At 39.4% G+C, this 57,671-nt stretch carries 52 protein-coding genes (2 of these 52 only partly in view); 23 read left to right on the top strand and 29 right to left on the bottom strand.

Features of this window, described 5'->3' with window-relative positions; all coding sequences use genetic code 11:
• From rpoC to QN079_RS16070, 7 genes are all read left to right on the top strand, one after another.
• Window positions 1-324, top strand: partial view of a DNA-directed RNA polymerase subunit beta' gene (gene rpoC / locus QN079_RS16100; protein WP_015510610.1) — the 3' end only. Its footprint begins 3,327 nt before the window's first position; only the last 324 of its 3,651 coding nucleotides appear in the window; the start codon falls outside the window, past its left edge; its stop codon occupies window positions 322-324.
• A gap of 244 nt (window positions 325-568) precedes the next feature.
• Window positions 569-2,035 carry a BglG family transcription antiterminator gene (locus QN079_RS16095; RefSeq protein WP_289230146.1) on the top strand — a complete coding sequence of 489 codons (1,467 nt, stop codon included), beginning with the start codon at window positions 569-571 and terminating at the stop codon, window positions 2,033-2,035.
• A 2-nt stretch (window positions 2,036-2,037) separates the two neighbouring features.
• The gene (locus QN079_RS16090) at window positions 2,038-2,535 is read left to right on the top strand and encodes a PTS sugar transporter subunit IIA (RefSeq protein WP_005230355.1); all 498 of its coding nucleotides are present in this window, start codon (window positions 2,038-2,040) and stop codon (window positions 2,533-2,535) included.
• Between the two features lie 16 nt (window positions 2,536-2,551).
• Complete coding sequence (locus QN079_RS16085; protein ID WP_005230357.1) at window positions 2,552-2,866, top strand: PTS fructose transporter subunit IIB; 315 nt, start codon at window positions 2,552-2,554, stop codon at window positions 2,864-2,866.
• Between the two features lie 46 nt (window positions 2,867-2,912).
• Window positions 2,913-3,992: a PTS fructose transporter subunit IIC gene (locus tag QN079_RS16080; RefSeq protein WP_289230145.1), complete on the top strand. Its 1,080-nt coding sequence runs from the start codon at window positions 2,913-2,915 to the stop codon at window positions 3,990-3,992.
• A gap of 17 nt (window positions 3,993-4,009) precedes the next feature.
• Entirely contained in the window at window positions 4,010-4,864 is an 855-nt protein-coding gene (locus QN079_RS16075; protein ID WP_289230144.1) for a class II fructose-bisphosphate aldolase, read from the top strand.
• Window positions 4,865-4,885: 21 nt separating this feature from the next.
• Window positions 4,886-5,785 carry a ketose-bisphosphate aldolase gene (locus QN079_RS16070; protein WP_005230365.1) on the top strand — a complete coding sequence of 300 codons (900 nt, stop codon included), beginning with the start codon at window positions 4,886-4,888 and terminating at the stop codon, window positions 5,783-5,785.
• Window positions 5,786-5,853: 68 nt separating this feature from the next.
• On the opposite strand, the gene QN079_RS16065 is transcribed toward QN079_RS16070, so the two are convergent.
• Window positions 5,854-7,269: an AcpB/EbpR/MafR family transcriptional regulator gene (locus tag QN079_RS16065; protein WP_289230143.1), complete on the bottom strand. Its 1,416-nt coding sequence runs from the start codon at window positions 7,267-7,269 to the stop codon at window positions 5,854-5,856.
• 298 nt (window positions 7,270-7,567) lie between these two features.
• Here QN079_RS16065 and QN079_RS16060 point away from each other — a divergent pair, with 298 nt between their 5' ends.
• Window positions 7,568-13,762, top strand: coding sequence for a Spy0128 family protein (locus QN079_RS16060; RefSeq protein ID WP_289230142.1), 6,195 nt, complete (start codon window positions 7,568-7,570; stop codon window positions 13,760-13,762).
• 81 nt (window positions 13,763-13,843) lie between these two features.
• On the opposite strand, the gene QN079_RS16055 is transcribed toward QN079_RS16060, so the two are convergent.
• Window positions 13,844-14,515 carry a prepilin peptidase gene (locus QN079_RS16055; RefSeq protein WP_289230141.1) on the bottom strand — a complete coding sequence of 224 codons (672 nt, stop codon included), beginning with the start codon at window positions 14,513-14,515 and terminating at the stop codon, window positions 13,844-13,846.
• Window positions 14,516-14,640: 125 nt separating this feature from the next.
• Here QN079_RS16055 and QN079_RS16050 point away from each other — a divergent pair, with 125 nt between their 5' ends.
• Window positions 14,641-15,129, top strand: a complete 489-nt coding sequence (locus QN079_RS16050) for a Dps family protein (RefSeq protein ID WP_005230382.1) — start codon at window positions 14,641-14,643, stop codon at window positions 15,127-15,129.
• 40 nt (window positions 15,130-15,169) lie between these two features.
• On the opposite strand, the gene argH is transcribed toward QN079_RS16050, so the two are convergent.
• Together argH and QN079_RS16040 are read right to left on the bottom strand one after the other, a co-directional pair.
• Window positions 15,170-16,549: an argininosuccinate lyase gene (argH, locus tag QN079_RS16045; protein ID WP_289230140.1), complete on the bottom strand. Its 1,380-nt coding sequence runs from the start codon at window positions 16,547-16,549 to the stop codon at window positions 15,170-15,172.
• A gap of 54 nt (window positions 16,550-16,603) precedes the next feature.
• Entirely contained in the window at window positions 16,604-17,818 is a 1,215-nt protein-coding gene (locus QN079_RS16040; RefSeq protein ID WP_289230139.1) for an argininosuccinate synthase, read from the bottom strand.
• Between the two features lie 406 nt (window positions 17,819-18,224).
• Here QN079_RS16040 and rplM point away from each other — a divergent pair, with 406 nt between their 5' ends.
• On the top strand, window positions 18,225-18,671 hold the full coding sequence (rplM, locus tag QN079_RS16035) for a 50S ribosomal protein L13 (protein WP_301280258.1): 447 nt from the start codon (window positions 18,225-18,227) through the stop codon (window positions 18,669-18,671).
• A gap of 15 nt (window positions 18,672-18,686) precedes the next feature.
• A complete protein-coding gene (gene rpsI / locus QN079_RS16030) occupies window positions 18,687-19,079 on the top strand; it encodes a 30S ribosomal protein S9 (RefSeq protein WP_003128901.1) in 393 nt (130 codons plus the stop codon).
• Between the two features lie 87 nt (window positions 19,080-19,166).
• Here the strand turns inward: rpsI and QN079_RS16025 are convergent, their stop codons facing one another.
• The 5 genes from QN079_RS16025 to QN079_RS16005 form a co-directional block, all read right to left on the bottom strand.
• Window positions 19,167-20,399 (bottom strand): site-specific integrase, encoded by a 1,233-nt coding sequence (locus tag QN079_RS16025; protein ID WP_289230138.1) that lies wholly within the window; start codon window positions 20,397-20,399, stop codon window positions 19,167-19,169.
• A 74-nt stretch (window positions 20,400-20,473) separates the two neighbouring features.
• Window positions 20,474-20,725 carry a helix-turn-helix domain-containing protein gene (locus tag QN079_RS16020; protein ID WP_289230137.1) on the bottom strand — a complete coding sequence of 84 codons (252 nt, stop codon included), beginning with the start codon at window positions 20,723-20,725 and terminating at the stop codon, window positions 20,474-20,476.
• 284 nt (window positions 20,726-21,009) lie between these two features.
• Window positions 21,010-21,222 carry a helix-turn-helix domain-containing protein gene (locus QN079_RS16015; RefSeq protein ID WP_289230136.1) on the bottom strand — a complete coding sequence of 71 codons (213 nt, stop codon included), beginning with the start codon at window positions 21,220-21,222 and terminating at the stop codon, window positions 21,010-21,012.
• 74 nt (window positions 21,223-21,296) lie between these two features.
• A complete protein-coding gene (locus QN079_RS16010; protein ID WP_289230135.1) occupies window positions 21,297-21,689 on the bottom strand; it encodes a sigma-70 family RNA polymerase sigma factor in 393 nt (130 codons plus the stop codon).
• Between the two features lies 1 nt (window position 21,690).
• A complete protein-coding gene (locus QN079_RS16005; RefSeq protein WP_289230134.1) occupies window positions 21,691-22,161 on the bottom strand; it encodes a hypothetical protein in 471 nt (156 codons plus the stop codon).
• Window positions 22,162-23,215: 1,054 nt separating this feature from the next.
• Between QN079_RS16005 and QN079_RS16000 the strand changes: the two genes are divergently transcribed.
• The 12 genes from QN079_RS16000 (at window position 23,216) to QN079_RS15945 (ending at window position 38,862) form a co-directional block, all read left to right on the top strand.
• Window positions 23,216-24,583: an MFS transporter gene (locus QN079_RS16000; RefSeq protein ID WP_289230133.1), complete on the top strand. Its 1,368-nt coding sequence runs from the start codon at window positions 23,216-23,218 to the stop codon at window positions 24,581-24,583.
• Between the two features lie 211 nt (window positions 24,584-24,794).
• Entirely contained in the window at window positions 24,795-25,709 is a 915-nt protein-coding gene (locus QN079_RS15995; protein WP_289230132.1) for a sugar phosphate isomerase/epimerase family protein, read from the top strand.
• Between the two features lie 54 nt (window positions 25,710-25,763).
• Window positions 25,764-26,723 carry an ROK family glucokinase gene (locus QN079_RS15990; protein WP_289230131.1) on the top strand — a complete coding sequence of 320 codons (960 nt, stop codon included), beginning with the start codon at window positions 25,764-25,766 and terminating at the stop codon, window positions 26,721-26,723.
• Between the two features lie 214 nt (window positions 26,724-26,937).
• The gene (locus QN079_RS15985; RefSeq protein WP_289230130.1) at window positions 26,938-27,396 is read left to right on the top strand and encodes a C-glycoside deglycosidase beta subunit domain-containing protein; all 459 of its coding nucleotides are present in this window, start codon (window positions 26,938-26,940) and stop codon (window positions 27,394-27,396) included.
• Window positions 27,397-27,412: 16 nt separating this feature from the next.
• Window positions 27,413-28,546: an IolE/MocC family protein gene (locus tag QN079_RS15980; RefSeq protein ID WP_289230129.1), complete on the top strand. Its 1,134-nt coding sequence runs from the start codon at window positions 27,413-27,415 to the stop codon at window positions 28,544-28,546.
• A 1-nt stretch (window position 28,547) separates the two neighbouring features.
• A complete protein-coding gene (locus QN079_RS15975) occupies window positions 28,548-29,729 on the top strand; it encodes a lactonase family protein (RefSeq protein WP_289230128.1) in 1,182 nt (393 codons plus the stop codon).
• Between the two features lie 27 nt (window positions 29,730-29,756).
• Window positions 29,757-30,869: a Gfo/Idh/MocA family protein gene (locus QN079_RS15970; protein ID WP_289230127.1), complete on the top strand. Its 1,113-nt coding sequence runs from the start codon at window positions 29,757-29,759 to the stop codon at window positions 30,867-30,869.
• Window positions 30,870-30,928: 59 nt separating this feature from the next.
• A complete protein-coding gene (locus QN079_RS15965) occupies window positions 30,929-32,023 on the top strand; it encodes a Gfo/Idh/MocA family protein (RefSeq protein ID WP_289230126.1) in 1,095 nt (364 codons plus the stop codon).
• A gap of 18 nt (window positions 32,024-32,041) precedes the next feature.
• Window positions 32,042-33,397: an MFS transporter gene (locus QN079_RS15960; protein ID WP_289230125.1), complete on the top strand. Its 1,356-nt coding sequence runs from the start codon at window positions 32,042-32,044 to the stop codon at window positions 33,395-33,397.
• Between the two features lie 119 nt (window positions 33,398-33,516).
• Window positions 33,517-35,961 carry a GH39 family glycosyl hydrolase gene (locus QN079_RS15955; RefSeq protein ID WP_289230124.1) on the top strand — a complete coding sequence of 815 codons (2,445 nt, stop codon included), beginning with the start codon at window positions 33,517-33,519 and terminating at the stop codon, window positions 35,959-35,961.
• 252 nt (window positions 35,962-36,213) lie between these two features.
• Window positions 36,214-38,076 (top strand): PTS sugar transporter subunit IIABC, encoded by a 1,863-nt coding sequence (locus QN079_RS15950; RefSeq protein WP_289230123.1) that lies wholly within the window; start codon window positions 36,214-36,216, stop codon window positions 38,074-38,076.
• A 12-nt stretch (window positions 38,077-38,088) separates the two neighbouring features.
• Window positions 38,089-38,862: an HAD family hydrolase gene (locus QN079_RS15945; protein ID WP_289230122.1), complete on the top strand. Its 774-nt coding sequence runs from the start codon at window positions 38,089-38,091 to the stop codon at window positions 38,860-38,862.
• 1,177 nt (window positions 38,863-40,039) lie between these two features.
• Here the strand turns inward: QN079_RS15945 and QN079_RS15940 are convergent.
• The 20 genes from QN079_RS15940 to QN079_RS15845 form a co-directional block, all read right to left on the bottom strand.
• Window positions 40,040-40,951, bottom strand: a complete 912-nt coding sequence (locus QN079_RS15940) for a conjugal transfer protein (RefSeq protein ID WP_289230121.1) — start codon at window positions 40,949-40,951, stop codon at window positions 40,040-40,042.
• Between the two features lie 16 nt (window positions 40,952-40,967).
• Window positions 40,968-41,972, bottom strand: a complete 1,005-nt coding sequence (locus tag QN079_RS15935; protein ID WP_289230120.1) for a bifunctional lytic transglycosylase/C40 family peptidase — start codon at window positions 41,970-41,972, stop codon at window positions 40,968-40,970.
• Complete coding sequence (locus QN079_RS15930; RefSeq protein ID WP_289230119.1) at window positions 41,969-44,266, bottom strand: CD3337/EF1877 family mobilome membrane protein; 2,298 nt, start codon at window positions 44,264-44,266, stop codon at window positions 41,969-41,971. Before QN079_RS15930 ends, QN079_RS15935 begins: the two co-directional genes overlap by 4 nt.
• Window positions 44,266-46,716 carry a conjugal transfer ATPase TcpF gene (tcpF, locus tag QN079_RS15925; RefSeq protein WP_289230118.1) on the bottom strand — a complete coding sequence of 817 codons (2,451 nt, stop codon included), beginning with the start codon at window positions 46,714-46,716 and terminating at the stop codon, window positions 44,266-44,268. Before tcpF ends, QN079_RS15930 begins: the two co-directional genes overlap by 1 nt.
• A complete protein-coding gene (locus tag QN079_RS15920) occupies window positions 46,700-47,095 on the bottom strand; it encodes a conjugal transfer protein (RefSeq protein WP_289230117.1) in 396 nt (131 codons plus the stop codon). Before QN079_RS15920 ends, tcpF begins: the two co-directional genes overlap by 17 nt.
• A gap of 79 nt (window positions 47,096-47,174) precedes the next feature.
• The gene (locus QN079_RS15915) at window positions 47,175-48,194 is read right to left on the bottom strand and encodes a hypothetical protein (RefSeq protein WP_289230116.1); all 1,020 of its coding nucleotides are present in this window, start codon (window positions 48,192-48,194) and stop codon (window positions 47,175-47,177) included.
• A gap of 54 nt (window positions 48,195-48,248) precedes the next feature.
• Window positions 48,249-48,743, bottom strand: a complete 495-nt coding sequence (locus tag QN079_RS15910; protein WP_289230115.1) for an antirestriction protein ArdA — start codon at window positions 48,741-48,743, stop codon at window positions 48,249-48,251.
• Window positions 48,744-48,950: 207 nt separating this feature from the next.
• The gene (locus QN079_RS15905) at window positions 48,951-49,502 is read right to left on the bottom strand and encodes a hypothetical protein (RefSeq protein ID WP_289230114.1); all 552 of its coding nucleotides are present in this window, start codon (window positions 49,500-49,502) and stop codon (window positions 48,951-48,953) included.
• A gap of 61 nt (window positions 49,503-49,563) precedes the next feature.
• Window positions 49,564-49,785 (bottom strand): hypothetical protein, encoded by a 222-nt coding sequence (locus QN079_RS15900; protein WP_137663415.1) that lies wholly within the window; start codon window positions 49,783-49,785, stop codon window positions 49,564-49,566.
• A 3-nt stretch (window positions 49,786-49,788) separates the two neighbouring features.
• Window positions 49,789-50,091: a hypothetical protein gene (locus QN079_RS15895; protein WP_289230113.1), complete on the bottom strand. Its 303-nt coding sequence runs from the start codon at window positions 50,089-50,091 to the stop codon at window positions 49,789-49,791.
• Entirely contained in the window at window positions 50,088-51,272 is a 1,185-nt protein-coding gene (gene mobT, locus QN079_RS15890) for a MobT family relaxase (RefSeq protein ID WP_289230112.1), read from the bottom strand. The genes QN079_RS15895 and mobT overlap by 4 nt, the downstream gene beginning before the upstream one ends.
• Before the next feature lie 189 nt (window positions 51,273-51,461).
• Window positions 51,462-52,859: an FtsK/SpoIIIE domain-containing protein gene (locus tag QN079_RS15885; protein WP_502875155.1), complete on the bottom strand. Its 1,398-nt coding sequence runs from the start codon at window positions 52,857-52,859 to the stop codon at window positions 51,462-51,464.
• A gap of 30 nt (window positions 52,860-52,889) precedes the next feature.
• On the bottom strand, window positions 52,890-53,168 hold the full coding sequence (locus QN079_RS15880) for a hypothetical protein (RefSeq protein ID WP_289230111.1): 279 nt from the start codon (window positions 53,166-53,168) through the stop codon (window positions 52,890-52,892).
• 15 nt (window positions 53,169-53,183) lie between these two features.
• A complete protein-coding gene (locus QN079_RS15875) occupies window positions 53,184-53,468 on the bottom strand; it encodes a hypothetical protein (RefSeq protein WP_289230110.1) in 285 nt (94 codons plus the stop codon).
• Window positions 53,469-53,491: 23 nt separating this feature from the next.
• Entirely contained in the window at window positions 53,492-53,851 is a 360-nt protein-coding gene (locus QN079_RS15870; RefSeq protein ID WP_289230109.1) for a YdcP family protein, read from the bottom strand.
• A 19-nt stretch (window positions 53,852-53,870) separates the two neighbouring features.
• Window positions 53,871-54,185, bottom strand: coding sequence for a YdcP family protein (locus QN079_RS15865; RefSeq protein WP_270790904.1), 315 nt, complete (start codon window positions 54,183-54,185; stop codon window positions 53,871-53,873).
• A 170-nt stretch (window positions 54,186-54,355) separates the two neighbouring features.
• Entirely contained in the window at window positions 54,356-55,132 is a 777-nt protein-coding gene (locus QN079_RS15860; RefSeq protein ID WP_289230108.1) for a SpaA isopeptide-forming pilin-related protein, read from the bottom strand.
• On the bottom strand, window positions 55,129-55,782 hold the full coding sequence (locus tag QN079_RS15855) for a prealbumin-like fold domain-containing protein (RefSeq protein WP_289230107.1): 654 nt from the start codon (window positions 55,780-55,782) through the stop codon (window positions 55,129-55,131). Before QN079_RS15855 ends, QN079_RS15860 begins: the two co-directional genes overlap by 4 nt.
• Window positions 55,783-55,830: 48 nt before the next feature.
• Window positions 55,831-56,097, bottom strand: coding sequence for a hypothetical protein (locus QN079_RS15850; protein ID WP_289230106.1), 267 nt, complete (start codon window positions 56,095-56,097; stop codon window positions 55,831-55,833).
• 119 nt (window positions 56,098-56,216) lie between these two features.
• On the bottom strand, window positions 56,217-57,671 hold the 3' portion of the coding sequence (locus QN079_RS15845) for an ATP-binding protein (RefSeq protein ID WP_502875140.1). It continues 381 nt past the right edge of the window; 1,455 of the gene's 1,836 nt are visible here — the last part of the coding sequence; its start codon lies beyond the right edge, outside the window; it ends in the stop codon at window positions 56,217-56,219.

Raw genomic sequence — 57,671 nt, 5'->3', positions numbered from 1 at the left:
GCCGGCGGCGTTCCTGCAACTAGCCGTCCAGTCCTATTAGGGATCACGAAAGCATCCTTGGAAACCAACAGCTTCTTGTCTGCTGCGTCCTTCCAAGAAACCACTCGTGTGTTGACCGATGCAGCGATCCGCGGCAAGAAAGATCCACTTCTTGGATTGAAAGAAAATGTAATCATCGGTAAGATCATCCCAGCTGGTACTGGTATGCCTCGTTACCGTGAAATGGAACCAAAAGAAGTAACAGTTGCCAGCGAAAATGTCTACAGCATCTCAGACATCGAAGCACAAATGGCTGCTGAAGACGCATTGAACAGCCAAAACTAATCAATGCCCAGCACCTGATTGACTCAGTGTGACGGAAAAGCTTGTCATTCTTCGGAATGGCAAGCTTTTTTTGTTTAGCAAAAGAAAATGTTACGAAAAAGAATGCGTCCTTCTTTCATCCTAGAAAAAGGGCATTTGGAACAATAAATGAAAGCGTTATTTTTGAAATGTCCAAATCAGTGGACATCGATTAAGAAATACTCGAGCCAAAGAGGGCTATAGTAAAGATACGGAGGGAGACAGTATGAAGCTGAGCAAGAGAGAAACACGTTTGATTGAGCAGTTTATGACACAAGGAATGAATTTGACCGCTAATGAACTAGCCACAGCTGCTAAGGTTTCAACAAAAACCATTTATCGGACGATCAAACGGATCAATGAGGCTGCTGGTTCAGAAATCATTCGGTCTGAAATCGGCAAAGGATTTTGTTTGGATTATGAAGCGTATCTCAAAGGCACGATTGAAAATCAAGAAACGGATCAAAATGATGAGCCGCTTGAGCGGCGTCACGCGATTGCACTGCATTTATTGTTTAAATCACCAAAGCGATTAATGATCAAAGAGCTGTTCGCCCCTTACTATTTGAGTGAAGCAGTGATAAGTAGTGATATCAATCGTCTTTCGGAATATTTTCAGTACTTTGAACTCCAGTTGATCCGATCCGATAAGAGAATTGCAGTGATTGGTACCGAAAAAAATATCCGTCGCTGTGTCAACGATCTCTTTACGAAGACCCATGTGTGGAATGAAGAAATGGTTACGCAAAAATATCCCATCAATGCCTTTGATATCAACTTTATTACCTCAATTCTTGAATTTATTGAGCGAAAACTTGCAAACAGTATTGCGTATCCTTACAATATGAATATTTTCTCGCATCTGTATATTCTGATTTTACGAATGAGAGAAGGAGAAATTGACCGCGAAGAAATTATTGAGGGCTTAGATGAGGAAGAACAGCATTTGATTGAACAGCACCAAGAGTTTTATCAAATTGCCCAACAAGTGATTGAAAAAATCAATGCCTATCTCGTGACGGAGCTGCCAGAAAGTGAGGTATTTTATCTCTACCAGTATCTAGTGTCTTCCAGAGTGGAAAACAAACCCTTGGCAATGACCAATCTGACAAAAGAAGCCAGCGAAATCACGGAGTTTTTTACTAAGCAGATGGAAAAAGCACTGGGTATTCAATTGAACCAGCAAACAGACAAGACCGATCTACTTTGCCATATTCAGCCGATGCTCTATCGGCTAAAGAATAAAATTATCGTGAAAAATGGCCTGTTAAGTGACATCCAACTGGAGTACCCAAGGATTTTTGAGCAAGTGGCACAAGTCAGTAAGGAAGTGGAGCAAACCTATGGAACGAATCCCATATCGGAAGACGAGATTGGTTTCTTGGTGCTGTATTTTGTGAAATTTAAAGTCATTCGTCGGCGCAGACAGCGAGTCTTAATCATGTGTAGCAGCGGCGTAGGGACCTCTGAGCTGCTGAAAGTCAAAGTCCAACGGGCATTTCCTGAACTGGATATCGTGGATGTGCTTTCCGCTCGTATGTACCGAAAGCATGCGCAAGACTACCAGAATATCGATTTGATCTTAACCACCATTAATTTGCCAGTAGAAACGCAGGTGCCGACGATTTTAGTCAATTCGGTATTTACCAAACAGGATGAAAAGCGAGTCAAACAACTATTAGGAGAGATGTAAAGATGAAAAACGAAAGCCAAACGATCCAAACGTTCAGCATCGCAGATGTAATCAATCCCAATCTTATCAAGATGGAAATGGAAGCGAATTCAAAAGAAGAAGCGATCACTGAACTGTCTGAACTTTTATATGAAAACCAAATAATTACCGATTTAGCAGGGTTCACCCAAGATGTCTTTGCCCGAGAAACGGAAGGAATGACCGGTATCGGACATGGCTTAGCAATCCCACATGGAAAGTCAGACAGTGTGAAAAAGACTTCCTTAGTGATCGGAAAAACCAAGCGTCCGCTTGAATGGGAGTCCATCGATGAAGCGCCCGTTCAAGTAATCATCTTGTTTGCAGTCAAAAATACCGATGCCAATACGATGCATATCAAGCTGCTGCAAAAAGTAGCGATGCTACTAGCGGATGAATCGTTTATTGATCGTCTCGTTGCGTCAGGGACAAAGGATCAAATGATGGCCTTGCTTGCTAAAGATCCTATGGCAGAAAACTAAGAAAGGGGGAGAAGAGATGAAAATCGTTGGTGTAGCTGCTTGTACTTCAGGCATCGCTCATACGTATATCGCTAAGCAAAAAATCGAAACAGCTGCGAAAGAACTTGGTCATGAAGTCCATATCGAAACCCAAGGAACCATCGGAACAGAAAGTGAATTGACGGAAGCAGCTATTCAAGCAGCCGATGTTGTCATTATTGCGGCAGATATCAAAATCGGCGGCAGAGACCGTTTTGAAGGCAAGCGAATAGTAGAAATTCCCACTAGTATGGTGATCAAAGCGCCTAAGCGTTTGCTTGAAACAATTGAAGAAAAATTAAATCAGGGATGAATCAACGAATGTTTTAACGACTTAAATTCAAAGGGGGATGAAACAAATGATGAAACAGCTGCAGTTGAAAAAACATGCCTTAACCGCCATCTCGTATATGCTACCTGTCGTTGTAACAGCTGGGCTTTTAATCGCTATCGGAAATCTTGCCAACGGCACGGTCATTGAAAATTACGATGCTGCCTATACGATCCCGGATGCACTGGTCTCGCTGGGGGTTTTAGGGATGGGACTGCTGGCGCCGGTGATTGCTGCCGCGATCGCCTATTCCATTGCCGATCGTCCAGGAATCGCTCCTGGTCTTTTTATGGGACTGATTGCCAATGCGATTGGTGCAGGCTTTTTAGGGGGAATGTTAGGAGGCTATCTCGCAGGTTATCTGGTCTTATTCTTAGTAAAAAACCTTAAAGTACCACGTTGGGCACAAGGTCTGATGCCAATGATGATCGTACCGGTCTTGTCGACACTGATCGTTGGTGCTTTGATGTTCTTCGTCATCGGTGTACCGATCGTGTGGGCTACTGAGGCGTTGACTACCTTCTTAACGAATCTGCAAGGCTCGGGAAATTTCTTATTTGGCGCGATTGTCGGTGGTATGGCTGCCTTTGATTTTGGCGGCCCCGTCAACAAAGTCGCCTCGCTATTTGCTGATGGGCTATTACTGGAAGGCATTCAAGAACCCGAAGCCGTGAAAATTTTAGCTTCAATGGTGCCGCCATTCGGTGTTACGATCTCTTGGGTCCTCTCTCGTCTCTTACGCCGACCCAAATATTCTACGGAAGAAGAAGACAACATCAAGATCGCTTTTCCAATGGGGCTTTGCATGATCACAGAAGGGGTGATCCCGATCGCTGCCGTTGATCCGTTTCGCGTCATTTTTTCTTGTACGGTCGGAGCAGCCGTTGGTGGTGGTCTAAGTATGATTTGGGGTGTCGGTTCACCAGTACCATCTGGAGGGGTCTTCATCATTCCTGCCATGACGGATCCACTGAAATTTACCATTGCGCTACTGATTGGTTCTGCCATTACCGGTTTTTTGTTGTTTGCATTGAAAAAGGCACCCGTTGAAACGCCGATCGTCGAAGAGGAAGAAGACGTTGATTTTTCGTCGATTGAAATTTCTTAAGAGAAGGAGCGAAGAAAATGTATGTATCAATGAAAGAGATGCTGCAAAAAGCCAATCGAGAAAACTATGCGGTTATGGCGATCAATTGTTTTAACTTAGAAACCGCTAAAGCTGTAATCGATGCCGCGGCAGAATCACATGCACCCATTATAGTTGACTTGCTCCAAGACCATTTAAAGACCCATCTGGATCATCGTTACTTAACCCAGCCGATCATTCGAATGGCGGAAAATGTCAATGTGGAGGTTGCCATCAATCTGGATCACGGACAGGATATTGCCTTCGTTAAACAATGTCTCCACGAAGGGTTCTCAAGCGTTATGATGGATGCCTCTATGCATCCTTTAGAAAAAAACATCGCCATCACCAAAGAGATCGTGCAATTTGCGCAAGCCTATAATGCCAGTGTCGAAGCAGAAGTTGGAGACATGGGAGCAGTAGCTGGGGATCAGTATACCAGCGATGGGATGTATACCGATCCAGAGGAAGCCATCCATTTTATTCGAGCAACCGGGGTCGACTGTCTCGCTCTTTCTTACGGCTCCAGTCATGGGGATTATCCAGAAGGGTACCGCCCGGCATTTCGCTTTGATATCGTTCAAACCATCAAAGAAGCCACTGACCTGCCGCTGGTTTTGCATGGTGGCTCGGGAGCCGGCAGAGAAAATATCTTGCGTTCCGTGGCACTAGGAATCAATAAAATCAATGTAGGGGCTGATTTTATGAAAGCCCAAAGAAATGCCCTGAATCAACAGCTGGATGCTTATCCCGAGAGCGATTATCCGACCCTGATCCACCAAACCATCGAAGCAGGAAAAGCAGTCGTCAAAGAGTATATCGAATTATCTGGATCAAAAAACAAATCACTTTAAAAAAGAATGGAGCACACTTATATGTTGATCAATATGAAACAATTACTGACCGTTGCCAAAGAAAATCAATTTGCTGTTGGTGCCTTTAATGTCGCAGACAGCAACTTCTTACGCGTCGTTATCGAAGCAGCGGAAGAAAACGATGCACCAGCCATCATTGCGGTCCACCCAACAGAATTGGCCTTTACAAAGGATGAATTTTTCCACTATGCGGTTTCCAGAGCGAAAAACAGTTCTGTGCCAATCGTGATCCATATGGATCATGGCGACAGTCTGGCGAGTATTATGCGAGCGATCCATTGCGGGTTCAGCTCAGTGATGATCGATGGGTCGTTGCTGCCTTTTGAAGAAAACATTGCTCTGACAAAACAGATTACCGAGATTTGCCATCCGATTGGGGTATCTGTCGAAGGCGAGCTGGGAACGATCGGCAATACGGGAACCTCCGTGGAAGGGGGCGTCTCCGAAGTGATTTATACTCGTCCAGAAGATGCACAAGAATTCATTGAGAAGACAGGCATTGATACACTAGCAGTTGCGATTGGAACTGCCCATGGTATTTATCCAAAAGATATCAAACCGGAATTAAAAATGGATGTCTTGCAAGAAATCAAAGATCGTGTCGATATCCCATTGGTGTTGCATGGCGGATCGGCCAATCCCGATGAAGAAATCGCTCAGGCCGTGGCAATCGGTATCCAAAAAGTAAATATCTCCTCTGACTATAAATACGCCTTTTATAAAAAATGCCGCCAAATCTTAGCAGAAACGGAATTGTGGGATCCAAATGCCATTTACCCAGAATGTATTGAGGCAGCCAAAGCAGTGGTTACGCAAAAAATGACCCTCTTCAATGCAATTGGGAAAGCAGCTCTGTATCGCCAGCAAAACGTCCAGCCATGGCGTAGTGAACAAAATTAAATAGTAAATAAACAACAAAAAACACCCTCAAAAATCGCTAAATTGCGGCTTTTCGAGGGTGTTTTTTGTTATTGCGCATTCTTTTCTTGTAGCTTACGAATCCCTTTTTCCTGAATCTGCTGCGCAATAAAAGCCAAGTCATTTGAAGTCAGATTGATATCCGCATAATGAAACAGATTTTTTCTACTGGAAGGTGTTAGATTGCCGATGATCAGATCATAGGTCTCATCCAGCATAGTCAGAGAAAACGAATCGAGGGGATTTAAGATCGTGATCGTTAGCTGATAGGGAATAAACTGTTGAATTTTCGTCTGGATAAATTCCGTATGGTAACTATTCGTATCATAAAACAAGGCTAAGCGAAAGCCAGCATTGGCGTCGATGATTTCTTTGGCAAAATTGGGAAAAGAAGTATGAAAAATATAAATCAGGTAATTGATCGTACTTGGTCGAATGATCGGTAAACTCGAATGGGTCAAAAGCTGAACGATGTCTTGGTTAACTGCTTGCTGAACAAAATCACAATTAGCAACAAAGCGGGCGAAGCGATCATCCAAAATGCAGTAAGGAACCTGCAGATTGATCCCAAGAAAATAGGAAAAGACGACGGCATCCAGCTTTTCTTCAAAATTGCTTTCACGGTAGTTGTATTTTCGAAACAATTGCTTCGTCAAATGATAAAATTCTTGTTTGGTTTTGCGAAAGACAGCGGGGTCTTGCCCAATGTGCGTCGTGACATAGCCAACCATTTTTTCTACATAGGCACGGGTGTAGCCAGTAAATTCACTCAAGTCGATTTTTTCTAAAAAATACTCGATATGATCCGCATTGGTTTCAGAGGCAGCAAAACGGTCACGCTTCGTATTGATATAGATGACAAAAGCGATCTTTTTGATATCGGAAAAATAGAGATTTAAGGGCGTCGCTGCTGCCATAATATGGGCGATTTTCAAAAATTCCTGTTCTTGATTGATGTTGGCGTCGATAAATTCATATTGGTATTTCTCCAAGAAGAAAATCAGAAAAAATTGGCGAATATTCTTTTCATTGCCTTTTAACTGGATAGGTTTGGTTGCGATAAAGAAATCAAAAGGAGCCAGAATCAAGTTGATCCTCTTGATTAAACGAATAATCGATGATTTGCTTAAATTTAATTCCAGCGCCAGCATATCATAACTGGTAAAACTGGAAGAAAACAATAATTCCAGTAATTGAAACGCAGAAGAACGGTTCAAAAAGTGGCTGTAAATGTCCAAACGAGTAGCAAAGGGATGTAAGTGCAAGCGAACCGCTGAAAAATCATCAAATTGTAAGTCCAGAAACGAAAATTCATTGTCAATTTCTGCGATATAGGTTTTTGCTGAGGACATGGAGATAGAAAATTTCAGTGCTAAATCGTGAAGACTGGTCCCTTGATCGTCCAATAAATACTCAATCAGCTGTAGTTTCTTTTGTGAAGTGGATGATAACAATTTCCGTAACATATTTTCCTCCAAGCCTCCTTTTGACTAAATAGTATCACGTTTTTACATGTATTCAAAAAAATTACCTATTGAATTTTTTTTGAATACATCACCACGTGATAATTTGGGAAAATAGAAGTGTGGGATAGTAGTAACACGTTTGATGCAAGTAGCAAAGACCTAAATCGTAGAATCATGGGGAGGGGGAAAAAAGCAGTTGTTTGTTGGGATATCTTGCTCACTGTTGAACAATTTTATTCGTGGAGCACTTCCGAAATCAATTGAATAAAAAAACTTTATACAAAAGGAATGAATAATCATGAAAAAGCCATTTTCTATCTATATATGTTTGCTGGTGTTGCTTGGTTCAATTGTTTGTGAACCAACGATCATATTGGCGGAAGCACTTAACGCAACCGATAGCACGCAACGGACGACAGAAACGCTAGCAAGTAGCGAAGCAGAGAGCGAAACGATCGATTCAGAAAAAGCACCGACGGACTCATCTGGGACAGAGGAAACACAACCTACGACTACTCAATCTACAGAAGCACCAACTACCGTCTCTAGCGAGAGTCAAGAAACCCAAGCATCTTCGACATTGAATCAAAACAGTATTCAACCGCGAGCACCAGATGCTGAGACGGAAACGGAAGCTTCGGCTACCGCGGAGAATCTTAGTGCCAACCTAAATGAACGGGGCGTGCAGCTATTTGATAATGTTCGGATCACTGACTTAGAGGATCAACCCTTCACTGCCGAAAATCCACCGATGTATAACGGCAACATCAAAATCCATTTTGACTGGTCGTTAGCAGACACGGAAGAAATTCGCGCAGGCGATTATTATACGTATCAATTGCCAGACTATTTTGCCATTCATAATACCGTTAGCGGCGAATTGACTCGTTCTGGCGGACAATCGATCGGAACCTTTACCTTGGATCATGATGGTACATTGACTGTCACGTTTAATGAGGCCGCACAGACATTATCCAATCGTTCGGGGACCATTGATCTGATCACGGAATTAAGTGTGAGTACTGTTACTGAAGAAGTGACGATTCATACTGGGATCTACGATGAAGATGGTCTTGAGATCATCATTACATTGCCGATTTATGAAGTCGATATCATTAAGACTGGTAATGTGACTTCCAGCGGTTCAGTGGTCTGGGAAATTATTTTTAACCAAACCAGTCGTGAATTGCACGATGTGGTGATCACCGATAAGATGCCCCAAGGCTTATCTTATAGTACCTCGACGGGCTACTTGTACGATGAAGCTACCGAAGAGTGGGTTCGAACCGATGGCTTATATACCTTTAACAGCGTCAACAACACGTTTACCTTCAATCAAACCGTCAATCAACCGGTCCGCATCGTCATCAACAGTGCAGTCACCGATCCAACGGCTTCTTCTTTCAAAAACACGGCAACAATCAACGGTAGCGATTTTACCGAAAAAACCGCAGAAGCAACGGTGACCTATGATGAACAATCAGAATACAAACGGTTCAAAGGGTATGATCAAGAAACGAAACGTGCGTCATGGGAAATTTCCGTCACATTGGACAAAGACCAAGCCAAAGTTTTGGATCAGACCTATTCAGGAACGGATCCTGAAAAAGCCCTGCACTTTTTTGTGCCAGAGACTTTGGTGATCACGGACAAAGATGGTAACTCGATTCCAGCAGAAGATTGGTCCTTTGATGGGACGTACCAGCTGGACAAAGAGGGGGAAATCGTACGCTTTGGTATTACGTTTGCCAAAGCCGGTTACTACAAGATTCAATACGATACCCAGCTGTATGAATCGGTTTTAGCCGATACCCGTATTTACAACTACGCTTCGGTCCGCGACAATCAAAATACCTCGTTGACGGGCAGTGGGATCGTGACGCCAACCAAAACGATCGGTGTCGTGAAAACAGCTGGCACCAAAGATTATGAGACAAAGACTGTCGCATGGAAGATTGATGCCAATACGAATCAGCAAACAGTTAGCGACCTGATCATCGAAGACCGCTATCAATTGATTTCTGGCGCAAACAGCAGCGCACTGGCCTTGTTGGCGGATACGCTGGTAGTGACGGCGAGCGGCGTGACCGAGCCTTTGGTTCTTGATACCGACTATACGCTGGAGCTGATCAAAGAAACGAAAACACTGACGGATGGCACAACGAAGGAACTTGAGACGGGTTTTCGCATCAAGTTGCAAGGGGCGTACCAAACGACTTCGGCAATGATCACTGTTAATTTCAAAACTAGCTTTGATATCGTGCAACAGGGTACGTTACCGGGCAGCTCTACCGGACGTTTTAGTAATGCAGCGTTTGTCCATTATAAAGACGAAGCTGGCAATACGTTCACGGAAGCTTCTGAAACCAATACATGGATGGACACCAGTTGGTTAAAAAATGCCTTGAAATACGGCCTATTTATTGGTGAAGGGGAAGATGTCGCTAAAGCGATTACCGCCGTATTAGGTCGGAATCTAGGAACTATTTTTGATGAGCAGACCGCTTCGAGCGATCAAGTCTATTGGATGGGGCTATTCAATACGTACAAAGAAAAAATCAACAAAGATGCAGTCATCACTGACCAGCTGCAAGAAGGCCAAACCTTGAAAGACTTGGCGCTTTACACGGTCACAGTAACTGGGTATACGACGCAAGTCAGAGCGCTGAAAGAACAATTGGTGGAGAACGAGGATTACATCTACACCTATGATCCTGATACGAAGAAAGTTATGATCACCTTGCTGAAAGAAACGTCTGAAACACTGGCGGTCTTCTTGGCAACCGAAGCAGCTGAAGAGGTATTTACCTACAAAAATACCATCACATTGACGGACAATGACACAACCTTGACTGCCGATGGCCAAGTCGACAAGTCCGCAAAAACGGACTGGTTGATGAAAAACGGCAGCCAGAATGCCGACAACAATCGGTTGATCGATTGGGAAATCATGATCAACGCTGACAGTCGTAAAATCCACAATGCGGTAGTGACCGATACCATCAACTACAATCAGCACACCTTTTTACGCGATGCCAACGATGCCGTGATCGTAGAGGTGTATGAAGCGGTCTTAAACAATGGCACTTGGGAAAAAGGAGAAAAAGTCACCTTCACCAACGAGGACAATCCGAAAATCACCTCGGATGTGGTAGCAGGGACGCAATCGTTAGTGATCGCTTTTGAAGAAATGATTGATAAACCGTACTTTATCGTTTATCAAACACAGCTTGATCCTGGGATTTTGAACAATGAACGGGTGGCCAATAGTGTCAATTTAACGGGTAGTGAGATCGAGATTCACACAGTGACCAAAGAAATCACCATCAAATCGACAGACGGCAGCGGAACCTCTTCTGGGACGAATGGCTCCTTGACGATCGTGAAATACGATGCCGATGGCACCAAAGAACGAGGGATCGATGAAGAAGCGGTTTTCCAATTAAGCCGCAAAAATGCGCAAAATACCTATGAAGTCATCTTGTCGAATCTGGTGGTCAAAAACAATCAAATCATGGAAAACGGCAACGCCATTGATCGGATCGACAATCTGCGTTACGGCGATTATATGATCCAAGAAATCACCGCACCAGAAGGATACGAACGAGATGCGACTCAGTACACCTTCACTATCTCTGATAAAGAAGTCAATTATGTCTTTGAGCTAGCCAACAAGCGAGAAATCAAAGAAACGACCCATACTTTGAATGTCCAGAAGCTGCTTCATGGACGCGAGCTGAAAGACGGCGAATTTACTTTCTACCTGGTGGATGAAGCTGGCTCTGTGATTCTAACCCAAACCAATGACGGTAACGGACAAGTCACCTTTGACGACATCACTTACAATGAGCCTGGCGATTACCATTACACGATTCGGGAAAAAGCCGGCGATGATCCAACCATCACCTATACTGACAAAGAACTAAAGGTAACTGTGACGGTGACAGAAGAAGACAGTCAGTTGATTGCGACAGCAGTCTATGAAGGCAATCAAGTCTTTGAAAATGACTATACACCAAAAGCTGGCAGTGTCGTTTTGAATGCTGAGAAAATTTTGACGGGTCGAAGCTTGCAGGCAGAAGAATTTGACTTTGAACTAGTTGATGAAGCAGGAACTGTGCTTCAGACAAAAGCCAATGATGCCACTGGCAAGATCTACTTTGACGCTCTTCCTTACGATAAAGCAGGTGAATACCGCTACACCATCCGTGAGAAAGCAGGAACTGACGGTACCATCACCTACGATGCAAAAGAACTTGCGGTAGTTGTGACCGTCACGGATGAAGATGGGCAGTTGACTGCAGTAGCGGAATATGAAGGCAATCAAGTCTTCGAAAACAGCTATCAACCAAAAGCTGGTAGTGTCGTACTAAGTGCCGAGAAAGTCTTAACTGGTCGTACCTTACAAGCAAATGAATTCGATTTTGAACTAGTCGATGAAGCAGGCAACGTACTTCAGACAAAAGCCAATGATGCCACGGGCAAGATCTACTTTGACGCGCTCCCTTACGAGGAAACAGGTGAGTATCACTACACTATCCGTGAGAAAGCAGGAATTGATGGCACGATTACGTACGATAGGAAAGAACTGGCGGTAGTTGTTACTGTAACGGATGAAGACGGACAGTTGACTGCAGTGGCGGAATACGAAGGTAACCAAGTCTTTGAAAACGACTATACGCCAAAAGCTGGCGGTGTGGTGCTGAATGCTGAGAAAGTGTTGACGGGTCGCGCGTTAGAAGCCAACGAGTTTGCCTTTGAACTAGTCGATGAAGCAGGCGATGTAGTACAGACGAAAACCAATGATGCAACTGGCCAAATCTATTTCGATGAATTGGCGTATGACAAAGTCGGCGAATACCGCTATACGATTCGAGAAAAAGCTGGTGCAGATAGTACCGTTACCTATGATACGAAAGAAATTGGCGTTGTTGTGAGAGTCACCGATGAAGACGGGCAACTGGTGGCAACAGCAACGTATGAGGGCAATCAAGTCTTTGAAAACGACTATACGCCACAAGCAGGCAGTGTCGTACTAAGTGCCGAGAAAGTCTTGACCGGCCGCACCTTACAAGCAGAAGAATTTGCCTTTGAACTAGTGGATGAAGCAGGGAACGTTCTTCAAACAAAAGCCAATGATGTCACTGGCAAGATCTACTTTGATGCTCTTGCATATGACGAAGCGGGCGAATACCATTACACCATCCGTGAGCAAGCTGGCAGCAATAGTACGATCACGTATGATGCAAAAGAACTTGCGGTAGTTGTGACCGTAACGGATGAAGCTGGACAGCTCACGGCAGTTGCCGAATACGAAGGCAACCAAGTCTTTGAAAACAGCTATCAACCACAAGCTGGCAGCGTCGTACTAAGTGCTGAGAAAGTATTGATGGGCCGTACCTTGCAAGCAAATGAATTCGATTTTGAACTGGTGGATGAAGACGGAACTGTTCTTCAAACAAAAGCCAACGATGCCACGGGCAAGATCTACTTTGACGCGCTCTCTTACGAGGAAATAGGTGAGTACCACTATACCATCCGTGAGAAAGCAGGAATTGATGGCACGATTACGTACGATAGAAAAGAACTGGCGGTAGTTGTCACTGTAACGGATGAAGACGGACAGCTCACGGCAGTTGCGGAATACGAAGGCAATCAAGTCTTTGAAAACAGCTATCAACCACGAGCTGGCAGTGTCGTGCTAAGTGCCGAGAAAGTATTGATGGGCCGTACCTTGCAAGCAAATGAATTCGATTTTGAACTGGTGGATGAAGACGGAACTGTTCTGCAAACAAAAGCCAATGACGCAACCGGACAAATCAGTTTCGATGCTCTTGCATATGACAAAGCAGGTGAGTATCACTACACCATCCGTGAGAAAGCAGGAATCGATGGCACGATTACGTACGATAGGAAAGAAATGGCGGTAGTTGTCACTGTAACGGATGAAGACGGACAGTTGACCGCAGTTGCCGAATACGAAGGCGATCAAGTCTTTGAAAACAGCTATCAACCACAAGCAGGCAGTGTCGTACTAAGTGCGAAGAAAGTCTTGACGGGTAGAGACTTGCAAGCCAACGAATTCGCATTTGAATTAGTGGATGAAGCTGGAAAGGTTCTGCAAACCCAACGCAATGACGCAAATGGAACGATTACCTTTGATGCATTGACGTATGACGATGCTGGGGAACATCGTTACACGATTCGTGAAAAAGCTGGCAACGACGCCACGATCATCTACGATGAAACCATCTATCAAGTAACGGTCACCGTCAAAGATCAAGCAGGAAAATTAGTGGCTGAAGCGGAGCAAACGGCAGAGATGGTATTCAACAACCATGTCAAAGAAGGCAAAACACCGAAGCCGGGAACTGACAACTTACCGAAAACCAATGACACTACGACCGCTGGTTGGGTCGTCTTGGGACTGTTGTTAGTAGTAATTGCAGTAGGCATCTACCTTGATCGCAAAAAACGGACGCCGTTATCATAGGCAGGGGAAGCAACAGAGCAGAAAGAGAAAGCGGGATGAGGCCAACTTGTCCCGCTTTTTCCTGTCCCGTTTTTCTTCACTTCAAAGAAAAAAACCGTCAAAAGTATGAAACGCTAGAAAGCGAACAATCAGCAAACCAAGACTCAAGAAGGGGACGAAGGGCAACTGCGCCAATCGTTTCTTCCAGATGCCCTGATAGCTAAAAAAAGCGAAGAGACCAAGACTGCTGGCTACTAGTAAGAGGGCCAAAAGGGTCGTTGGCACTAGCCAAATGCTCCAACCTGCCAGCACTAAGAGATCGCCGCCGCCCATTTTTTCCTGCCAGACAAAAAAGACCAGTGGAACCAGCAAGCCTAAAGATAGCCATTGAAAAGAAGCGCCGCTCCTAAGCTGTGCCAGCGCTAGCAGTAGGTGGGCGGGGTACAGCAGTTGCGGGTAGACGCTATAGTCTATCAAGTCGGTCAAGCTGAGTAAAAAGGCACTGGTCAGCCAGACAAAGGTCAGGAAGCTTTCGGAATCATGAAAGGCAAACCCGCAAAGTCCGCCATAGCACAAGCAGGCGAAAACCCAATAAAACGGGGGTGAAAGCCATCTTGTAGGAAGGAGAAGAAACCAATGGTTATCCGAAACTTTGTTCACTTTCTGGTAGTGAGAACGAGAATCACTTTTTGGTAGATTCCAAAACAGGGTTTGTAAGAGCAAAAGCCAAAAGAAGCCGAGTAAAGCGCCTAAAAAAAACACGAAAATCGTCATTTTTCGTACCCCCTCATAAAGAAATACGTAAGAGAGTGAGAAATTTTCTCAAATAGATGATTTTGTTGTACTTTTTAATTGTTTCGTATTATCCTTAAAATAGATAATTTAGAGGAGGAATCGTTATGAAATTTGAACAAACAAAAGAAGTATTAAACCAACTTGTTGCTGATTTAAGCCAAATGGCTATGGTCGTTCACCAAACACACTGGTACATGCGTGGACCTGGCTTTTTGACATTGCATCCAATGATGGACGAATTCATGGATGATCTAAATGAGCAATTGGATGAAGTTTCTGAACGCTTGATTACATTAGACGGTTCACCATATTCAACTTTGCGTGAAATGGCAGAACACACTCAAATCCCTGATGAAGTGGGTAACTGGGACCGCACGATTCCAGAACGCTTAGCTACATTGGTGGAAGGTTACCGTTATTTAGCGGACTTATACCAAAAAGGGATCGAAGTATCTGGTGAAGAAGGCGACGATCCAACCCAAGATATCTTCATCGGCTTCAAAACAGCCATCGAAAAACGTATTTGGATGATCCAAGCGCACTTAGGCGAAGCGCCATTGATCGATCCAGCGAAATCTCGCGTACGTCATTAATCCACAAAAAAACCAGCGAAGAATTTTCTTCGCTGGTTTTTTACTTGCCCGCCAATAATGCTTTGGCGGCTTCAATTTGCTGTGTCACTTGATCAAAACCGGTGCCGCCATAAGAATGACGATTTTTGACGGCGGTATAGGAGTCAAGTTTTTCAAAAATATCGCTGTCAATGGCAGGATGGATCGCTTGGTATTCTTCCAAGGAAACATCTTGCAGATAGATGCCTTTGCTCAAACACTCGCTGACAAGTTTGCCGACGATCTCATGGGCTTGTCTGAAAGGCACGCCTTTGCCAGCTAAGTAATCCGCTAATTCTGTTGCGTTGGAAAAATCCTTTTCAGTGGATTCTTGCATCCGTGCTTGATTGACCTTCATCGTTGCGATCATGCCTGTCATGATCTGCAAGCTTTTCGTGATGGTTTCGGCACTGTCAAACATGCCTTCCTTGTCTTCTTGGAAATCTTTGTTGTACGCCAGCGGCAAGCCCTTCATGACCGTCAAAAGGCCAAAGAGGTTCCCATAGACACGTCCTGTTTTTCCACGGATCAGCTCCGCCATGTCAGGGTTTTTCTTTTGAGGCATGATGGAACTGCCAGTGGAGAAGGTATCGGTCAGTTCCACGAATTGGTACTCGTGGCTGCACCAAAGAATCAGCTCTTCACAAAAACGAGACAGATGCATCATCAATAAAGAGGCGTTGCTTAAAAATTCCAAGATAAAATCACGATCGCTGACCGCATCTAGGCTGTTGTTGTAAATATTGCTGAACCCTAACTCTTGAGCGGTGAAGGCACGATCGATGGGGAAGGTAGTTCCTGCCAAAGCAGCACTGCCTAAAGGCATCACATCGATGCGGCTCAAACTCTCACTGAAACGCTCTTGGTCACGCGTCAGCATACTGTAATAGGCTAAGAGGTGATGGGCAAAAGAAATCGGCTGTGCATGCTGCAGATGGGTATAACCGGGCATGATGGTGTAGATGTTGGCTTCGGCTTGTAAAACCAGCGCTTCTCGCAATTCAGCGATCAAAGTGATCACGTCTTGCACGACTTCTTTCAAATACAAATGCATATCGGTCGCCACTTGGTCATTACGACTACGGGCAGTATGCAATTTGCCTGCCACTGGTCCAATCAATTCATGCAAGAATGTCTCGATGTTTAAATGGATGTCCTCATTTTCAATCGTGAAGGTCAATTCGCCAGCGGCTAATTGCTGCTGAATCGTGGTCAAGCCGCCAATGATCGCTTCGCCATCGGGTTGACTGATGATGCCCGTATGGACCAGCATTTTGACATGTGCCAAACTGCCAAGAATGTCTTGCTTTGCTAACTTTTGATCAAACGTGATGGAAGCCCCAAAAGCATCGATCCATGCTTCATTTTTCCCATCAAAACGTCCGCCCCATAATTTTGCCATATTCTCACCTCAAAAAAAGATTACGGCTGAAGCGGCAGCTTCAGCCGTGCATACTTAAATCAATGTTTCTGTTAGTTGCTGTTGTGCTTGGATCTCAGCGTGCACTTTGCTTGGCAGTCCCCATAATTTGATGAAGCCGATAGCCGCATGCTGATCAAAGGTATCTGCAGAAGTATACGTTGCTAAGTTTTCATCGTACAGGCTGTTTTCAGATTTCCGTCCTTCACAAATGACGTTGCCTTTGAACAATTTCAAACGCACGATCCCGTTGACGTAGACTTGCGTGCTTTTCAGGAAGGTAATCAAGGCTTCCGTTAATAGATTGAACCATAAGCCGTCATAGATGACTTGGGCTAATTGCTGCTCGATGATTGGTTTGAAATGCGCCAATTCCCGGACAAAGACCAAATCTTCCAATTCTTTATGAGCCGTCATCAAAGCGATCGCTCCTGGACATTCATAAACTTCCCGTGATTTGATCCCCACCAAACGATTTTCGATATGGTCGATCCGACCAATGCCATGCTCGCCAGCCATCCGGTTTAGTTTCATGATCAATTCTGCTAGATTCATCGTTTCGCCATCAATGGCGGTCGGTACCCCTTGATCAAAGGTGATCTCAACGATCGTCGGTACATCAGGGGTATCTTCTAATTCTTGCGTGATGGCGTAGGCCCCTTTTGGCGGCGTTGCCCAAGGATCTTCTAAGACGCCGCACTCACAGGCACGTCCCCATAAGTTTTGGTCGATGGAATACGGATTGTCCAAATCAGCGGGAATCGGCACTCCTTTTTCAGCCGCATAGGCAATCTCTTCTTCTCGGGACCATTTCCATTCCCGAACCGGTGCGATGACTTTCAAGTGAGGCGCTAAAGCAGCGATCGCCACTTCAAACCGAACTTGGTCGTTGCCTTTACCAGTACAGCCGTGGGCGACGGTCGTTGCGCCAGTCGCTAATGCCAACTCCACCAATTTCTTGGCAATCAATGGACGAGACAAAGCGGAAACAAGAGGATAAGAATTTTCATAAAAAGTATTGCCTTGTAAAGCGATCAAAGCAAAATCTTGGGCGAATTCTTCGCGGGCATCGATGGCATAAGATTCAATCGCGCCAACTGCCAAAGCTTTGTCTTTAATGGATTGGGTATCGCGACCTTCACCGATATCTAGGCAGCAAGCCACCACATCATATCCTTGGTCCGTTAACCATTTAATTGAAACGGAGGTATCTAATCCTCCAGAATAGGCCAATATTACTTTTTCTTTCATACTTATTAACTCCTTTTCCGCATGTTTTCAAGTGATTGAAGCTATCTTATCAGAATAAAAATAATAAATCAAGGGAAAAATTAAATATTTATACATAAAAATGGTGATTATCAGGTTTTTATACTATTATCGATGGTTAAGGAAAAGAAGTGGATGCTCACTTTGTTAATGAAAGTTTATACATGATATTCATAAAGTTATTCAGTTTTAGAAGCCTGCAACAACAAGTTTCGTTTTTCAGAGAAAATAGCAGAAAACGAATGGAGAAAATTTTCAAAAAGAGGCGGAATTACGTTGACATTAGGCTTTATAGAAGGTATTATGTTATATGGTATTGTTTGCCCCACAAGAGCCCCGGAAACTCAAGTGTATGTCAAACATTCGTGAAATTGAATTGGAGGAAAAAATTGTGCGTACAACATATATGGCCAAACCAGGCGAAGTAGAACGTAAATGGTACGTAGTAGATGCAACAGATGTTCCTATGGGTCGTCTTTCAGCAGTAGTAGCATCTGTCTTACGTGGTAAAAATAAACCAACATTCACACCTCATGTGGATACAGGCGATTTCGTAATCGTCATTAATGCAGAAAAAATCAAATTAACAGGTAACAAAGCAAGCGATAAAATTTATTACCGTCACTCAAACTTCCCAGGAGGATTGAAATCAGTCTCTGCTGGAGAATTACGTGCTAAAAATTCTCGTCGTTTGATCGAAACTTCTGTAAAAGGCATGCTTCCTAAAAACACTTTAGGCCGTAAACAAGGAATGAAACTTCATGTTTATGCTGGCGCTGAACACCCACATGCTGCACAACAACCAGAAGTATTGGACATCACAAACTTAATCTAATAGGAGGGAATTTCATTGGCACAAGCTCAATATATCGGCACTGGCCGTCGTAAAAATGCAGTAGCCCGCGTACGTTTAGTACCAGGTACTGGTAAAATTACTGTTAACAAAAAAGATGTTGAAGAATACATCCCACACGCAGACTTGCGTGAAGTAATCAACCAACCATTCGGCGTTACAGAAACTAAAGGTTCATACGATGTTTTTGTAAACGTAAATGGTGGTGGATACGCTGGACAATCAGGTGCAATCCGTCACGGTATCGCACGCGCATTGTTACAAGTTGATCCTGATTTCCGTTTAGCTCTTAAACGTGCTGGCTTACTTACTCGTGACGCACGTATGGTTGAACGTAAAAAACCAGGTTTGAAAAAGGCGAGAAAAGCAAGCCAATTTTCGAAACGTTAATATTGTTGACATATCAACGTTTTATAGACACTTTCCATCGTATGGAGGGTGTCTTTTTTGATTTTTAGAACACATTTTGGAACACATTTATTTAGTTTGCTCTTTATTTAGAACACTATTAAATGCTTCGTAAACTTTCAAATCTACAACATTGGGTGTATTTACATACATTTTTGTAGTAGATACATCCGAATGCGTCAAAGCCGCAGAGATTTGACTAATGTTTGCTCCACCTTGTTTGGCGAGTGTCGCAAAAGTATGACGTAATTTGTGTGGAGTCAAGTGTGCTAAATGTGGATGTCGTCTTCTAAGTGTGTTTATTCGATAATTCAAATAATCTGTATGGACGGGACAGTTTACTTCTCCAGTGGGTTTGCTATAAGTGAACAAATATTGTTCAGGTGTTTGTTGAATCTTTAATTTTTGAAGCTCTAACTTTTGAAGTTTCTTCCATTCACGAAGTAAAGAAATGACCAATTCGGATACTTGAATCAATGTATCTTTCTTTCCTTTGGTGTATTTTTGTTTTTGCTTTTTATTTAAAGAGAATTTTAGATGAACGGTGCTATTTCCAAAATCAATGTGTTGCCATTGTAAAGCATAAGTTTCACTTTTACGATCTCCTAAATATAGTGTAAGCATAAAAAGCGTGTAATCTTGAAAACTTAGCAATTGGTTACTAAGATCACTTTTAACAGCGCATAACCAATCAGACAATTCGTTTACGGTTAAAGCTTGTTTTCCTTCATGAACTCTTTTTTCTTCTAGAGCAATTTTTTTAGGAGAAGTGATACTTTGAATAACTTTTGTCGTTCGATTAAACTCAATGTAACCAAGTATTTCAGCTATATCAAATATAGAACGAACATAGCTTTTTAAAATTTTGATATTAGCGTAATCTCGCGATTTTTTAGTCAGTTCATCAGAGATAATTTCGGTATTTGCATTGAGATAATTCAGGGCATAGCTCCCAAACATTGGTAAGATATGCAAACGGAACAAATCTTTGGTATTACTAATAGTAATATCACTAGGTATTTGATTTCCTCGTCCAGTTTGTCCCAATTCATATCTAGGAAGCCACTTTAATTTGTAGAACTCTTTAAATTGGATAGTCCCTTTAATCTCTAAAACATTGGCATTTTCCTCTCTTAAGACTTGCATAATTTTCTTCTTCATATCATTTTCTGCTTTGGTAGCTAACGGTTTTGTGGGAAATGTTTTTTGGAATTTTTCAGATTTGATACCTGTTAATTCTTTAAATTTTTTAGGATATCGCAAATTTGTTTTGTATTTCCCATTAGATAATTTTGTAGGCATGTTACCTCATCTCCTTCATAAAAAATGAGGTAGTATATTTCGTTACTATCAGTATAAATGGTTCAATATGAAAGTTAAAGAGTTTTAAAAGTGTTCATAAATTCCTTAATGTCCTCTATATCAAATCGAATAATCCCGTTAATTCTAATCACAGGGAAATGATATTGCTTAATCCACTTATCTAAGGTGTTATTATCGATACCTAAAAAATCGCAAGTCTGTTTTTTATTTAGGTAAGTTTTTGATTTTATGAGTATGACCTCCTTTTTAAGTACTTTAAAATCTAAATAAATTTGTTCATTTTTGAATCGCTTTAGGAAAAGCACATAGGAATTTCACCTCTCCCCAGTTTACGGCGAGCCTTACGGAAGTATCATTATTTTCTGTCATTGTCATGGCGACTTGAGTTCCTAAATCAAGTGTAGTGTTAAATATTTTTCGCTGAATTTGGCCATGGCGTATTTACACTTAGCTCGAATGACAGGAAACGTGATTCAAAAATGGCTATTCGATTTTCAAGGAACGCTTGGCTTTTATGCCTTCATTAAATAAATAGCAACCAGCAATCATTTTGAAACCTAAAGTTCAAGAATGATTGCTGGTTACTTTTTTAGTCGTCAGTATATTTAATTAAATCAAAAGACTGAACCGCAATAATAAACTGAACTGCTAACTCTTGATAACAGTCCTCATTTATTTGATTAGTGTAGCGACGTGAGTATTTAATAATAGATGGTTCGAATTCTAGTAATAGCTCAAGCATCGCTTTCTGGTCACCATTTTGAGCCTGGCGAATTAAAGGAACAAGATTTTTAACCTCCATGTTCTCCCACCTTAAATTTAGCTTTTTTAAATGATGAATTTAAGGCGGAGGTGCGCGTATTTGCTTATAACTTATTAAGGGAAAAGAACTTTTCTCAATTTGAAATAAATAGCTCGCTTTTTTTTAGAGATTGCCTGACTACTACAATGAAGTTTTTGTCCGATATCAGCATCTGATTGCTTCTTCAAGTGCTTTTCTTTCAAAATAAATAGCTCTTCATCTGTTAATTGAAATAAACTTAAATGAAGTTGCTTGTTTAAAAATTGTTTCTCTAAAAGAATATCTGGTGTGGAAGAATGTGTTTGTTTTAATAGCAACTGTTCAGTAGTATCTTTTGAGTCAATCAATAATTGTGATTCACTAGAAAAAATACGTCCTTCTCTTTTATAAAAAGCATTTGCTTGGCGTTGTAGGGTAACTGTGACATAACGAATAAAGATGTAAGTAATCTCTGGTTCAGTTTTCATATCACATCCCCCTTTCTAAATTTGGCAACCGGTATTGCCAGTAACCACGACAAGGCTTTTCGATCGGCAAAGATCGTTCCTTTAGCATTTTCGGTAGGATATTCGCGGACAAATTCTGATAAGTGACGTGAAGTTCGTATTCAGTATTTAATTTTTCCAAAATCTGACTATTATTAAGTGGTACAGGATTTCCTTTAAGAATCGATAAAATATTTTTAGAAATGCGGTCAAATGAAACATAGTGGGAACTTTTGTTCTTACGATAAAAGGAATCTTGAGATTTAATTTTTTCCTTTTCAAGTAGAGGCAAAACTGTTGTTTCTGATTTTAATAAAGGAGTAGAAGGCATAGTATCTAAGAAGCCTAAACGTTCTTTCATCTCATAGTACTGTTTACTTAATTCCCTACGTTCAGCAATCAATTCCCTCATCAAATTGTAAATTCTCTTTTTTTCTTCTTGTATATCTAACATAAAAATCCCTCCTACAAAGTAAATAGGAGGGAAACGTGTTTTTGAAACTATATAGTTCAAAGAAATTAATTATAATTTTTATAAAATGTGTTCTCTATTTTGATTTGGTAGGCTTTATCGTTTCTTGCTGCAAAATAAAATCTACGATATTACCATCGTGGTCAACATCATTTTTCAAACTGTCTTTTCGAATTAAAAAATTATCGAACATGTAAATGTCCTCCCTTTTGTTATTTGCTATACTTATAATTTAAGCTATTTTGTAAGCGCGCTCCATTTCATTTTTACCCATTATTACTGCAATTTCACTCTTATTTTTTTATCCCAGATAAACGGTTTCTGAGAAAAGACAAAATTTAACTATTATATTTTGTCTCGTCCATCTAAAAACACTCTTTTTGCCACAACGTTTTGTTTTCTTTTTGTCATTGCCACAGTCAGTATCCCACAATGTCTTGTCCTAAATAATTCACCGTAATTGTTAAGGCGGTCATAGCCTTTTGATTCCCTGCCTCAAGCCAAGTAAAAATGTCAATGGCTGAAAATTGTTTTGATTCCCCTTCACTGACATCTGTCCTTAAAGTAACAAAGACCATATAGAATTTTCCTCTCGCAGTCTCTTCTATGAACAGAGTATAGGCTTTCTTAAACTTCTGTTTAATACTATTTCTAACAACTTTTAATATTAATTATAACTAGCCTAAGAGTGACCTATTGATAAAAATAAATGAAGATTTAAGACAAATGTAAAGGGTTTTAATGTTTAAACAAAACTAACTGATTCATAATTTATACTCTAAATCTTGTGCTTTTTTCTTTTATTTAATTACATCTTTTAGAAAAGGCTCTCTAAAATAGTTGTTTTGTGTAAAAAAAATATAGTTAAAGACTCTCAAAAAGACTAAATTTGAATATATAAACAAAGGAGGAAGTAGGAATATTCCATCTGCCCGTATTCGCTCAATGGTTCAGTGGAAATAATAATGACCAAATAGTAACTGGTCTTATTGTAGAGATTTGTTTTGATGTCAGAATTTAATTTTGGAGGGGTTCTATGAATCAAAAAGTATTAAATTCATTTCTTGATAATAGCAAGTTTAATGGATTTCATAAAGTATTGTTGGCGATTGGCTTTTTTGTCATCACATTCTCTGGGTATGAGTTGTCAGTTTTCGGCTCTATCGTACCAGTGGTTATTAAAGAATGGAATATCAGCACGACACAGGTTGGTTTTATTGGAAGTTCAGCTATGTTTGGGATGATGCTAGGGGCTATTTTACTAAGTTTTTTAGCAGATAAGTTTGGTGTAAAGAAATTATTGATTGTATCTATTTTTATCTTCAATTTTTTCATTGTATGTGCGACTTTTACTAATAGCGGGCTAATGTTCGGGATTTGCCGATTTATGGCTGGTGTTGGCAGTGGAGGAGCAACCCCAATTGTTATCTCCTTATTAACGGAGTATTCTCCAAAAGCAAACAAAGCCAAAATGGTTGCTTTTGCTATTTGTGGTAATCAAATTGGTGGAATCTTAGCTCCACTAGTGGCGATGAATGTTATGCCGCAATTTGGTTGGAAACCTGTGTTATGGTTCTCTATTTTACCTTTGTTACTAATCCCTGTATTCATTAAGGTGATACCTGAATCAGCACGCTATTTATCTCGAAGTAATCAAATAGATAAATTAAACGCGACACTAACGAAAATTGATCCTAATTATCAAGAAGTTTTGGAATCGAATGCAAACACTATTTCTGTTGATGCTGAGGATGAAAAAAACGCAGAAAAGGTTTCTTACCTAAAGCTTTTCAACAAGCAATATGCTCTAGGAACAGTCCTTATTACGTTAATTTATATTTGCGGGCTGCTTACTATTAATGGTGTAAATGTCTGGCTGCCGCAGGTAATGAACTCAAATGGCTATGCATTAGGCTCTAGTTTAACGTTTTCCGTAGTGTTAAATTTAGGTACGCTTTTAGGCACCGTTCTTTGGGCAATTATGGTAGATAAAGTTGGCTTTAGAGTGTTGATGCCGATCATTTATTCTGTTGGAGCAATTAGCTTGTTTGGTATGGGCATTAAGGCAAACCTATTGGTTCTTTACCTGTTTGTTGGTTTAATCGGTATGTTCGCATTTTCGGCACATTCATTAATGAATACATTTGCGTCTCAATATTATCCAGCCGAAATTCGTACTACAGGAGTAGGTTTTGCGAATGCAACAGGTCGAATCGGAGGCATGTTAGGACCGATTGTTGGTGGAATGTTGCTTACAGCGAATGTCTCAATCACTATGTGGTTTTTGGTTTTTGCGATACCAGGTCTTGTTGCCGCTATATCAATAACGCTAATTAATATTCAAACTAAGTATCTTAAACAAAAAGACAGTGTGATTGCAGAAAATACGATTGTGGAAGAATAAGGTCTTATAGCAATCAAGCAACTTTGCTTGGTTGCTTTTTATGTATATAAAGCAAGATATGACTATTAAATTTTGTTCTATACGGAATGAATGATTTGAAGAACAAAAATTAGGATAAATATTTCAATGGATATTGAATAAAACTTCCAATGCTTTAGCAATTTAGTGACATTAGAATAAGAATATGAAAGAAAAGAAAGAAGGGAAAATCATGAAACTAGGAATCGTCAGTGCGATTTTTGATCAAAGTAATTTTGAAGAGATGATCGATATCGTAGCAGAAAATGGTCTTGATTGCGTGGAAGTGGCTTGTTGGCCAGCAGGGAAAGCAGAAAGGCGATATGCGGGAGTATCTCATATCGACACGAAAAATTTAACTGAGGAAAAGGCGACAGAGATTTTAGCCTATTGCAAACAAAAGAAGGTAGAAATCTCTGCTTTAGCCTATTACCCTAATCCATTGGATGAGAATCTGGAAAAACGGCAGGAAGCGATCGGCCATTTGTACACCTTGATCGATGCGGCGAGCTTAATGAATATCAATTTAGTCACAACGTTTGTCGGGCGGATGCAAAGCAAATCGGTCTCTGAGAATTTGAAGGAAGCGGCTAAAGTTTGGAATCCAATTGTTAAATACGCTGAAGAGAAAAAAGTAAAAATCGCGATCGAAAATTGTCCGATGCTTTTTACTGAAGATGAATGGCCGGGAGGACAAAACATTATGACCTCGCCTAGTAATTGGCGTAAAGTGTTTGAAGTAATCGATAGTGACTACTTTGGGATTAATTACGATCCATCCCACTTTATTTGGCAGCAAATCGATTATATTCGTCCTTTGTATGAGTTCAAAGAGAAAATTTTCCATGTTCATTACAAGGATATCAAAGTATATGCCGATAAGTTAGCTGATGTTGGAGTGATGGCTACACCGTTAGAATACATGAGTCCGAAATTACCAGGTTTAGGTGATGTTGACTGGGGGCAATATGTGTCTGCTTTAACGGATATTGGTTATGAAGGGTACACGTGTATTGAAGTAGAAGATAAAGCTTTTGAGAAAACTTATGAGGATGTCAAAAAGTCTGTTACTTTAAGTACGAAGTATTTACGAAATTACATTATTTAGAGAATTTTAGCGAAGAGAACGAAGTATTCGTTCTCTTTTTTAGGAGGAAAAGCAATGATTAAACAAATGATTGGTATTGATATAGGTGGAACAACAATTAAGTTAGCTTTGATCGATGTTTATGGAGAGATCCATAAAAAATGGCAAATCCCAACTAATATCACTGAAAATGGCAGAAATATACCGACTGATATCGTTCGAAGTATTCAACAAACGATGCTTGAACAAAAGGATCAGCGAGCAGAAATTATTGGGATTGGTATCGGAGTTCCCGGACCGATTTCACCTGATGGGCAGATAGTCGTTCGTGCTGTGAATCTGGGTTGGGAAGACATGCCGTTAAAATCAGCGATTGAAAAGGAATTGGATATTCCAGTTGTACTTTTAAACGATGCGAATGCAGCAGCTCTCGGTGAGATGTGGAAGGGAGCTGCGAGAGGGAAATCCAATTTGGTTTTTGTTACTTTAGGGACGGGCGTCGGTGGAGGAATTATTCTAAATGGAAAAGTGATTAATGGCGTTCATTCTTCTGGAGGTGAAATCGGACATATCCCTGTTTATTCGCAAGAACAAAGAACCTGTGGATGTGGGAATATTAATTGCTTGGAGACCTTTGCTTCTGCAAACGGACTCGTAAAAACGATGGAAAATCTGTTGGAGGAGAATCAAAAGAAATTTTCAGCCATTGATATTTTTACCTGGCTTGAGGCAGGGGATCAAAAAGCTATGACCGCCTTAACAATTACAGTGAATTATTTAGGCCAAGCCATCGCTGGAATTATGAATACGGTTGATGCAGAGGAGGTGGTGATCGGCGGTGGGTTGTCTGGAGCCGGCGATGTGTTGTTAATTCCATTGAAAGAAAAAATTGATCAATTTATTTTTCCAGCGATTCGTGGAAACTACAATGTAAGCAAAGCACAACTCGGAAATGACGCGGGAATCTACGGAGCGGTCTATTCGTATCTGTCTAATAATGAGATACTGACTGTGGAAGAAACGTTACTACTATGACAAAAAGAAAACAAAAGATTGTGATAAAGAGAGTGTTCTTAGACGGACGAGACAAAATATAATAGTTAAATTTTGTCTTTTCTCAGAAACCGTTTATCTGGGATAAAAAAATAAGAGTGAAATTGCAGTAATAATGGGTAAAAATGAAATGGAGCGCGCTTACAAAATAGCTTAAATTATAAGTATAGCAAATAACAAAAGGGAGGACATTTACATGTTCGATAATTTTTTAATTCGAAAAGATAGTTTGAAAAATGATGTTGACCAGGATGGCAATGTGGTGGGCTTTCAATTTGCAGTAAGAAACGCTAACTACCGGGGAGTATTCTTGTCCCTTCACAATGGTTACTATATCAAAGTAGATGATACTGAATATCCAAGAGAATTGCAGACCTTTGAAGTAAATGGGAAAGAACCTCGTGACTTTGAAGAAATCAAGACAGCTGTTTGGGAGCATTGGGATTACGATGACGAGGGAATTGTCCATGTGAAAAAGTCAGGTGGATTAGCTCCTGGAAAACACACTTTAGCCTTCCAGCAATCTGTTCTGGCGGCATACGGATACATGCCAACAGACGAAGAATGGGTGAAAAATCCTCCAGTTCCGGGTTCTGGCGCAGGATCAGATAAGACACGCAATATCGTAAAATATGAATTGGAATTACAAGTATAGAAAGGAGCATTTAGTAATGGGAAAAATCAAACGCGGCGTTTCATTTTACAGTTACCAACAAACGCAATTTTTTAAAGAATTGGATTTAGAAGGACAGATCAAAGAAGTAGGAACGAATCTTTTTGGAGCGGATGGGATCGAGATTTTAGATGAGATGTCTCTAAGACAATACCCAAATCCGCCAGAGGAATTTTTCGATCAGTGGTTTGAATGGATGGATAAATACAAGACGACTCCTGTGACTATGGATGTTTTCCATGATGTTTTGCAATTTCGTGATCATGTGATGAGCTATTCAGAATCAGCAGAACGCTTGAAAAATGATATTCGCTTGGCGAAACGCTTAGGCTTCAAAAATGTTCGGACATTAGCAACCACACCAGTTGAAATCATGATCGAAGCCTTACCAGTCGCAGAAGAATGTGACATCAAATTAGGAAAAGAAATCCATGCACCAATCCCAATCAATGGTCAGTATGTCAATGAGATTGTGGAGTATGCTAAGAAATCTGGAACCAAGCACCTAGGACTCGTTCCTGACTGGGGCATCTTTGCTTTTCGCCCTTCTGAAGCAGCTTTGGAATGGTACATGCGTCAAGGAGCGAAACAAGAAAGCTGCGATTTAGTCGTTCAATTATGTATGGATAATCATTTAGGCAAGAGCAATGAATTAAATGAAATTGATCTTTCATTATATAGTGCAGGAAATGTCCAATCCTTGTTCCATCGTTATTTGAAGCAGGATGAAGCACCGGATGATTTATTGCCGGCTTTTAAAAAAATGCAGCAAATGATTCGTGACAATGTGCCAGATTATACAGATATCGATTTTGAAGTCATGTCACAAGCATTATTGCTTTCTAGAACGAAACCAGAAGACTTGGGAGCGATTATGCCTTACATCGTGAGCATCCACGGTAAATTCTACAATATGTCTGAAATTCCTGGGAAACCTGGTCAATACCAAGATATCGCTATCGATTACGAAGGACCGATCAAATTTTTGAAGGAAAATGGCTATGAGGGCTATATCAATTCAGAATATGAAGGCCAACGCTACTATCAAGATCGCACGGAGAAAGAGTTAAATAGTGAAATTGAACAAGTGAGAAGACATCAAGAAATGCTAAAACGGTTGATTGGTGAATAGGATGAATAAACAAGAAATCATTTATGTAGGAGCATGGGGTGCGGATATTCAAGGGGTGAATAACCCCGAAGCAGGTGATGGCGGGATCAAAGTTTACGATGCGGAAACACTTGAACAAGTGTGCAAAGTAACGTCCGATGTTAATGTCGGTAGTATGGCGGTTGCTAAAAATGGTCACTATATCTATGCCACGGATGAGCGCAAAGATCTAGGTGGTGTACATGGAAATGGCGGTGGTATCGCTGCTTATGCAGTTGATGGAGCTGGAAAACTTTCTTTCCTAAATGAAGTTTCTTCAGCCGGAGCCTATCCTTGCTACATTACAGTAGATAGTCAAAATAGATACGCTTTTGCGGCTAATCACGGCAATCATGAAGAAGTGATTACCCGCAGTGTGCGAACAGAACAAGGAACATATGTAGCCAAACGCTTCTTCGATGAAGGCAGCATCGCGATGTTTCCGATCAAAACAGATGGGAGTTTAGGGGAATGCTGCGAGCTTAAGGTTTTGGAAGGTTCTAGCGAATTGCCGCTATTCCAATGGACAAGTCATCCCCACAGTGTTTGTCTCGATCCAACCGAAAACTATCTACTTTGTGCAGATAAAGGCTGTGATCTGATCCATGTCTATAAGATCAATTATGAAGCAGGAACTTTGAAGGAAGTCTGGGCTCAAGAAACCGAAAAAGGATCAGGACCACGGCATATCGCGTTTCATCCAACCCAGCCGATTCTTTATTGTAACAGTGAGCAAAATCATACAGTCCATAGTTATTCTTTTGATCCACAAACAGGAGAGATGAACCATTTAGATCGCACAGTTACAGTATCAGACGACTATCAGCCAAAGGACGATCCAACTGATATCTTTGCTCTTAATCAAACAGCCGATCTGAAGGTACACAAATCTGGCAACTATTTGTATGTCTCAAATCGTGGCGATGATAGTATTGCAGCTTATCGCTTGAGCGGGAACGGAAAAATGGAATTGATCGAAATCGTTTCTTCAGGCGGAGCGATTCCTCGCAGCATTAATTTTGATTTAGCGGGTGATCATTTATATGTAGTGAATCAGCGTTCGGGAACGATCAATAAGTTTTTAGTCGGTGAAGCTAATGGAAAACTAACAAATACGGGCATAGAAATTCAAGTAAATAATCCAGTAAATATTCAATTTGGTTAAGACCATGTAACAGAGAGGAAGAGAAAAATGGAAAAACTAAAAATCGGCATTATTGGAACAGGAGGTATTTGTAACAACAAACACCTTCCATCCTTAGAAAAAGTAGCAGATAAGGCGGAAGTTGTGGCATTATGCGATATTGAAGAAGAAAAGGCATTGGCAACAGCCGAGCGTCATAATCTGAAGAATGTCAAAATATACACAGATTACAAGGAATTATTGAAGGATCCAAGTATAGATATCGTACATGTTTGTACACCAAACGTTTCTCATTGTGAGATCACAGTAGCAGCATTCGCTGCTGATAAGCATGTGTTATGTGAAAAACCAATGGCGGCAACCACGGAAGATGCGCGTAAAATGATGGAGGCTTGGAAAAAGAGCGACAAAAAATTTACTGTCGGTTACCAAAATCGTTTCCGTCACGATGTACAAGTCTTGAAAAAAGCCTGTCAAGCTGGCGATTTAGGAGATATTTACTACGGAGAAGCGAATGCAATTCGCCGTAAAGCAGTACCAACTTGGGGCGTCTTCCCGGACAAATCCAAACAAGGCGGCGGTCCATTGATTGACATTGGCACGCACGCGTTAGATATCACATTGTGGTGTATGGACAACTACGAAGTGGATAGCGTTAGCGGTCAAGTGTTCTATAAATTAGGGAACCTACCATCAGCAGCTGAAGGTAATACTTATGGCGCTTGGGATACTGAAACCTTTGAGGTAGAAGATTCAGCGATGGGTTTTATCAAATTCAAAAATGGTGCGTTAATCAACCTGCGGGCCTCGTGGGCATTGAACTATATGGATGCCAGAGAAGCGGCAACGACGCTTTGCGGAACTCTAGAAGGTGCTGAAATCAAATATGGCGGAAGTTATGAAAATGCGGAACTATGGTTCAACCATACTCGTCATGGGAAAATGAGTGAAGAAACCTTATCTGGTGAAGCCTTAGTGGACTATTTCGAAGGCGTTAATGAGCCGGCTGGAGTAGTTGAAGCGAAGCAATGGATCGATGCGATTTTGACAAACGGTGAACCATGTGTGAAACCAAACGAAGCCTTCAAAGTTACGCAAATTTTAGATGCGATTTATCAAGCTTCGGATGTAAACCAAACAATCAAATTAGAGATGGAATAAGCTGAACAAGACGGTCAGGTATTGGCCGTCTTTTTTGAAAAAGAAAGGACGGAAACATCATGAAATACAGATACGCAGTAGTGGGATACGGCTTTATTGGTCGCAGGCATGTGGCGACGTTAAAAAGTTTAGATAATGTAGATTGTGTAGCGGTTTGTGATACAAATCCACAGCGATTAGAAGAAGTGCGTAAGATTTATCCAGAAATCGAGATCTATAGAACAATTGACCAGCTTTTGGAAGAGTCAGATATTAATGGTGTGATCATCTCGGCAAACAATAATCAGCACAAAGAATTAGTCATCAAAGCTGCGCGGGCAGGAATGAATATTATTTGCGAGAAGCCTGCTGCGATGAGTGTAGCGGAATTCGATGAGATGATGGATGCCGTTGATCAAGCAGGCGTTACCTTAACGGTTCATCAGCAACGTCGCTTTGATAAGGATTTCCAAACCGTTAAGAAATGCTACGAAGAGGGCACTTTGGGCGATATCTATACGATCAAAAGTTCGTTATATGGGTATAACGGTAATATGCATGATTGGCATGTATATAAAGCAGAAGGTGGCGGAATGCTTTATGATTGGGGTGTTCACTTGATTGATCAGATTTTATACATGATTGAAAGCCCGTTAAAAGCAGTGTTTGCTGATGTCCGCAATGTAATCAATAAAGAAGTCGACGATTACTTTAATATCTTGTTGCGCTTTGAGAATGGTATCACGGCAGAAATTGAATTAGGGACCTATTATTTATCTGATCAAAAAGACTGGTTTGAGCGTCATTGGTATATGGGAGGCAATACAGGAAGCTTGTACGCCAATAAATTTGATCCAGAGGGCAAGATCGTTCGTACAACGAAACTACTGGAAAACGTCAATGAAGATCAAGATAAGTCAGCTAAGTCTTATGGACCAACGCGTTCATTTGGCGTACCAGAACCAGGATTGATTGTGACTGAGGACATTCCAAAGGTTGACAGTGAGCATATTGAATTTTTTGAAAACTACTTTGCTACTCTAGATGGCAAAGCAGAACTATTAGTTAAACCGCAAGAAGTTCGTAAAGTATTGGAAGTCATGGAGGCTTGCTGGAAATCTGCCGAAACATTCTCAAGTGTGGCATTTGAGCCATCTATAGAAGCAATGGTTTAGTTTTAAGGAGGAAAGAACATGCAAGAAAATGTAGTAAGTAATTTTATTGATAATAGCAAACTTGGAAAATTCCATATTACGTTAGTTGCTTTAGGGGTCTTTCTAATTGCTTTCACCGGTTATGGAGCAACAGCTTATGGCTCAATTATCACTTCAATCACGTCTGAATGGAACTTAAATGCGACAGTGTTAGGGTATATGGGCAGCCTATCTGAATTTGGCTCGATGTTTGGTGCAGTGATCTTAAGTATTATCAGCAATCGTTTAGGTGTGAAAAAGGTCTTGATCGGTTCAGTCTTGATATTCTGTGTCTTTACCTTTGGACAATCCGTGGTAAATACTCCAGTATTATTCGCGATTTTCCGATTTTTGGCTGGGGTTGGTTTTGGTGGGGTAATTCCGTTGGTCATCTCATTGCTGTCAGAGTATGCGCCAAAGAGCAGCAAAAGTAAATCCGTGGCAATCGCCTTGTGCGGGAATCAAATCGGCTCGATTATTGCTTCTTTATTAGCGATCGTTATTCTGCCGCGTTTGGGTTGGCGTCCGGTACTGTGGATGGCTTTCGTTCCTATCTTGTTCCTAGTTTTCATTATTAAACTTGTGCCAGAATCAGCTCAATATCTGGTAAAACATCAGGAAACAGAAAAGCTGAAAAAAGTATTAGAAAGAATTGATCAGAATTACACGAAGAAGGTTGACCTTGAACAGTTGAAAACAATGAATGCTGAGGGTACGCAAACAGAAAAAAAAGTATCGTACTTCGCACTTTTTAATAGCCGATTCATTCTCGTAACATTACTGGCTTGTGTCATTTATATTATGGGGTTACTTTTTATTAATGGTGTGATTGTTTGGTTGCCAGGTGTGATGGTTCAAAATGGCTTCTCCTTAGGCTCTAGTTTAGCATTCTCGATTTTCTTGAATGTGGGAACGATCGCGGGGACGATTGTCTGGGGTGCTGTGGCTGATCGTAAAGGATTTAAGGTACTCTTACCAGCTATTTATGGGATTGGAGCAGTTGTATTGATGCTGATGGGTGTAAAAACCAATATCATCATTTTATATCTTTTTGTATTCTTAATTGGTTTCTTTTTATTCTCAGCGCATAGCTTAGTTAACGCGTTTGTTTCCCAACATTATCCAGAAGAGCTACGTACTTCAGCGGTTGGCTTGGTGAATAGTGTTGGACGTCTAGGCGGAATCTTTGGACCGACATTAAGCGGGTTGTTGTTATCTGCTAACGCATCAATCAGTACATGGTTTATTACTTTTGGTACTACAGGATTGATTGCTGCTGCTTCCTTCGTGGTGATCAATTTGATTACCAAGACAAAGGAAGCGGAAAGGGATAAAGTTGATACCGTAAAAGGTTAACTAAAAAAAGCAGTTGGTAATTTATCAACTGCTTTTTTATCTAAGCAAACTTTTAGTGTCCTGGTTATCAAAATGAAAGCGGTTTGCTATAATGGAAAATAAATGTTAGGAGGGAAAATATGGAAAAAGATTACCTCTCTTCAGATGTATTAATGGATGTTGAATTTACGACCCAAGTAGAAACTAAAATTCATTATCACGAAAACTTTGAATTATTATATGTGTTAAATGGTGAATTATCAATGACAGTCGAGGGTGAAGAGTATCAGTTAAAGCAAAAAGATTTGATCATTGTTAATTACAACCGCAAGCACCGTTACATAGGATCCGATGATCTTTTTCTGGCTCGTTTTATTATTTCATACAGTAAGGTGAAAGAATTACTATCTAAAGATATGATTCTGTTTTTGTGTAATTCAACGTTAGAAAAAAGCGAATCCTATGATGAGATGAGAAAAATCATAGATCAGATTCTTAATCAGCAAATTGTGACAAATCAGAAAAATCAAATTTACAGATTGAGTTTGTATTATCAGCTACTTCATGTGATTTCTAAGAACTTTCTTCTGACCTCAGAAAATGTTCGTTATCAATCAGAGAAGAAAAATGATAGTCGAATGGAAGAAATTTTCCAATTCATTCGAACGAATTATCAGAAGAGCATTACTCTGCAGGAATTAGCTGATCATTTCTTTCTTTCAACGGCATATCTTTCAAAATATATTAAAAAGAAATGCAATGTCAGCTTTACGGATCTGGTCAATTCTGTGAGGTTAACACATTCAATGACTGATCTGCTTTATACGGACGCTTCAGTTATGAAAATCGCGATGGACAACGGATTTGCGAGTGTCGCGGCGTACAATAAAGTTTTTAAAGAAGCCTACGACATGACCCCTTCTTTGTTTCGGAAAAATGCCGTAACCACAGAAAAAAAAGAACGTCGCACGCAAGATGACGATCAAATGCGAGAGAGACTAAATAATTATCTGAATGAAAACCAGATCACCGATGATCAACAGGAAGAAAGTCATGATCGAAACATCTCATTTACGTTGGACTATCAAAAAGCCTACAAGCAGACTAGCTATTACAGTAAGCTGATCAATGCTGGGACAGCAATTGATTTAACCAAGTCAGACTTTCAGGAACAAGTCATTTACCTTAAAAATAAGCTTGGAGCTGAATATATACGTTTTTGGGATATCTATGACCCTAACCTTTATCTAGATATTCATGCGACAAAGGAAAATTTAAACTTTAGTAAACTGGATACAACGATAGATTTTCTCGTCAAGAATCAGCTAAAACCTTATATCGAACTGGGGTTCAAACCGATTCGGCTATTGAAAAATACGCAAGATGCATTAGTGGAGATTCCGAGAAATGAAGATTTCGATTCACCAGAAGAAATGCAGCGCTTTTTCAGAGAATTGCTTCGGCACTTTATTAAACGCTATGGTTCAGAAGAGGTACAAAAATGGTATTTTGAATACTGGAAAAAAGAAGACATTGCTTTTCTAGATTTACGCTATAATTATTCGCCTCAAACGGAAGAAGTGCATCGCAATTATTTTGTGACCTTTGACAGAATCGCTGGGACCCTGAGAAAAATTTTACCGGATATTAAGATTGGCGGTGGCGGATTTCCAGTACAGCATTATGGAAATAAAGGCTTTTGCGATTTATTGTCCTTATGGCAGGAATACGATGAGAAACCTAATTTCTTGACGATCACTTGTTATCCTTATCAATTAGAAAAGGAATTAGATAATTACTACGAAAAAAAATCAACGGACATTTTCTTTATCAAACATAATTTAGAGGTCGTCAAAGAAGCATTAGCACAAAGTGCATTTCCAGAGACGCCGATCCATGTTTCAGAGTATAGTCTGACACTTTCTAATCGAAATCCAGTCAATGATCATTGTGCGAAGGGGAGTTATTTGATTCAAAATATGATCTCAACAATCGGTGGCGCCGAGTTGTTTGGACATTGGCTAGGCACGGATATCTATGCGGATCTTCAGGATTCTCAGGGATTCCTTTTTGGAGGCTGTGGTTTACTTACGAAGACAGGAGTAGCGAAACCGGCTTTTTATGCACTTGAATTTCTAAATTCGCTATATGAAGATATCTATTACAAAGAAAAACATTGCATTGTTACAGGGAACACCAGAGGCTCTTTTCGCATTGCTTGTCACAACTATCGTAAATTAAATTTCAATTACTACCTGACAGATGAGAGTAAAATTCAACTAGAAAATTTGTCCAATTTCTTTGAAGACAATGAAGCCTTAACGTTGAATATCGATATTAACGGTGTCGAAAATGGCGGTTATATCATAAAATCACGTGTGGTAAACCGTGCACATGGTAGTGTTCAAGATGAATGGAGTCGCTTTGACTTAAAAGAATTGAGTATGAATGAACAGGACTATTTGCATCGCATCAGTACTCCACGGCTGTTAAACACAAAAGTAAAAGTTGAGAATAATCGCCTACAATTTTCGATTCATTTAAAGCCTCATGAAATCCGTTATTTGCATGTAACAATGGAATAATCCATAACCTGAAATATCTTTGATTCGTCTAGAGATATTTCAGGTCTTTTATTGGACAAAATCTGACAGTCATTTTTTTGCCTTTTCAAACACAAGGGCTTTTCTAAGAAAGAAATCAGCCTATTTCCCTTACTATTTTGCCCATAACTTCGGCGGAGTTGGCTAAGGACAAACGCTATTATTATCATTAAGAGAACATTGAAGGACCAATGTGTACGCGGATTACTTGATAAAGAAAGGACCTAGATTGAGATGAGTGAAAAAGAGCAAATTCATGGGATTACACAAGGAGAGATTGTTCCATTAAGCGAAGTGAAAGATCCGATCTTTTCAGAGGAGATGATGGGAAAAGGAGCGGCAATGAGACCAAATCTAGGAGAAGTTTATGCTCCTTTTGATGGGGTGGTTGTCAGCGTATTTCCGACGAAACATGCGATTACGTTGAAAAGTGATCAGGGTTGTGAGGTATTGATTCATGTAGGGATTGATACAGTCAATCTGAATGGAGAACTTTTGGAGCCGCTAGTTTCAGAAAATGACCGTGTAAAAACAGGGGATCTAATCATGCGTTTTGATTTAGTGAAAATAAAGGAGCGAGGATATGATCCCATTATTCCACTAGTGATCCTAAATACGCCAGATTATAAGATAATCGAGGTTAACGAATTGGAACAGGGAGATCGTGAGACACTTCTATTGGATATTGAGAAAGCCGAGATACCAATGGAAAAAAAGGAAATGAACTCAAAAGAATATGCTTTAGAACATGCCATCATTCGTACATTGGGAGGTAAAGACAATATCACTTCACTGGGGCATTGCGCTACCAGATTGAGGATTAACTTAAAGGATGAAGCAGCTGCAGACGAAAAAAAGCTTGAGAAAATTCCTGGTGTACTAGGTATAGTTAAATCCATGGGTGGATTGCAGATCGTCATCGGTAATGCCGTCAATCAAGTCTATGACAATATTCAAAAACTCTACAATATAGAAAGTTCGACAGAGGAAACCAAGGAAAAAGGATCAATTCCAAATCGGATTTTGAACGTATTATCCGATATTTTAAGTCCAGCAGTTCCATTGATTATGGCTAGTGGATTTATTTCCGCGATTTTGGTCATTATGACTCGATTGGGCATGGATCAGGAAAGCTCGACCTATGTAATTTTAGATAGCGCAGCCAATGTTGTTTTCTATTTCTTACCGATAATGCTAGCTTACACTGCTTCGAAACGTTTTAAATGCAATACGATCTATGCGCTATTTTTAGGCGGATTGTTTTTGCATCCAAGTATACTTGGATTTGCTCAAAAAGGCGGGACTATTGATTTATTTCACTTGCCTGTGACAGCTGTGGATTACTCTTCTAGTTTACTGCCGATCATTTTAAGCGTGTGGGTTCTGTCATACGTCGAAAAACTAGCTGACAAATATGTTCCGGATGCGGCCAAATATGTTTTTAAGCCCTTTGCAATCGTGGTGGTTATGTTACCGATCGCCTTGTGTATTACTGGTCCGGCAGGATTCTTATTGGGTGAAGGAATTGGAAGTATTCTAACTTTGATCTATAGTCATGCAAGCTGGTTAGCAATTCTATTAGTAGCTTCTTTTGCTCCACTTTTAGTCATGACAGGGATGCACATCGCCTTGACTCCGATAATTATTTTGACGAACTTTGAGAACTTAGGCTATGACAATATGCTGCTGATTGCTTTTATCGGGATGAACTTCTCACAATTCGCAGTGGCATTAGCAGTGATGTTCAAAACGAAGAAACGTAATTTGAAACAGCTTGCGGCTAGCTGTGCGATTACGGCATTTTTAAGCGGTATTACAGAACCCACTCTTTATGGAATCAGTGTGAAACTGAAAAAGCCTTTTTATGCGACCTTTATTGGTTGCATCGCAAACGGGATCTTTTGTGCCATCGCCAATGTTAAAATCTTTTCATTTGCACCACCATCATTTTTTACGTTACCAATCTTTATGAATCCTGATGGATCAAATACGAACTTTATGCTGGCATTATGCACGATTGGAATTACTATTGTAGTGACTTTTGTGGCAACTTGGGTATTAGGGTTCGATGATTCGATTTTTGAGACAGAGAGTTGAGGGGGGAGAGACATGGAGAAAAAGTTATTAGTTTTTGATCTTGATGGAACTCTGCTAACAAGTAAAAATCAGCTACTTCAAAGCACGGTGTTAGCATTTAAGTACTTGCAGAGAAAACACATGGTAATGTTGGCGACAGGACGAAGTCGTTTTCTCATCCAACATATTTTAGATGAGTTAACTATAAAAGATTATATTGTTTGTAACGGTTCTGCTGCTTTTCTTAACGATAAGCAAGTGTTTAAAAGAACACTTGAAAAAAATAAATTAAAGACTCTGCTCAACTATTTTGAAAAACAAAAAATTGATGTTGCATTAACTGGGCTAGATCATTTTTGTCGCATATCCTCGTTTCAAGTATCTCAAATGGAACAAGCAATGCGCTCTATCGGTGGTGAAGTCCCCAACTACTTACCAGATTTCCACTTGAAAAATGATATTTATCAGGGATTGGCATTTTATGATCCGCAACTTGATGAGAGAATACAGAGTGGATTTTCGGATTTTCGTTTTGTTCGCTGGCATCCTTCATTCGTTGATATCGTCCCTAATCAAGGATCAAAGGCGGCAACAATGTTGACTATTGCACAAAACGTAGGGATAAAAACTGAAAACATTATTGCCTTTGGTGATGAAACAAATGATATAGAGATGTTAACAGCAGCTGGAACTGGGATAGCCATGGGAAATGCTAATGATTCTGTAAAAGCAATCGCTGATTTTGTGACTAAAACGAATGATGATGATGGTATCGTGTATGCGTTAGAAAAGTTCAACCTATTATAAAGTGATGGTGGAGAATACTATGTTTTCCACCATTTTATGCCATAAAGTAATCAGTAAGTCTTGTTCTTATTTGTACATTAATCTGAATTTTAAAGTGAGTTGAGTAAAATGTATAGAAAGAATGATCGCGATAAAGACAGCATTTGAATGAGATGTCGTATGACTAAACTATAGCAAGGCCTGAGTATATCAAATGAAATAACGATTGTTTTTAGTCGCTTTTAAGCAGGAGGAAAAAAAGTGAGATATCTAGTAGTTTGTATTAATAAGGATAAAACAAAGGGAGAAAAAAGTTTTAAATCTTTTCGTGAAGCACTGTGCTTTGCGACCAATTACAAAAAAATAAAATCCAGCAAAATTTACAAAGAAGGTTGCTTGATTCAAAAATTTACCTATTAGTAATTTTAATGTCAAACACTTTATTCTGTATAAACTAGGGAATTACGAATAGTTGGGAAATTATATATAGTATTTTTTTCGATTTATTTCTATAATTTCCAATCACCGATTAAGATGTTTGGGCCATTTTTGCCTAAAAAAAGAACAAGCAATATTTGATACACAAGAAAATCGCTACGTCATGAGGGGAGTGAACTAACGAGTACCAAAAGAAAAGCAATTGAGTTACTAGAAGTTAATAGATAAGTAGCTTCGACTGGATTACCCGCAGATAGCCAAGGCAAATGTATATTTTTGTTACAAGCATGGAGATTAGGTATAATTACAAGAATTCACTAAGTAAACTTTCAAATTAGCAAAACTGAGAAAGGAGAGGGAGTTATCATATATATGTCTCCTTGAGCAGAAGAAATATATATATCATTCCCTCAAAAGTTAGCGAACCACTTCAGATAATCAATTTAGATACTTTGAATATAATGAAAGACGGAACAGTAAATTTTAAAATTGATAATAAAAAATTCGAAATCAGCACTGAATGAAATTAGTGACGATTATTTTTGTTAAATTTATTGAGTATTAAAAGATATAAGCATTGAAAAACTTTAAGCAGTTGGTTGTAAATATTTTTAGGATTAGCTTAAGGAAGTATTTTTATGGAGAGGTTACATATCATGCTGTGTTTCTAATTTTTATAGACCCCTGCTTCCGCTTTTTATCCAATATCAGGTGACTGGAACGTAATTTTTAAGATTCTGTCCCAGTCATTTTCTATTATTTAATGGATAATTTTCCAATTCTCCTGCTTTTCAAGTGTTAATTCGTATTGAGCAAGTTGTGAGACCTTAGCTTCTTGATCTAAGTATTTCACAGTTACACATACAAAAATATGTTTATCTTTTTTAGAGTAAATCGGACTAACTAGTTCCGCAAAGACATAGTTCTTCTGAATCACTGGTAACGCGTCATTGTTGACATAATAAGCTAGTTCTTTTTTTGTTGCAGTTGGGTACAACTTAAAAAATGTTTCAAGAAAACTAGTGATCTCAGTGGTTAAATTAGCATCTACCGTGCCGTCATTTTCAAGCGGCTTTGGCTGATAGGTTGATTTCTTAGGCTGGCTGTCCATTGTCGGATTCTTTGTAATTACTAGATTCCCATATTTATCCATACGAACTTGCACGCTATAAGTAGAGGTGATAGTAGCTTTTTTCTTGTTCTCGGTTATCTGTTGGTCTACTGAAAAGAGTACGTCATACTCATTATCCTCAGATTGTGTGACACTCCAAATCTGTACACGCTGAACCATGGCGCTAGTCGGAATATCGGAACGTACCGTTTCCAGATTGAGTTGTTGTAGCTCTTCGGTAAGGTAGTTCTTTAATTGCTCATTTCTACGATCAATGGCGGCTTGGCCTTGTTGCCACGTATAATAATCCGTCGCGAAAGCCGTCACAAAGCTTTCAATTCTGTTCGTATCCACTATCTTTGTTTCAATGACTTCTTTTTCATGAATAGTGTGCCGATCGATGGCTGTAAAATTCTTATAAATTCCGAAACTGACACTGCCAATCAATACAAACCATAAAACAAGTGTCAGCTTTTTATGTGTGCCTACGTTAATTGTAGGTCTTTTCTTTTGTTTCTTAGGTTTCGGTTGCTTTTTCGTTCGTTCAATTTTTATTTTCATTTCATCAAATCCTCTCTTAATTAGGAATAACCCGACCTGCTCCAATCAAATGGGCTTGCCAATAGCTATCTGTCAAATCGGCATAGCCAATTGGATTACCAGCATTGTACATCTGATTATTTCCCACATAGATCCCTACGTGAGTAACATACTCTCCAGCATCATAAGTCGAATGAAAAAAGACCAAGTCACCAGCTTTTGCTTCGGATAAAGGGAGATGAGTGGTTGCGTCATATTGGGCTTGAGCTGTGCGTGGCAGTTGAATACCAGCTTTAGCGTAACACCAGTGCACCAAGCCAGAACAATCGAAACTAGTACTTGGGGAAGAGCCGCCAAAGACATAAGGGAAGCCTTCATATTTTAGTGCTTCGTCCATAATGACTTGTACAGTCTCATTGTCAAAATGCGCAGGAGTCAAATATTGCTTAACCAATAAGACATAGAACTGATTGCCATATGCATAGCGCCAACCGCCATTAATTGGAATGGCGATCGGATTGGTATAAGTCGCCTTCTTACCATTAGCTTTTTCATTTGAAAAATGTTCAGCTAATTCATAAGTGTATTTTTTGCTATGCGCTGCTACATAAGGCAAGAAGCCACCACCGTAGTTATAGCTTTGAATCACTGAATCAGAATCACAGCCAAGTTTGTCAGCAGTAGCTAACAGCTCGCTAAAATATTTACAGCCTTGTTTAATAGATGCCTCCGTATTTAGGCTGTTTGGTGGTAATCCTAGCGATTCCGAACTTTGCATCACATCCATCGCAGTACCGCCCGATTCCACCTGCATGATGGCTAAAATGGTAGTCACGTATTCTTCGATTCCAAATTCTTTACAGTACTTTTCCACTAAAGCTTTGTGCTTTATTACTTCGGGAGAAACATTTAAACTACCACTTACAGCTGTTTGATCAGTAGTACTATCCTCGGAATCTGCTGTAATCACCACAAAGAACAATAACAAGCTAAAGAACAACGAGCAGACAACACACACAATAGCTATATAACGGCTTTTCATGGCTTCGTCCTCGGTTTACGCTTTTGTGTCTTTCTCTTTTTCTTCACGGATTGTTTCGTAGTTTCTGTTTGTTGCTTTTGTGAAGAGAGGCGTTGTGTGTTGCTTGTTTGAGCAGTATTTTTGGGTACCGTGTTTGTTCTTTGTATGTTTGTTTCTGCCGGTGTTGGCGTCTTGTTTGTTGTAGTTGCTGGTCTTTTTGCTTTTGATTCCAGTGGTTCCGACGTATTTTTTGCTGTTGTTGCAGGTCTTTGCGATTTAGGTTCTGGTAGTGCTAATCGTTTTTCGGATTCCGGTAAAGTAACCATTTTCTTAGGGGCTACAGGGTTAGTAACAGGTTTAAGATTTTCGGTAACTTTTGCTGGTTTGTTTGAAACATTATCCTGCCTTAGTCCAGACGAGGGGGAAAGTTTGGCTGTCATTGGTCGCTTGTGTACTGGATTTATGGGTTGTTCTTTTGGTTTCGTGTTAGCTGGGGTTTCTGACTTTCGCATTGGTTGTTTAGCTTTTTCCATTTCCAACCGCCGTTGGGCAATCGTCATTTGACGCTGGTGTCGTTGTTGTTCACGCTCGGTTTGCTTTTGGGTTCTGGTGTCATTTAGGGTTGATGAAAAATCAGCTGCGTTACGCACTAACTCACGCTGTCCTTTATACAAAGCATATTTTGCATTAGTCGGTGTGTCTTTAATTGAATCTTTTAATTCTATGGCTTTGTTTAATGCTCGATTTTTAGTATCTAGTACATTGCCGACTGCTGCTCCTGCTTTTGCCCCAAGGTTGTTCGGTTGATTATCGGTATGAGTCGGTTGAGTCGTTGGATTCCGTCTACTTTGATTCCCACGTTCATGGGTGGCTGAATTACTTTTCGGTTGGACACCGTTGCTCGTAGCTTTCGATGTGGTTTGGTTGGTAGTTCCACGCACGACTTGTCGCATTGTGCGTTGAAGTCGGCGGCTTTGGTGAGTCATAAACATACGTGGGCGTCTTAATAATTGTCGCCCCATACTTTGAGACTCATTACTTTGTAAGGCGAATAAATTCATAATATCGCCCAGCTTAAAGTAAATGCCTGCAAAAGTAACAACCTGTAGAAACATGGTCATAAAGAAAGGCGCGGAGCCAGCTAATGAGTAGAGCATAGAAGAAATACTAAATGCTACCGTGATTACTAATGTTAGACCAGCACGAGTCATGATCACATTAAATAATTTTGTAATGGCACGTTTGCCCATCCCGTCAAAACTAGGGATCATACTTAATAGAAAACTAATCGGTAGGAACATGGCAAAAATGATAAAGAGCACTTGGGAAAAGATCATCATGCCAGTTAACAAGAAAACAAAAATTGAAATACCGATATTAAACACAACTAAAAAGAAAACCGTGCCTAACCGGTTGATAACTTTGGCAATTGATAAATTGGCATTGTCTTGGTTTTCAATTTCATCAATGGCTACCGTTTCACGGTCTTTGCCATTATTTGTGTTAGGACTGACAGCTAAAAGCTTTTCTTCTCTGGCTTTCTCCACATCCGTTGACCCATACTGTAAAAGTAGCCATGGCTGTTTGACTTGGATCGCAAACAAACTATCCCGAATCATGTCCACACTATCTTTCCCTTGACTACTGCTATTCGGTAAAACGATTTTTGTACCAACTTCAAGGCTGGCAGTGCTGATATCCTTAGAAAAATCATTGATCTTTTCAATATAACTAGGTGCATAAGCAATAAAGGAGGAGGATAAAAGAAAGACCACCAAGAAATTCATCATGGCTTGAATAGCTTTGGTGGTTTCACGTTTGATTAAGCCAATATAAGTGACATAGATTCCTAGAATTAAGATAAAGATCAGCAGGAAACCAACATAGAAACCAGAGCTGGAAAAGCCATTGGGGGTGATCCCAGCAAGAGTCTGCATGTTCTTTCCAATCGCATTTGCGGTATCACTGATAAAATCTAACTGGTAGGCTTCTTGGATTAAGTAACCAGTGGCGTTGGATAAATACAAAGAGATTGTCCAAATAAAATTCGTTATGGCGTATAAACCATACATGACTGATTTTCCCAGTCCATCTGACCAATTCCACGGTAACCAGCCCCAAGAATTGTCAACGTAAAAATCAAGCTGATAGTTATCCAGTCCATATTTGGAATACTCATTGGCGGTGTTGATCGTATCATCCACTAAGCCAGCTGCATGGGCTGCTGTTCCAATACTGACAAGGATAAAAACAACTATTGCAACTCCAATCACTGTTATAGTAGAGTAACGAACCACTTTTTCATGACGCTTCATTAGTCCACCTCTTTTCGGATCGGTGGGCGTGTATCAAAGGCGTGTAAGAGTTCTTCAAAAATCGGGTGGAATTGGATCACACCAACCCGACCATAAATATCGGACATCAAGCATTGCCCATTTTCTAGATCACGTAGGCGCTTCTGATTCGTTTCATCTTCGGAATCAACGCCGAAAAATTTCAATGTTTTCTTGATTTCCACCAAATCAGTTGAACGAAAAGCGAACTTCAACCCAATATTATTTTTCATTTTTTCGTTTAGTAAGTCTCCGGCATTTTGGGTAACAAAATAGACCCCAGCATTCATCGCTCGTCCAGCACGGACTAGCTTCATAGAAAGGGTCTTTCCTTGGGCAACTTGTAAGAAGCTCCACGCTTCGTCAAGGTCAACTATTTTAAAAATAGAACGGTCACTATGAATAAAATCAAGGGCAAAGGTACTAATCACAATCAACATGGCAACACTTAACAATTCCATCGTCGTATATTCTTCAAAACCAGTGTCTGAATCTGGTAAAACCAAATCAGCTACTTGAATAATATTCAACTGTTTTTCCAGACTGATTGATTGTTTCACGGTACCATCACTAAACAACAATTGCGCAAAATCATAATCGACAAAGCTTTCGATATGATCAGCGATATTTTGACTAATCGGTGTATTTTCCTCACGCAATTTATCAATTACTAGTAATAAACCACGTTGCTTACTTTGCGTTACTGCTCGAATCGCTTTTCGTAAAACAGGGAACTTCTCACTGTCACGACTGGAGATTCCTGTTAAAAAAGTGAGGATGTCGATCGCTAAACTTTCGGCATCTTTCTTGCGTTTTAAAATGACATAGGGATCAAGTAACCCTTTACTTTTTTCTTTGCTTGTTAAATTGACGATATTAATTTCATGGGCAATTTCCGGTAAAGTGTCTTTCCAATTGCCGCGTTCGGCTTTCGGATCAACGATCACGGCTTGACCACCAAAGAGCACAGCGTAGTAAACCAGCATGTTATTAGAGAATGACTTTCCTCCACCAAGAGAGCCAAGAAAAGCCGCCGCAAGGGCATTCGTCACGGAACCTTTCACGCCTTGACTGGCAAGGTGTGGTTTTAGATACACATTGTGCCCAGTATCGAGATTATAGCCGACATAAATCCCTTCATTTTCCCCAAGCATTTGTGTCGCTCCAAAACCAAGTCCAGCCAAAAAATCCGAAGTGACATACTGAATATAATCATTTATATAGCGTTTAGAAGCAGGGATAAATTCCCCATGTAAGCCCAGCATATCGCCAAACGGGCGAACCAATTTAATACTCAAATCGTCGTAAAAGTCTTTGACTTCATCACAACGGCGTTGCAATTCATCCAGGTCTTTCGCAGTCACACGTACCACATAACTCAATTTATACATAGCTTCTTTGCTTTGATCTAAGGTTGCTTCTAGTTCATTGACTGATTCCAAGGCATCTACTACATTGGTGCTGGTTTCATTGTCACTTTCCCATGCGTGGCTATCTAAATCCTTTAGCTCCTTTTTCTTGTTGCGAACCGTCGATAAAGCCTTTTTATTTGCCACAATTTCTACATTCATGCTGGTATCAATCGGAAAGGTAAATTGTTGTTGCTGGTAATAAAAGATTTCACTACTGGGAAAATCCAACTCACCAACAATTGAATTGATGGTAAAGTAAGCAGCATAGGTAACGCTGTCCTCATGTTCCAGCTTCAAGTAGCGCTGTTTTTCTTCAATGAGACAGCGAGTTGGTTTCAATAGATCGTATTTCTTTACGAGCACTTCTTTATCCCGATATCGTTTAGGCAAATGATAATCATACTCTTCAAAAGGGGTACCTTGATTGCCATAAAGATGTTCAATGAGATAGCCAAAATCATTTTTGTCTAAGGCACGTGCTTTAAAGCGACGAGAAATTTTACTTGCCAAAAGCTTTTCCATTTTCGCAAAACGATCAATCTCGGCTTTGGGCATCGAAACAAAATCGCCCATTAATTTGTGATTAACACCATTTAAGAAGTCTAAAAAAGTAGTTTTTATACTAGACTGTACAGTTTTAAGGGAAAGCTCTTGTTCCGTCAAAAGTAGTTTAAAGCCAATAAAAAAGCGATAGTTTACTTGATTGTCACCAATCATAGAAACTAACGCTTCGGTTTGTTCGTCTATTTTATTATGGGCGACCTCTTTTAGGCGTCCAGTGACTTCGGCTTTTGACCGTTCTTGTGTGGCTCGGATACTGGCTTCTGTTGCTAGTTGTAAAGCATGGATTTTGCCATCTCGATTCTGGGCGATTAACTGACGAAAGTTATCATGTACTTGGTATTTCTCATCCGGACTTAAAAAGCTGTAATTATAAGGAATCAGCTCATAGTAAGCAAAACATTCGCCGTCATGATTGAACACTAAATTGTCTTCAATATATTTAATTGGATACGCCATAATACATTTCACTCCTAACGATCGTAATGGCTTCATCGAGTTTTTGTTTTTGTAGTTTCACTGTTTTTCCAGCATAAGTGACCTTGGCACGAAGCCAATAACTGAGGATTGCTTTTAAGAAACCATAAGGCTTTTTCCCATCAAATGTTTTTTGGCTCATAAACCATGTCAGTGCCGCTGGGATTCCTAAGTATTTCAGTAACGCTCCATCAATCAAGGAAAGAGGCGGCAGATTCCCAAAGAGTATCACCACCAGTAATGACACCACAAACCATGTCATTTGAGTAAAGGTAATGGGGAAGGGGAGTTGTAAATCATTAATGGCATAGAGAACTTTTTCTACTGACCAAATACTTGTATAACTTCTGATTTTTTTCAAAATATCACGTCCTTTCTACTTCAGTGCATAGAAAAAGAGCAGACCTTCTTAGAGGAATGCTCTTAATAGTAGTTACTTGTCAATTTGTTAATTGCTTAAAAAGAATGTTTCTTAGCAAATCATCAAGCAAGCAACAAGTATATAGTAATATCCAATTCAATCTACTATATTCTGAGTAATCAAAAGAATAGTGCTTCATATATTTTTGAGCAAATTCTTCTGCTTTATTGTTGAAACCTTTGAAATCTCCGTGTCCAATTTTATTTCTCATTTGTCTTAAGATTTTTGCGACATTTGTTGATTCATTGCCATATTTTTTATTTAAATAAGGGACTAAAAGATTATCAACTTCACTAGTTCTTTGATATGGCTCTAATAAAGTTAATTCTAATAGAGAATATGTTTTAAAAAAGTGATTTTGATTATAATCGTTATCTTTATATATACTGTTTAGAATATAGTCAAATTTATAGTAATCAGATTCTGAATTTATATAATTATCTATTTTTTTACCAGTACTTACCAATTTAGCAATAGATTCAGATTGAGTTTTAAGATGGTTAAAACCTGTATTTATTTTAAAGCCTAGTTTAAAGAGGATGATTGATTGATGGAGATGGTCATTATTACTTGAATAGACAGTATCTATATGTATTTCATTTGGAAAATCATGGTGAATAAAATTAATAAAATTAATAACTTTTTCTGCATAATCTTCTTCACAAAATCTTCCGTCGAAACAATTTGATGACCAATCAAAAAAGGGCATGTCACTATATTCATAATCAAAATATAGATGAATCATGTTATCTACCAAACATTGGATACAATTTTCAATCGAGTCTATATTATTTTTAGTATAGCCTTTTATATTTTCCTTAACAATTTTTTGAAAATAGGATAAGGAGTAATCAGATTTAAGAGTCTTACCATATCTTTTTTCATCTTCTAGTATATTGAACTTTTGTTGTCGGACTTCTTTTAGTACATCTTCAATGATTTCTTCTTTCCAATCATCAGGGATATTTGAAATATAAATTTTCAGCTTGTCAGAAATCAAAGTTTTAGGAATTTTTCCATATACATTAATTATTACCAACCTAACACCTCCTGTAACAGCAGCTACAGTTATTATACCGTATAAGGATATAAATTAGGAAATGTATTCAAATATCCCATGAGAAGTAACAAGATAATTCCCTTCAAGTTCCATGTCTCGTCCAAGCGCTTGATAATCAATATAGTTTTGTAGGGTTGCTGGTACTTCTCCAAGTACGCCTGTTTCTTCAATGTAATAAGCAGCCATATCTTCCATAGAATCACAATCGGTATAACAAATAATATCGTCGGTATGTTCCAACAATTCATCTAAAGAATTGAACCATATACCTTGAATTTCACTTAATTCATCATAGATTGGTGTGCCTTCTATTTTTTCGATCATTTCACATAGCCGGTTAATTTCACTGATTGGTGTATACTCGCCAATCTCAAAGGGGAGTTCATAATCATGAATGGCGTACTCTTCATATTCTTCATTTAAGCCGATTCGTTCTGCCATGTCTTCATAATCAATAGGTGGTGTGAACCAATCACCAACTAGTTCTCCTTCGCTATATTTGCCAAGATTGGCAACGTAGACTTGCATTTTAAGTTTTCACTTCTTTCTTCATTAAAAATAAAAAGACAACAAGAGTATTAAATTAACTTGTTGTCAAATATTATTTGGTATTTCTATAAGCTGTGGCATTTCTGAGTTTGTCCTAAAAATACTTGTTTCTCTTGTTGATGTATAAAAAGAATACTTCTGCGAATATTTTCTTCCTTGGATATCAAAGAAAATAATTTCGAATTCTCATCTCAAATCTGAGGTAGGGTTTACAGTTTCAGAATTTTCATCTACAGCACTTAGATATAAGCAAAACTCTGTTTGATCTTCCACAGGTAAAACATCCGTATCGATAGGTTCACGAACACCTAGAACATCACAATGATCATCAAAAACTTGCTGCAATGCAACTGCAATGTGATGGATATTTTTTGGTTTACTATCATCATTCAAATAGTTTAGATAAACAGAAAAGGCTGTTCCAGCTCCTTTATTGATGATTTCAAAAGGAATCGAATATAGATTCGGGTTATCTATCTTTATCATCTCAGCATTAAATCGATGTTTCTTGTGTTTTGGAACGAGAGACAGATAAGGTAAATGCTTTAAACGCTCATTTTCTTCGTTAATAGCTAGTTGTTCCTGATACTTTTTTTCCGAGAGTTCCAAGTTTTCTCTATGGTTTCTTTGTTGTTTTTCCAATGCTTCCTTACTTCTCTTATTTGAATGATAAATCGTAATGTAGCAAACCAGCAAAGAAATGACAGGGGATATAATAAGTGATGGCAGTATTTCCATAAAAACTCCTTTTCTCATTTTATAAAATCGTATCAAATTTCTTTTGTTTGTTCAATATTTATTATGCCCCAATGATCCGATTGAATAAGTTAAGTAATACGTCTTTCACACCACCAGCATTAAAGACCAAACCGACCGCAATCAGTGCGATAATCACAAACCCAATGAGTTTAGAAAACTCACGTTTAAAACCTAAGTACAAGCCAATCACTACTATTGCTAGTAATACAAGCGATTGGGCATTACTTAAAAACCAGTTATACAAATTTTGTCCAAAATTCATTCTTTATTCCTCCGTTTCAGTTGTTTTTCGATTGTTTAAATATCGTTCACGATTACTTAAATACTGCTTCACACGTCTTAACAATTGTGGGGCTGTCAGCTTTTCGCCATATACAGTAATCTTGTTTGAACCATGAGGGTAAAAGGTTTGTTTGTAAAAATCATAGCGATAGAGCGATTCATTTTCTGCATGACTTCCTTCAATGATCAACATGGTATACGCTCCGGTATTCTGACTATAGACAATCATTTCTATCCCACAAAGAAAGCCGAGAGTGGCAAGTTCTTCCGTTAAACGGCTACTCATAGAATCACGTCTTCACGGGTTAAATACTGTTGTTCGATCAGTTTTTCATGTTTTTCGGTTAGCTTGGCTTCATGAATCAATTCAGATAAAACGGCTGTTTGATTTAATTGGTCGATTGTGTCAATCATTTTCAACGTTGGGGCGACTTGGTGACGTAGCCAGTTTAGCGTACGCTCAAACGTGTAAGGTTCTGGTTCAGTTGTTAAACGCAGGGCACCACGATTTTCACCGATAAAAAATGCCCATTGTTGGTTCAGTGACCAAGCGCTGCGTCGTTTATTTTCATCCTTATCGACAAAACGAATGTAGCGATTGATAATTTCAAAAGCAGTTTTTTCGACATCTTGATGGGTCAATAAATCAATGACCGCATGAATTGCTCGTTCATTTTTCAAGCGAATCTCAAAACGATTCTTAACCTCTGCCTTTTCTAAGGGAATATTATTCTTGGCGTATTGCTCATAGTCCTTTTCATAAATGCAGAAGTAGACTTCTGATTTTAATGAGCCTACATAAAGCGTATTGCCCATGTCCGTCTTTTCGTCACGGTGGACTAACTCACCACTACGATAGTATTTAAAACTGCGAAAAAGTGAAATACATTCTTCGCTTTGACACTTTTGGGCTAGTGCTGGAATATTTAACAGTCCCGTCTTATCATTAATCGCAAGGTCTAATCGTTTAAAAACACCTTGGGCATTCAAACAGTCTTTAAAGAAATCAAACCAGCTTCGGTGTTGTGCTAATAGAAAATTTTCATATTGGCGACAGCCTTTGCCTTTGAGTTCTAGTAACACTCCTTTGGTTGGATCATGCGAAGCCATCACTGTAATGTCGCCAAAACGGTACTGTTCAGTATAAGAGTAGTAGGCAAAATCTTCATGAAGCATATAATCCATGTTCAGGTGAAGAATCGTTTCTAACACTTGTGCCACTTCAACCGTTGGAAAACGAATCCGTACATAGTCAAAGAGTAGTTCCAGTGGGGCATCTGGATTCAATCGCTCCAATGTATCAAACAAGGAAGAGCGGATTTGTTCCGTCGGAACTGCTTTGCCATTTTCAATTGCAGAAAGGTAAGGACGCGTAATGCCAGCTGCTAGTGCTAGTTTGTTTTGTGAAAGTCCATAAGCTAGTCGCTTGTCTTTTAGTTCTTTTATCCATCCAAGGGTGTTTGTCATGCACATTCCTCCAATCAAAAAAGTAGATGTAAACTATTAATGGTTAGTTGACATCTGCTTCAATCGTTGAAAACGCCTGTTGTACAAGCGTTTTCAGTATAAAATTGTTGGTTTTTAGTTGTTTTTGTGCCCCCCTGTTAGATATCGGAGGCTAAAAGATTGGCGTGGCTGGCGCCACACCAATCAATGCTAGTCTGAACCTGTGGCTTGCACTTCGTCCGCCACTGGCTCAGCCTGCATTTTGGAAGTTAATCGAGCAATTCTTTCTAGGAAATCATGCTCTTTAGGAACAAGTGGGGTATAAAACTCGCTAATTACACTCGTGCCTACATCTACATAGCCACGCCCTTTAATTGGTTTTAAAAAGAATTGTTTTTGGGTGTCTGATCCAAACATCATGCTATAGCCCAACTCTGACATACGTCCAAGCGCTACTCGAAAATTAAACTGATCGCGAATGCCATCCGCTAAATATTTTGCGTCTGGACGTTGACACGCCAAAATAAGGAAGAAACCAGCTTGTCGACCTAACATCACGATTTGTTTTAATTTACTCATGACTTCAAGGCTTTCACGACCGAGCATATCCATAAAAGCAACATACTCATCAAAAATGAGGAAATTTGCGGGCAGATCAAGAGCAGCATAATTTTGCCCAGTTTGATAATTCGGGTGCTGTTTCATTTCATCACTACGAGCCATCATTTCTCCATAAAAGTGATTGATACAAGCTAACATAGCGTCTTTTCGATAATAAACATTGGACATAACTGTTGCTAGATCAGCTAAGTCGGCATTTTTTGGGTCCAGCACATACAGCTTCGCATTGGACTGTAACAAAGCTTCAATAATCGTCAGAATAAAATAAGACTTTCCACTGCCGGTGCCACCAGCAATTAGCATATGTGGCAAGGAATCGTATGCCCAGTAGACGGATTCCATTAGCTTTAAGCGCCCATCGGTAGCCGCTACTTCATCAATATTAATGCGGTTGCCAATGGTATCGTAGAGCAGGGTATACTCCACATAAGACTCTTTTAAGACCTTATCCACTAGCTCACAGTACAGACCTGTTTCCAGTTTGTCTTCTAAGCGCAATAGTTGGTTTTGATATTTTCCCATGGTGATTTCCACATTGATATGGATTAAGCCATTTTTGAGCGTGTAATACATCTTAGGAAAGTGGGTGATTCGCTCTTTACTTTTAGAGCTGGGAAGGTCTTTAAAGAACCCTTCATTTTGAACTTGTTCAGCTTCATACCAGCCATTTTGTAGGATCATACGAGCCAACTTTTGGCGGTGTTGCAGCTGTTTAATAGCATCAATCCGATAGCGATAGAATAAACCACCAATAAGTAGGTATATAAAAAGGGCAGTTAGGAGACTGCCCAAAAAGTAGGATGTTTGAAGTTGAGAGACAACTGTTGTCAAGGTGACAGTTCCCCAATTTGTCTGCATGATAGCACGCAAATGAAAAGGTAGTATCACTAGTAGCGCAATTATTACAAAAGCACCAATAATAGTGTGATAAAGCAAGTTTTTATTGCTAGCTCGAATGCGTTTGCCTTTGTATTTAAAGATAAAAATGCCTCCTTTCCTCCATAGAGTCAATGATGATTATTCATCACAGCCTGCATAGCGAATCGTTAACATCATGTCCTCATCTTCAACATTAAATTTAAACGCAACTGCTTGATTAGCAAGAGTCTTTTCAGCGTCAACTGTTGGATAAGTGAATAGCTGACTGCCTTCTTCGACTGCTTCTTTCCACTTTTCACTGATTTCTTCATAGATATCGTCCACATAAAAGTGAAATTCAGGTTTCACCAAACGTTCGATATCGTTCTCAAATTCATCTCTTCCCAGAATCGAGATCACTAAATAAGTTTTGCTCATAACTGTTTTACTCCTTTATGCTTCTTCTTGATAACCAAGATAGATGATCATCAATTCTTCTAATGATTCTGTACCAATAGCGAAATTGAAGCTTATTGACATTGGCGTTTTACTATAGGCTTCACTAATAACCAAACTGACAATTTCTCCCCTTTTTTCAAAACTATGTTCAATTAATTCCATGATCAAATATTCAGGATTTAGTGTGGCTTCAGAGGATAGTGTCTTTTCAATATCTTTGAAAAAATCATCTAACCCGATAATTGACCCCATAGCGAGTTGATTGCCTTTAAAACTCATAAATAAGTCTCCTTTCTCTTGAATTATTTAGTGGGTTGCTTCTCAGTGAGTACCTTTTTTTGTTTTAAAAGAATATCCTCTGCTTTAATGTACCAATCCACATCTGCGCCCATATAAGTAGCAGTAGCGACTGTATCGGCAACGGGGTTGATCAATTCTACTTCGGCATTGTAATCAAAATTCTTTTCGCCAGCAGAAGCGGGGATACTGACTTGAATCATGCGTCCTTGATTTTTCGACTTTAAATCGTAGGTGCGTTCTTTGACTTGTTCGGTCACATTGCCTTCTTCATCCACAATTTTCACCTCACGTCGTAAGGCGGAAAATTTCAATGTACCAAATGTTTTTTCTTTTTCAATAACAATTCCTTCTGCTAATCTCATAATGATTCACTTGTCCTTTCTAGGCTTTTACCATATTGTCAGCGGTTAAAATGTAATTGGTGAAACCACGGTTATTGATTTTGTAGCCTTCGGCAGTAATCTTAGGGTTAACTAAGCGTACTTTTTCTTCTGCTTCAAAGTATTTTTCACCAGCTTCGGCAGGTAAAACGACGACAATATCGTCCGCTCGTTGGATCGTAGAGTATAAGTTGTAACTACGTGAGAGAATGGTAGGTTTGCCGTTGATTCGACGCTGTTCCACTTTATCCTCACCAGCGTATTCTAAGATTCCAAAGGTTTTTTCTATATTGGGGATCACATATTTTAATTCCATTGTCTTTTTCCTTATTTCTTTCTTTAATCACAGAGTCATTTTCAAACATGCCTTGTCAGTGGGGGAACGAACAGGGGACATAAGCGTTCTCCTTTCCATAAAAAAAGTGATCCTTCCATATAAGAAAAGATCACGATAGCAGGGATAGAATGGGGAAAGTAAATAGGCATCTAATTAGTTGTTTTACCTTTTTTCTTGCGAGCGTAGAATAATCCTAATGCACTTGTGACAGCTACAAAGCCCATAATTAATAAGTTTTTGTTCATAGTAGTACCGGTGTTAGGGAAACGATCGGTTCTTTTAGGCGTTTCAAGTTTTTGATTCGTCATCTCACATTTCACCACCTTTCCATCTTCTTTGATTTCAAATTTCAGAGGAGTTTCATCCAAGCGATAACCGTCTGGTGCGTCAAATTCTTGGAAGTAATAGGTGCCAATAGGGAGCTGTTCAAACGTAAATACACCTTTCTCATTGGTACGCCCCTCAACGATGACTTCTTTTTTGTCATTTAAGATCCGGATACCAGTATTTGATAATACCTCTCCTGTGGAAACATCTTTTTTGGTTAATTCAGCTGTTCCTTTTTTCAAGTAGTTGATAAGTTCAAAGAGAAGGGGTTCTTCGATTTCCTCTGATAGTGCAGGTGATTCACCTAATAATTGATTGTCTTTGTCATAGGCTTTGATCCCATCTTTGGTTGATTCAATACGAATTACATCTTTAGACAAAATAAGCTTGTCAGAAAAGGGCGCTTTTTCTTTTAAATAGAATGTGCCTACTGGGATAGTTTCAAATATGCCTAAGCCATCTTTATCAATTGTGACTTCCTGCATAACTTCACCGTCTTTGGTTTCAAGGGTGAAGCTGGCATCAGTCCCTAGCGTGTTGTAAGTAAAGGACAGTCCATGTTCTTTAGCAAAATTGGCTTGTTCATTGACTTTCTTCATAGTGAACTCATTTGGCTTGATGGTAACGGTCTTTTTTCACCTTTATTCACATACCCATTGGGAGCAGTTACTTCACTAACGGTGACTGTTGTTCCTTCTGGAATGTCTTTAATCGTAGCTACTCCGTTTGAATCGGTCACCACTTCTTTTGATGTACCACTATATTCAAATTTCAATTTTGCATTCGCTAAAGGGTTGCCAGTTTCTTCATCAATTTTTGCTGCTTGAAGATTTCCTAGCTTAATCACATTCACTTTCACGCTGGCTTGTTTAGCACTATCTAAGTGAAATTCCACCATGGATTGTTCGTTTGGCTTGCGGTAGACAATGGACGTACCAATTTTATTTTGCGGAACTTTGCGATAGGTAATACTACCATTGTTAGAATCTTTACTTGGAGTGATCACTAAACTATTAGTATTTTGTTTTAAGGTTGCATTGGCGCTGCTTGATTCTAAGCTCATATCCGATAACACATTGTTTGAATCGGTTAACATAACAGAATCCCCGACTTTGACGGTGACTATTTGTCCATTCCAAGAGGGGAGGGTATCGTGCCGATTAACAAGCGCCATGATTTCAGCTTTGCGTTGGTCATAGTTGGGAATTGTTGTACTTTGACGATGATCTCCTAATTCTTCCCAAATCATAGCTTGAGTTACGGCATAGTAGTAGTGATTTTGATTAGTTATTGTATATCAGTAATAAGCAATTTTTGACAGCTTATCTTTTTTTGTGCTGATATAGGATTCAGATGTATAGCCTTCGCCGCCATTTGCTACGATGCCAGATTCAATATAGAAGACTTTTTTGCCATCCATTTTTAGCACATAAATGTTATGAGTCATGGAATAACCTGTGTTAGGGCTAATCCCCGTATAATAATAATTTGTCGGCTCATCTAAACTTAGTGAACTGGCAAAAGTAGGGATGGAAGAAGTAAAAAGGGTGCTGATAATAGTCACGCAGACCATCAGCACCCTTAAAGTTCTATTTATTAGATGTTTCATGATGTTTTCCTTTCATTATAAGTAATTTAGAGTAAAAAAGACGTTCAATTTTATGAACGCCAGTGATATTTTAATTATTCCCAAATATCAGTAAGTTGAATAGTGTCACTTTTTGGTCGAAGTGTATTATCTTCAATAAAATCAATTGATACAGGGATTGACATAGTTATAGCTGTTCCAGATATTATGCATACACCTTGGGAAAGTATCGGTAACATAGACTTTGAAATCTTGTCCAATGTAGAAATAGAATTGTCAATTATCTGTAAGTCTTTTTCGTTTACAAGTTTATGAAGAAAAAAATTATGAACTTGAGAAAGAATAGTTGGAGATATATCAGCCGGTCGTTGACTAGAAATTGTTAGAAAGAATGAAAATTTCCGACCTTCTTTAATTATTTCTTCAAATAATTCTAAGCGGTAATCTTTCCAACCTTCTTGTTCTCTTACTGATTGACTAGAAAGTATATTATGTGCTTCATCCACTATTAGATGAAAGCTTTTATTATTAATAACATTGGCTTTTTTATGCTTATCAAAGTACATTTTAGTGATTAGCAAAGATACTATTTTCTTTGCTTCTTGATTCAATGATTTTAAGGAAACAATTTGTAAGAATGGCTGGGATGGTAATTCATCTACAAGCTTTATATAATTTTTAATACTCCTGAGTCTCGTATCTATTCTTTTTATAAGCGGTTCGATATGTTCCGGGACTATGCTTCCGTACAATAATTCAGTAACTAATTGAAGTTTGCATCTAATTTTAAATTCATCTATTAGATCAAGTTCTGATGCTTCTATATAGGCTCTTATATCAGTCAGTCTAAGACTTTTTATACGATAAGAATCCATCGTTCCATTGAAATATATTTGGGGATTTTCCAGATAGAAACAACCGTTTTTAGAATGAACCTGAATTTTTCTCAATATTTCGGTATGACACGTGATATCGGAAAAGGACTCTTCTAATATATTAAGTAGTCTATTGAAAATATCTTTGTTCGGCTCACTATTTAATATGGTCGTTAATTGGGAAACGATCCAATTAGCTAAAGATATACTTCCTGTTCCATATCTATGAATGCTTTTTATCACTCTGCTCAAAAAAGGTTTCTGCGTTTGTTGAGTTGCTTGAAAAAGAATAGATAGAATCTCTTCATTTAAGAAATGATTTTTTTGAATCGGAAATTTTTGACCAGTAGTAGAGTTTGACGAATCCAAATTATGAGTTAACTTGTTTATTCCATCATTTGAAAGTCCAAATGAGAGAGGTTGGGTATATTCGTCATTAAAGTCTAAAATTAAGAATTTACTGTTTTCTTTCATCTTTGGTAAATTATTTAAATTAAACAATTCATAATATAACTTGTGTAGCGTATTCGACTTTCCGCTACCAGTATTTCCGAAGATTCCAATATGAGAAGCAAAAAACAAATTGACTGGTAAATTGATAGTGTTTTGTTCAATGAGACTTTTTCCAATTGAAACGAGATGTCTTTCATTTTCCGAATAATTGTTAATATAAAT

The sequence above is a fragment of the Enterococcus sp. FZMF genome, assembly GCF_030263915.1.
Lineage (GTDB): Bacteria > Bacillota > Bacilli > Lactobacillales > Enterococcaceae > Enterococcus_D > Enterococcus_D casseliflavus.
The sequence above is the reverse complement of the archived record's forward strand: the minus strand, read 5'-3'. Positions and strand labels throughout refer to the sequence as shown.

Excerpts from the sequence above, each read along its gene's own strand:
- QN079_RS16095 (WP_289230146.1), top strand. The coding sequence starts at position 569 with ATGAAGCTGAGCAAGAGAGAAACACGTTTGATTGAGCAGTTTATGACA.
- QN079_RS16090 (WP_005230355.1), top strand. The coding sequence starts at position 2,038 with ATGAAAAACGAAAGCCAAACGATCCAAACGTTCAGCATCGCAGATGTA.
- QN079_RS16085 (WP_005230357.1), top strand. The coding sequence starts at position 2,552 with ATGAAAATCGTTGGTGTAGCTGCTTGTACTTCAGGCATCGCTCATACG.
- QN079_RS16080 (WP_289230145.1), top strand. The coding sequence starts at position 2,913 with ATGATGAAACAGCTGCAGTTGAAAAAACATGCCTTAACCGCCATCTCG.
- QN079_RS16075 (WP_289230144.1), top strand. The coding sequence starts at position 4,010 with ATGTATGTATCAATGAAAGAGATGCTGCAAAAAGCCAATCGAGAAAAC.
- QN079_RS16070 (WP_005230365.1), top strand. The coding sequence starts at position 4,886 with ATGTTGATCAATATGAAACAATTACTGACCGTTGCCAAAGAAAATCAA.
- QN079_RS16065 (WP_289230143.1), bottom strand. The coding sequence starts at position 7,269 with ATGTTACGGAAATTGTTATCATCCACTTCACAAAAGAAACTACAGCTG.
- QN079_RS16060 (WP_289230142.1), top strand. The coding sequence starts at position 7,568 with ATGAAAAAGCCATTTTCTATCTATATATGTTTGCTGGTGTTGCTTGGT.
- QN079_RS16055 (WP_289230141.1), bottom strand. The coding sequence starts at position 14,515 with ATGACGATTTTCGTGTTTTTTTTAGGCGCTTTACTCGGCTTCTTTTGG.
- QN079_RS16050 (WP_005230382.1), top strand. The coding sequence starts at position 14,641 with ATGAAATTTGAACAAACAAAAGAAGTATTAAACCAACTTGTTGCTGAT.
- argH (WP_289230140.1), bottom strand. The coding sequence starts at position 16,549 with ATGGCAAAATTATGGGGCGGACGTTTTGATGGGAAAAATGAAGCATGG.
- QN079_RS16040 (WP_289230139.1), bottom strand. The coding sequence starts at position 17,818 with ATGAAAGAAAAAGTAATATTGGCCTATTCTGGAGGATTAGATACCTCC.
- QN079_RS16025 (WP_289230138.1), bottom strand. The coding sequence starts at position 20,399 with ATGCCTACAAAATTATCTAATGGGAAATACAAAACAAATTTGCGATAT.
- QN079_RS16015 (WP_289230136.1), bottom strand. The coding sequence starts at position 21,222 with ATGGAGGTTAAAAATCTTGTTCCTTTAATTCGCCAGGCTCAAAATGGT.
- QN079_RS16010 (WP_289230135.1), bottom strand. The coding sequence starts at position 21,689 with ATGAAAACTGAACCAGAGATTACTTACATCTTTATTCGTTATGTCACA.
- QN079_RS16005 (WP_289230134.1), bottom strand. The coding sequence starts at position 22,161 with ATGTTAGATATACAAGAAGAAAAAAAGAGAATTTACAATTTGATGAGG.
- QN079_RS16000 (WP_289230133.1), top strand. The coding sequence starts at position 23,216 with ATGAATCAAAAAGTATTAAATTCATTTCTTGATAATAGCAAGTTTAAT.
- QN079_RS15995 (WP_289230132.1), top strand. The coding sequence starts at position 24,795 with ATGAAACTAGGAATCGTCAGTGCGATTTTTGATCAAAGTAATTTTGAA.
- QN079_RS15990 (WP_289230131.1), top strand. The coding sequence starts at position 25,764 with ATGATTAAACAAATGATTGGTATTGATATAGGTGGAACAACAATTAAG.
- QN079_RS15985 (WP_289230130.1), top strand. The coding sequence starts at position 26,938 with ATGTTCGATAATTTTTTAATTCGAAAAGATAGTTTGAAAAATGATGTT.
- QN079_RS15980 (WP_289230129.1), top strand. The coding sequence starts at position 27,413 with ATGGGAAAAATCAAACGCGGCGTTTCATTTTACAGTTACCAACAAACG.
- QN079_RS15975 (WP_289230128.1), top strand. The coding sequence starts at position 28,548 with ATGAATAAACAAGAAATCATTTATGTAGGAGCATGGGGTGCGGATATT.
- QN079_RS15970 (WP_289230127.1), top strand. The coding sequence starts at position 29,757 with ATGGAAAAACTAAAAATCGGCATTATTGGAACAGGAGGTATTTGTAAC.
- QN079_RS15965 (WP_289230126.1), top strand. The coding sequence starts at position 30,929 with ATGAAATACAGATACGCAGTAGTGGGATACGGCTTTATTGGTCGCAGG.
- QN079_RS15960 (WP_289230125.1), top strand. The coding sequence starts at position 32,042 with ATGCAAGAAAATGTAGTAAGTAATTTTATTGATAATAGCAAACTTGGA.
- QN079_RS15955 (WP_289230124.1), top strand. The coding sequence starts at position 33,517 with ATGGAAAAAGATTACCTCTCTTCAGATGTATTAATGGATGTTGAATTT.
- QN079_RS15950 (WP_289230123.1), top strand. The coding sequence starts at position 36,214 with ATGAGTGAAAAAGAGCAAATTCATGGGATTACACAAGGAGAGATTGTT.
- QN079_RS15945 (WP_289230122.1), top strand. The coding sequence starts at position 38,089 with ATGGAGAAAAAGTTATTAGTTTTTGATCTTGATGGAACTCTGCTAACA.
- QN079_RS15940 (WP_289230121.1), bottom strand. The coding sequence starts at position 40,951 with ATGAAAATAAAAATTGAACGAACGAAAAAGCAACCGAAACCTAAGAAA.
- QN079_RS15935 (WP_289230120.1), bottom strand. The coding sequence starts at position 41,972 with ATGAAAAGCCGTTATATAGCTATTGTGTGTGTTGTCTGCTCGTTGTTC.
- QN079_RS15930 (WP_289230119.1), bottom strand. The coding sequence starts at position 44,266 with ATGAAGCGTCATGAAAAAGTGGTTCGTTACTCTACTATAACAGTGATT.
- tcpF (WP_289230118.1), bottom strand. The coding sequence starts at position 46,716 with ATGGCGTATCCAATTAAATATATTGAAGACAATTTAGTGTTCAATCAT.
- QN079_RS15910 (WP_289230115.1), bottom strand. The coding sequence starts at position 48,743 with ATGCAAGTCTACGTTGCCAATCTTGGCAAATATAGCGAAGGAGAACTA.
- QN079_RS15905 (WP_289230114.1), bottom strand. The coding sequence starts at position 49,502 with ATGGAAATACTGCCATCACTTATTATATCCCCTGTCATTTCTTTGCTG.
- QN079_RS15900 (WP_137663415.1), bottom strand. The coding sequence starts at position 49,785 with ATGAATTTTGGACAAAATTTGTATAACTGGTTTTTAAGTAATGCCCAA.
- QN079_RS15895 (WP_289230113.1), bottom strand. The coding sequence starts at position 50,091 with ATGAGTAGCCGTTTAACGGAAGAACTTGCCACTCTCGGCTTTCTTTGT.
- mobT (WP_289230112.1), bottom strand. The coding sequence starts at position 51,272 with ATGACAAACACCCTTGGATGGATAAAAGAACTAAAAGACAAGCGACTA.
- QN079_RS15880 (WP_289230111.1), bottom strand. The coding sequence starts at position 53,168 with ATGAGCAAAACTTATTTAGTGATCTCGATTCTGGGAAGAGATGAATTT.
- QN079_RS15875 (WP_289230110.1), bottom strand. The coding sequence starts at position 53,468 with ATGAGTTTTAAAGGCAATCAACTCGCTATGGGGTCAATTATCGGGTTA.
- QN079_RS15870 (WP_289230109.1), bottom strand. The coding sequence starts at position 53,851 with ATGAGATTAGCAGAAGGAATTGTTATTGAAAAAGAAAAAACATTTGGT.
- QN079_RS15865 (WP_270790904.1), bottom strand. The coding sequence starts at position 54,185 with ATGGAATTAAAATATGTGATCCCCAATATAGAAAAAACCTTTGGAATC.
- QN079_RS15860 (WP_289230108.1), bottom strand. The coding sequence starts at position 55,132 with ATGAAGAAAGTCAATGAACAAGCCAATTTTGCTAAAGAACATGGACTG.
- QN079_RS15855 (WP_289230107.1), bottom strand. The coding sequence starts at position 55,782 with ATGATTTGGGAAGAATTAGGAGATCATCGTCAAAGTACAACAATTCCC.